48 protein-coding genes and 1 pseudogene (1 of these 49 only partly in view) are annotated in these 57,671 nt (G+C 42.9%); 11 read left to right on the top strand and 38 right to left on the bottom strand.

Annotated elements, in window-relative coordinates; genetic code table 11:
* From R7P69_RS04195 to tagH, 21 genes are all read right to left on the bottom strand, one after another.
* Positions 1 to 330 carry the 5' portion of an exonuclease SbcCD subunit D gene (locus R7P69_RS04195; RefSeq protein WP_215810399.1) on the bottom strand. The gene continues 804 nt to the left of window position 1, outside the view, so only the first 330 of its 1,134 coding nucleotides appear in the window; its start codon is at positions 328 to 330; the stop codon falls past the left edge of the window.
* Positions 331 to 691: 361 nt separating this feature from the next.
* Positions 692 to 1,531, bottom strand: coding sequence for a hypothetical protein (locus R7P69_RS04190; RefSeq protein WP_025767716.1), 840 nt, complete (start codon positions 1,529 to 1,531; stop codon positions 692 to 694).
* On the bottom strand, positions 1,532 to 1,822 hold the full coding sequence (locus R7P69_RS04185) for a PAAR domain-containing protein (RefSeq protein ID WP_005375969.1): 291 nt from the start codon (positions 1,820 to 1,822) through the stop codon (positions 1,532 to 1,534).
* An 11-nt stretch (positions 1,823 to 1,833) separates the two neighbouring features.
* Positions 1,834 to 3,669 (bottom strand): type VI secretion system tip protein TssI/VgrG, encoded by a 1,836-nt coding sequence (gene tssI / locus R7P69_RS04180; protein WP_238952603.1) that lies wholly within the window; start codon positions 3,667 to 3,669, stop codon positions 1,834 to 1,836.
* Positions 3,670 to 3,718: 49 nt separating this feature from the next.
* Positions 3,719 to 4,198 carry an Hcp family type VI secretion system effector gene (locus R7P69_RS04175; protein ID WP_005375967.1) on the bottom strand — a complete coding sequence of 160 codons (480 nt, stop codon included), beginning with the start codon at positions 4,196 to 4,198 and terminating at the stop codon, positions 3,719 to 3,721.
* Positions 4,199 to 4,406: 208 nt separating this feature from the next.
* Positions 4,407 to 6,974, bottom strand: coding sequence for a type VI secretion system ATPase TssH (tssH, locus tag R7P69_RS04170; protein ID WP_238952602.1), 2,568 nt, complete (start codon positions 6,972 to 6,974; stop codon positions 4,407 to 4,409).
* A 10-nt stretch (positions 6,975 to 6,984) separates the two neighbouring features.
* Positions 6,985 to 7,950, bottom strand: coding sequence for a type VI secretion system baseplate subunit TssG (tssG, locus tag R7P69_RS04165; protein ID WP_005375963.1), 966 nt, complete (start codon positions 7,948 to 7,950; stop codon positions 6,985 to 6,987).
* Positions 7,947 to 9,770, bottom strand: a complete 1,824-nt coding sequence (tssF, locus tag R7P69_RS04160) for a type VI secretion system baseplate subunit TssF (RefSeq protein ID WP_238952601.1) — start codon at positions 9,768 to 9,770, stop codon at positions 7,947 to 7,949. The genes tssG and tssF overlap by 4 nt, the downstream gene beginning before the upstream one ends.
* Entirely contained in the window at positions 9,767 to 10,231 is a 465-nt protein-coding gene (gene tssE, locus R7P69_RS04155; RefSeq protein WP_017635621.1) for a type VI secretion system baseplate subunit TssE, read from the bottom strand. Before tssE ends, tssF begins: the two co-directional genes overlap by 4 nt.
* 7 nt (positions 10,232 to 10,238) lie before the next feature.
* Complete coding sequence (locus R7P69_RS04150) at positions 10,239 to 11,033, bottom strand: type VI secretion system accessory protein TagJ (RefSeq protein ID WP_017635622.1); 795 nt, start codon at positions 11,031 to 11,033, stop codon at positions 10,239 to 10,241.
* Between the two features lie 10 nt (positions 11,034 to 11,043).
* Positions 11,044 to 12,555 (bottom strand): type VI secretion system contractile sheath large subunit, encoded by a 1,512-nt coding sequence (gene tssC / locus R7P69_RS04145; protein WP_025767712.1) that lies wholly within the window; start codon positions 12,553 to 12,555, stop codon positions 11,044 to 11,046.
* Between the two features lie 52 nt (positions 12,556 to 12,607).
* Complete coding sequence (gene tssC / locus R7P69_RS04140) at positions 12,608 to 14,101, bottom strand: type VI secretion system contractile sheath large subunit (protein ID WP_005375950.1); 1,494 nt, start codon at positions 14,099 to 14,101, stop codon at positions 12,608 to 12,610.
* The gene (tssB, locus tag R7P69_RS04135; RefSeq protein WP_005375949.1) at positions 14,101 to 14,631 is read right to left on the bottom strand and encodes a type VI secretion system contractile sheath small subunit; all 531 of its coding nucleotides are present in this window, start codon (positions 14,629 to 14,631) and stop codon (positions 14,101 to 14,103) included. The genes tssC (R7P69_RS04140) and tssB overlap by 1 nt, the downstream gene beginning before the upstream one ends.
* Before the next feature lie 15 nt (positions 14,632 to 14,646).
* Positions 14,647 to 15,762: a type VI secretion system protein TssA gene (tssA, locus tag R7P69_RS04130; RefSeq protein ID WP_054574308.1), complete on the bottom strand. Its 1,116-nt coding sequence runs from the start codon at positions 15,760 to 15,762 to the stop codon at positions 14,647 to 14,649.
* A complete protein-coding gene (locus R7P69_RS04125; protein ID WP_054574309.1) occupies positions 15,755 to 16,549 on the bottom strand; it encodes a PP2C family protein-serine/threonine phosphatase in 795 nt (264 codons plus the stop codon). Before R7P69_RS04125 ends, tssA begins: the two co-directional genes overlap by 8 nt.
* A gap of 9 nt (positions 16,550 to 16,558) precedes the next feature.
* Positions 16,559 to 17,254, bottom strand: coding sequence for a type VI secretion system-associated protein TagF (gene tagF / locus R7P69_RS04120; RefSeq protein ID WP_005387528.1), 696 nt, complete (start codon positions 17,252 to 17,254; stop codon positions 16,559 to 16,561).
* A complete protein-coding gene (gene tssM / locus R7P69_RS04115) occupies positions 17,236 to 20,754 on the bottom strand; it encodes a type VI secretion system membrane subunit TssM (protein ID WP_238952600.1) in 3,519 nt (1,172 codons plus the stop codon). The genes tagF and tssM overlap by 19 nt, the downstream gene beginning before the upstream one ends.
* A 16-nt stretch (positions 20,755 to 20,770) precedes the next feature.
* Positions 20,771 to 22,063, bottom strand: coding sequence for a type VI secretion system protein TssL, long form (tssL, locus tag R7P69_RS04110; RefSeq protein ID WP_053307737.1), 1,293 nt, complete (start codon positions 22,061 to 22,063; stop codon positions 20,771 to 20,773).
* Positions 22,064 to 22,074: 11 nt separating this feature from the next.
* Positions 22,075 to 23,400: a type VI secretion system baseplate subunit TssK gene (tssK, locus tag R7P69_RS04105; protein ID WP_080276943.1), complete on the bottom strand. Its 1,326-nt coding sequence runs from the start codon at positions 23,398 to 23,400 to the stop codon at positions 22,075 to 22,077.
* A 21-nt stretch (positions 23,401 to 23,421) separates the two neighbouring features.
* The gene (gene tssJ, locus R7P69_RS04100) at positions 23,422 to 23,877 is read right to left on the bottom strand and encodes a type VI secretion system lipoprotein TssJ (protein WP_017820223.1); all 456 of its coding nucleotides are present in this window, start codon (positions 23,875 to 23,877) and stop codon (positions 23,422 to 23,424) included.
* A gap of 11 nt (positions 23,878 to 23,888) precedes the next feature.
* Positions 23,889 to 25,082, bottom strand: coding sequence for a type VI secretion system-associated FHA domain protein TagH (gene tagH / locus R7P69_RS04095; protein ID WP_234499249.1), 1,194 nt, complete (start codon positions 25,080 to 25,082; stop codon positions 23,889 to 23,891).
* Positions 25,083 to 25,394: 312 nt separating this feature from the next.
* Between tagH and R7P69_RS04090 the strand changes: the two genes are divergently transcribed.
* From R7P69_RS04090 to R7P69_RS04080, 3 genes are all read left to right on the top strand, one after another.
* A complete protein-coding gene (locus tag R7P69_RS04090; protein ID WP_165439090.1) occupies positions 25,395 to 27,545 on the top strand; it encodes a serine/threonine-protein kinase in 2,151 nt (716 codons plus the stop codon).
* Between the two features lie 446 nt (positions 27,546 to 27,991).
* Positions 27,992 to 28,327 carry an Hpt domain-containing protein gene (locus tag R7P69_RS04085; RefSeq protein WP_238952599.1) on the top strand — a complete coding sequence of 112 codons (336 nt, stop codon included), beginning with the start codon at positions 27,992 to 27,994 and terminating at the stop codon, positions 28,325 to 28,327.
* A gap of 34 nt (positions 28,328 to 28,361) precedes the next feature.
* Positions 28,362 to 28,553 carry a hypothetical protein gene (locus tag R7P69_RS04080; protein ID WP_025767706.1) on the top strand — a complete coding sequence of 64 codons (192 nt, stop codon included), beginning with the start codon at positions 28,362 to 28,364 and terminating at the stop codon, positions 28,551 to 28,553.
* A 70-nt stretch (positions 28,554 to 28,623) separates the two neighbouring features.
* Here the strand turns inward: R7P69_RS04080 and R7P69_RS04075 are convergent, their stop codons facing one another.
* From R7P69_RS04075 to R7P69_RS04065, 3 genes are all read right to left on the bottom strand, one after another.
* A complete protein-coding gene (locus tag R7P69_RS04075) occupies positions 28,624 to 30,294 on the bottom strand; it encodes a SpoIIE family protein phosphatase (protein WP_238952598.1) in 1,671 nt (556 codons plus the stop codon).
* A 29-nt stretch (positions 30,295 to 30,323) separates the two neighbouring features.
* Positions 30,324 to 30,584, bottom strand: coding sequence for a hypothetical protein (locus tag R7P69_RS04070; protein ID WP_017820228.1), 261 nt, complete (start codon positions 30,582 to 30,584; stop codon positions 30,324 to 30,326).
* 220 nt (positions 30,585 to 30,804) lie between these two features.
* Positions 30,805 to 31,419: a glutathione S-transferase family protein gene (locus R7P69_RS04065; RefSeq protein WP_005387550.1), complete on the bottom strand. Its 615-nt coding sequence runs from the start codon at positions 31,417 to 31,419 to the stop codon at positions 30,805 to 30,807.
* 284 nt (positions 31,420 to 31,703) lie between these two features.
* On the opposite strand from R7P69_RS04065, the gene R7P69_RS04060 reads away from it, so the two are divergent.
* Entirely contained in the window at positions 31,704 to 32,279 is a 576-nt protein-coding gene (locus R7P69_RS04060) for a TetR/AcrR family transcriptional regulator (protein ID WP_005375904.1), read from the top strand.
* 1 nt (position 32,280) lies between these two features.
* Entirely contained in the window at positions 32,281 to 32,685 is a 405-nt protein-coding gene (locus R7P69_RS04055) for a PPC domain-containing DNA-binding protein (RefSeq protein ID WP_054701378.1), read from the top strand.
* Positions 32,686 to 32,783: 98 nt separating this feature from the next.
* Here R7P69_RS04055 and nirD read toward each other — a convergent pair whose 3' ends face one another.
* The 11 genes and pseudogenes from nirD to R7P69_RS04000 all read right to left on the bottom strand — a co-directional run bounded on the left by nirD (position 32,784) and on the right by R7P69_RS04000 (position 46,235).
* Entirely contained in the window at positions 32,784 to 33,119 is a 336-nt protein-coding gene (nirD, locus tag R7P69_RS04050; RefSeq protein ID WP_171342577.1) for a nitrite reductase small subunit NirD, read from the bottom strand.
* A complete protein-coding gene (gene nirB / locus R7P69_RS04045; RefSeq protein WP_238952597.1) occupies positions 33,120 to 35,639 on the bottom strand; it encodes a nitrite reductase large subunit NirB in 2,520 nt (839 codons plus the stop codon). It lies immediately after the preceding gene.
* 10 nt (positions 35,640 to 35,649) lie between these two features.
* Positions 35,650 to 36,486 carry an ABC transporter ATP-binding protein gene (locus R7P69_RS04040; RefSeq protein ID WP_053053060.1) on the bottom strand — a complete coding sequence of 279 codons (837 nt, stop codon included), beginning with the start codon at positions 36,484 to 36,486 and terminating at the stop codon, positions 35,650 to 35,652.
* Between the two features lie 11 nt (positions 36,487 to 36,497).
* Positions 36,498 to 37,463 carry an ABC transporter permease gene (locus R7P69_RS04035; protein ID WP_053303689.1) on the bottom strand — a complete coding sequence of 322 codons (966 nt, stop codon included), beginning with the start codon at positions 37,461 to 37,463 and terminating at the stop codon, positions 36,498 to 36,500.
* Between the two features lie 72 nt (positions 37,464 to 37,535).
* On the bottom strand, positions 37,536 to 38,900 hold the full coding sequence (locus R7P69_RS04030) for a CmpA/NrtA family ABC transporter substrate-binding protein (RefSeq protein WP_136976415.1): 1,365 nt from the start codon (positions 38,898 to 38,900) through the stop codon (positions 37,536 to 37,538).
* Positions 38,901 to 39,165: 265 nt separating this feature from the next.
* Positions 39,166 to 39,747, bottom strand: a complete 582-nt coding sequence (locus tag R7P69_RS04025) for an ANTAR domain-containing response regulator (protein WP_039985085.1) — start codon at positions 39,745 to 39,747, stop codon at positions 39,166 to 39,168.
* A gap of 73 nt (positions 39,748 to 39,820) precedes the next feature.
* Positions 39,821 to 40,738, bottom strand: a pseudogene (locus R7P69_RS04020) (dienelactone hydrolase family protein).
* A 229-nt stretch (positions 40,739 to 40,967) separates the two neighbouring features.
* Positions 40,968 to 41,921 carry a glycosyl transferase family protein gene (locus R7P69_RS04015; protein ID WP_238952596.1) on the bottom strand — a complete coding sequence of 318 codons (954 nt, stop codon included), beginning with the start codon at positions 41,919 to 41,921 and terminating at the stop codon, positions 40,968 to 40,970.
* On the bottom strand, positions 41,918 to 42,823 hold the full coding sequence (gene cobA / locus R7P69_RS04010; RefSeq protein WP_238952595.1) for a uroporphyrinogen-III C-methyltransferase: 906 nt from the start codon (positions 42,821 to 42,823) through the stop codon (positions 41,918 to 41,920). Before cobA ends, R7P69_RS04015 begins: the two co-directional genes overlap by 4 nt.
* A 20-nt stretch (positions 42,824 to 42,843) precedes the next feature.
* Entirely contained in the window at positions 42,844 to 45,507 is a 2,664-nt protein-coding gene (locus tag R7P69_RS04005) for a nitrate reductase (RefSeq protein WP_238952594.1), read from the bottom strand.
* A gap of 293 nt (positions 45,508 to 45,800) precedes the next feature.
* Positions 45,801 to 46,235 (bottom strand): GNAT family N-acetyltransferase, encoded by a 435-nt coding sequence (locus tag R7P69_RS04000; protein ID WP_238952593.1) that lies wholly within the window; start codon positions 46,233 to 46,235, stop codon positions 45,801 to 45,803.
* 379 nt (positions 46,236 to 46,614) lie between these two features.
* Between R7P69_RS04000 and R7P69_RS03995 the strand changes: the two genes are divergently transcribed.
* From R7P69_RS03995 to R7P69_RS03975, 5 genes are all read left to right on the top strand, one after another.
* Positions 46,615 to 47,871, top strand: coding sequence for an aromatic amino acid transport family protein (locus tag R7P69_RS03995; RefSeq protein ID WP_017820237.1), 1,257 nt, complete (start codon positions 46,615 to 46,617; stop codon positions 47,869 to 47,871).
* Between the two features lie 612 nt (positions 47,872 to 48,483).
* Positions 48,484 to 50,397 (top strand): tetratricopeptide repeat-containing diguanylate cyclase, encoded by a 1,914-nt coding sequence (locus R7P69_RS03990; RefSeq protein WP_238952592.1) that lies wholly within the window; start codon positions 48,484 to 48,486, stop codon positions 50,395 to 50,397.
* Positions 50,398 to 50,407: 10 nt separating this feature from the next.
* Positions 50,408 to 50,749, top strand: a complete 342-nt coding sequence (locus R7P69_RS03985) for a hypothetical protein (protein ID WP_238952591.1) — start codon at positions 50,408 to 50,410, stop codon at positions 50,747 to 50,749.
* 248 nt (positions 50,750 to 50,997) lie between these two features.
* A complete protein-coding gene (locus R7P69_RS03980; RefSeq protein ID WP_238952586.1) occupies positions 50,998 to 52,776 on the top strand; it encodes a S8 family peptidase in 1,779 nt (592 codons plus the stop codon).
* Positions 52,777 to 52,788: 12 nt separating this feature from the next.
* Positions 52,789 to 53,244: a hypothetical protein gene (locus R7P69_RS03975; protein WP_025767689.1), complete on the top strand. Its 456-nt coding sequence runs from the start codon at positions 52,789 to 52,791 to the stop codon at positions 53,242 to 53,244.
* Positions 53,245 to 53,390: 146 nt separating this feature from the next.
* On the opposite strand, the gene R7P69_RS03970 is transcribed toward R7P69_RS03975, so the two are convergent.
* The 3 genes from R7P69_RS03970 to R7P69_RS03960 all read right to left on the bottom strand — a co-directional run bounded on the left by R7P69_RS03970 (position 53,391) and on the right by R7P69_RS03960 (position 56,339).
* A complete protein-coding gene (locus R7P69_RS03970) occupies positions 53,391 to 54,320 on the bottom strand; it encodes an SRPBCC family protein (RefSeq protein WP_238952584.1) in 930 nt (309 codons plus the stop codon).
* Positions 54,321 to 54,457: 137 nt separating this feature from the next.
* The gene (locus R7P69_RS03965; RefSeq protein WP_025767687.1) at positions 54,458 to 55,699 is read right to left on the bottom strand and encodes a sensor histidine kinase; all 1,242 of its coding nucleotides are present in this window, start codon (positions 55,697 to 55,699) and stop codon (positions 54,458 to 54,460) included.
* Positions 55,671 to 56,339 carry a response regulator transcription factor gene (locus R7P69_RS03960; protein WP_017820242.1) on the bottom strand — a complete coding sequence of 223 codons (669 nt, stop codon included), beginning with the start codon at positions 56,337 to 56,339 and terminating at the stop codon, positions 55,671 to 55,673. The genes R7P69_RS03965 and R7P69_RS03960 overlap by 29 nt, the downstream gene beginning before the upstream one ends.
* A gap of 89 nt (positions 56,340 to 56,428) precedes the next feature.
* Between R7P69_RS03960 and R7P69_RS03955 the strand changes: the two genes are divergently transcribed.
* Positions 56,429 to 57,628 (top strand): DUF5666 domain-containing protein, encoded by a 1,200-nt coding sequence (locus tag R7P69_RS03955; RefSeq protein WP_238952583.1) that lies wholly within the window; start codon positions 56,429 to 56,431, stop codon positions 57,626 to 57,628.
* Positions 57,629 to 57,671 lie beyond the last annotated feature (43 nt).

Genomic DNA, 57,671 nt, shown 5'->3' with positions numbered 1-57,671 from the left:
TTCAAAGTTGCTAACAATATGGAGACCTGCATTTTTCATTTGCTCTGAGCCGAAACCTAACCTTTCTGCACCATCATGGTTGCCAGATATCAATATCATTGGTGTTTCTAACTCGGTACAAATGCGTTTCACGACTCGATTTAACAGTTCTATTGCAACCGTTGGTGGCACCGAACGGTCATAAATATCTCCCGCCACTACAACCGCATCGACGGGATTGTGTTCAATATAGTTAATCAGTTGTTCGAGTACTGCTTGTTGATCTTCGAGTAGTGATACGTTGTGGAATTGTCGACCAAGATGCCAATCTGAGGTGTGGATAAACTTCATTCGAATTCACTTTCCGCCAATTCTATGAGTAGGCTTGCTTCTGTCAGAGTCCATGTACCGTTTATAAAAAGGAATGCGTCACGGGTGGGATCTCGAACAAGCCAAAACTCAAGTTATTTTATTTCGGTAAGGATATCTTGAGTCGAACAGCTTTTCATGTGGTTTGTGTTCTATGGCTGGCTATTTAATCAGAAAGCGAGAAGAACACTGTAAAAACGCGGTGAGCAAAGCTATTTTGAAAAGCAAGCTGCGCCTAGTCATTGTCCAAACATCATTAAAGGGCCAGTTTCGAGTCAATCCCCCATAACATTTGCATCACTAAAACCTCAGCTACTACTAGAAGGAAAAGCAATAGCCAGACCTATTCACTGCGCCAATTGTATATTACTCCTACCGCATAGCCATCTGACTCGATGTCCGCTTGCAACACGTGAAAGTCTGGGCAGGGGCTGCTTCTTTGAAGCTCATCAATCACTAACGCTTTTAAAACGCCGCCACATGCACCCAATCCGCCAAGTTTGATATCAACAAATTGATACTGAGTTTGATCGGTCACCCACGGAGACAAGAATTGCATTGAGTTTAACCATTGCGGTTCTTCCTTATTAACGGATAAATACAATTGACTGAGTGGATGTTCACAACTTACTCCTAATTGCTTAAACACCTTGTCCACGGCGATGCGTTGTTGTTTGGCATCTAAATCAATTCGAACAACATCAGGCACAAGACCTGAATGTCGAAAAAAACACTTGGTTAAAATGATAGAGCTTTGAGGTTTGACATGCCCTTCTACATCACTCGTAACCTCTATAGCCAGTATCCAAGTCGCTTGCGTTTCATTAACTTCACGATTTATCCGATTTAGTGCCATCAAAAATGCAGCTTGGCCATAAGGATAAAAGTAAATTTCAGTATTGACAGTTTGGTCAACGAAAATAGAAAGCTCGCTTATCAATGCTTTAAGCAAACTTTTGTCCACCGAAGATGGTAAAAGAACACAGAGATTCCCCTTGATATCAGCTTGCTCAAGACTCTCGCGCTCAGAGCGCACGAGGCTTAATATATGCTCATCTATTGATTGAGCAAAGTCAGGGGGTCGGATTTCCTCGGACAATCTAAAAGAATCATCAGCTATCTCGCGAACGGTGTGTGAACGGCCATTAAAAGATAGAAGATGCGTTTGAAATGCGAGTGGCATCTAGCCTCCGATTAAAACCGTAGGCATACCAGATAGAATTTTGCCACCATGAGACGTTGAATCGCCGACTCTCGCGGCTGGTTTACCGTTGATTGTTACGCTAGAAGAACCTGCTGAGATACTATCCGGAGGACCGATACAAATAAGCTTGTCGCCTTGTCTTGCCGCAGGTATCCCGCCAATCGTTACGTTTGGTGAGCCAACAACGACGGGACCACCGACATGCGGTATCTTTCCTGTTTTTTTAGGGCAAAGATGAAAGCTGCCCAAAATTGCGGCTGGTTTACCCACTTTAAATCACCTTAGTTCAATGAAATTTGCCCAGCTTTAAGAGCAATAGCTGAGCCGTTAATGGATATTTTATTACCTTTGATATTGATTTCTCCAGAGCTAGACATCTGAATAGAAGCACCACCTACTTTGATCTCGACGCTCTTTCCTGCATTAAAAGACAGCACTTCACCCGTTTCATTCGAAAAGTTTTTACCTACTTTCAAGCTCGCGTTCTGACCAACCTCTTGATTAACATCATTGGTCACTTTTTCGGTTTTACTGTTTTCAACGGCGATATCAACACAGTCTTCAACTAGCATTTGGAACAGTTTTTCAGCATGAAGATAAATGTGCTCTTCACCAGGCTTATCATCGAAGCGCAACTCATTAAAATTGGATGTACCTTTTTGTACAGAGCGTGATTTATAACCACTCTGAGAACTTTGCTCTGGTAAAGCGTAAGGAGGGAGTTGACTACCGTTATATAGTGACCCCGTAACGATTGGTTGATCAGGGTCTCCGTTGACAAACTCGACGATGACCTCTTGTCCGACTCTAGGGTGAAACACCGCCCCCCATCCGTTACCTGCGATATTTTGCGCAACACGAATCCAACATGAACTATTTACATCGTATTTACCAACACGGTCCCAGTGAAACTGAACTTTGATACGGCCATGTTTGTCTATGTAAATTTCACCATCTTTGTTCCCCGTAACTATTGCAGTTTGCAAACCTTTCATCTGAGGTTTCGGATAGTTAACTGAAGGACGAAGGATTGTCTTTGAGTCAACACAACTAAACGAGACTTTGACACCTTGCGCACCGGTGCCACCTTGACCAGTCTGGTTATAAACAGCAGCAGACAAAAAAACAGAAGACAGTACATATTCTTTGCCAACTCGAGATTTATCTTCATGTTTTTTAAACTTGAAGCACTTGCCTACGCTGAATGTTCTGCACGTAGCCTCGCCACGACACAAATATGCATTTTGCTGTAGTGCTTCTATTGCATGCGTGTTTCTCAGTGCGTATTGATCATTGCTCTCCATTTCACCCATGTATTCAAAATACTCGCTTTCAGGCACTGTAAAAAAATCACTTTCACCCTTTGCAGTATTTTTAGGATTCGAAGAAGGCTTGAGCATGTTATAGCCTGACTTTTGACTCGCTTTAGTAGTCAGAATTTGCGTTTCATGCCAAGAAGAAATGTGGCTAGATTTCGCCGTACCTGTATCAAAATCGACTAAAAACTCAGTACCCGGCTTATAAAAACTGATGTCATCAAAAATATTGAGCGTATGGGCAGACTTAGTATGTGTAAAACAAAATGATAGCCCCTCTTCCGATAACAGACGTCGAACAAATTCAAGATCTGATTCTTCATATTGTACTTTGTACGTGTATTTAGGATAGGACTTGGTTAGCTCAAAACTAAAGGCAACACTATGCTCCGATAGTACTTCAGAGATAATTTCCTTTATATCTTTATGCTGAAATATTCTGCAATTTTTTCGATATTCAGCGAAACGTAATTTAGGCTCTATTAATAATTCTATGTTTTTATAATTTTCGCCTTTATGTGTATTAGAAACCCTTTTCCCTTCTAATCTTGCAGCAGAAACGTAACCATGCATATAACGAGGATTTGAAGAAACATCCTCATTATTTTCAAGGGTAATGGTAACTTCCTTACCAATAATTTCGTTTAACTCACTTCGTTGATCATTAAAGTAAGCTTTAGCACGCAATGAAAAAAGTTCTGAGATCTCTTCTTTATACTCAAACGAGTTTAGTATGATGGCATCTTTACCGAATGGGGAAGAAATTCGGATGAAATTGTTATCTTGAGTTGCTCTTTTCATTAAATACTTCTTTCAAAAAAATGCGGAGGAATACTCCCCCGCATGAAAATTACATTTGTTGACCTTTAACACCGCTGTAGCCGTATACCAATGGAGCAGAAGTGTTGTTCTTATCGTCAGTAGGAGTCACTGTCATCATCATTTCTGTGTAAGAAATTGTGATAGTTTCAACTGGACGATCGTCTTGGATAGAAACTGAGTAGTTAGAAATCATCGCATCAGTCAGTTCGATCTTCATGATCTCTTCAACCTTCTCACCCTGCTTAGTAATATGGAAAACCGCTGGTTTACCTTTACCAATCGTCGCTTCTTTAAATAAGTCAGGAGAAGAACGGTCTTGAAGTTTAGTGATAGTCAAATCATATAGACGAGTAGCGCTCGCTTCACGGTCCATCGCTGTACCAGTGTATGATGAGATCTCACGACCTACACTCCAATCTACAGATAGTAGTGTAATCAAATCTTTGTATTGCTCGGCTGTTGCCTCACCCTTAATATCTGCGTATTTAAGATACGTATTAGACTGCATGCTAATCTCCTATAGCATTATTAATTGACATATATCGTAGTAATTTAATTATCTGACGTTTGGTGATAATTAGTGATTAATGTATCAAAAACTTCATTTTAAATACGCCCTGTTATATCTTTAAATAAGATTTAATTTAAGCGTTTTTTATAAAAAATAATAGTTAATATGAACCAACTCCCAATTATTATTGAGAGTGTAAAGGATGTTAAACTATTGAGACATCAAGTCCATTAGTTGTACCTTTAACAATAATTTCATCAAACGTCTTATCATTAAGAATTGCATGCAATATTTCATGAGAAATCTTCGGAAGCAATGTATTTTCTATGGTTGTTTGTACCACACGCGCACCACTGCCAAACTCATTGCTATTGTCTACAATATCATTAATTAGTTCCTCATCAAAAAACAGGTCAGCGTTATAGTGCTTACGAATACGAGTCGTAATTTTATCCAACTTTAATTTTGTTATTTCTATCAATACTTTTCTTGATAGAGGCAAATAAGGTAATACGTTCACACGCCCTAAAAATGCAGGTTTAAAGTCGACCAACAAATCATCGCGTAAAGCATCTTTTAGTGCTGACGGCTCAGGAGATAAATCAGGATCAGAATACAAAGACATCGTCGTTTCGGTCCCGGTGTTCGCGGTCATAATAATAATAGTGTTTTTAAAGTCTATATCTCGACCTTCACCGTCTTTAATTGAGCCTTTATCAAACACCTGATAAAAAATATCTTGAACACCAGGGTGCGCTTTTTCCATTTCATCGAGGAGAATTACACTATAAGGTTTACGTCTAACAGCTTCAGTCAGTACACCTCCTTCTCCATAACCGACATAACCAGGAGGAGAACCTAATAGCAATGAGACTTTATGCTCTTCCTTAAATTCCGACATATTGATAGTCGTGACATTTTCTTCACTACCATACACTTTCTCTGCAATCGCCAAAGCCGATTCGGTTTTACCCACTCCGCTTGGTCCGGTCAGGAGAAATACACCATTTGGTCGTGTCTCATCCGTGAGCTGCGCACTCGCGGTTTTTATCACTTCAGACATGAGCTCTAAAGCGTGATCCTGCCCGACAACTCGCTTACACAAACTTTCTTTCAAACCCAATACTGCTTGGATTTCATCATCCTGAAGTTTACCCAGCGGTATACCGGTCCAATCCGAAATAACTTCTGCGATTAGCGCTTCATTTACATGCGAAAAAACTAAGGGCTGTGAGTTAGCGGAGAGGTTATTTTCAAGCTCTTGTAACTTGTCTCTCGCAGTCTCAGAACCCTCCTGGATTATTTGGGTTCTAAGTGACTTAGCTTCACTTACCCATTCTTTTTCTTTTTCCCAAAGTACTTCTAATTCAATAATGTCATTAGATAGCGCATCAATCTCTTTTCGGACACTTTGCAGCTGCACATCAAGAGATGCTCCTAGCCGATTCTCTTGGCTAAGATGCTCATACTCAGCTTGCTTTGCTTTAAGTTTATTTCTTTTCGCATCTAGGCCTCCCGGTGTAGATGACTGACTTAACGCAACTCGAGAGCAGGCCGTATCCAAAACAGAAACCGCTTTATCTGGCAGTTGACGACCATTAATGTATCGAGCTGAGAGTTGGACCGCTGCATTGAGAGCTTGGTTAGTGATATGAACATCGTGGTGTTGTGCCATTACATCAAGTAAGCCTCGTAACATTTCGATCGCGAGTTCAGGGGCAGGCTCATCAACCTTTACGACTTGAAAACGCCTAGTTAAAGCTGCATCTTTTTCAAAATACTTTTTATACTCTGCCCACGTTGTTGCTGCGATCGTTCTGAGTTCACCTCTCGCTAATGCTGGCTTCAGAATATTCGCCGCATCACCTTGGCCCGCTTGCCCACCACCGCCAATTAGGCCATGAGCTTCATCAATGAACAATATAATAGGCTGTGGAGCGTCGTTTACTTCCTTAACAAGGTTCTTAAGCCTGTTTTCAAACTCACCTTTCATGCCTGCGCCGGCTTGCAGTAACGCCAAATCCAGAGACTTAATTGCCACATTTTGCAGAGCGGGAGGTACATCGCCATCAATGATCTTTTGCGCCAAACCTTCAACAACGGCTGTTTTTCCAACACCAGCTTCTCCCGTAAGAATCGGGTTGTTTTGTCGGCGTCTTAATAAAATATCGATCATTAGGCGAATTTCATTATCTCTACCTATCACCGGATCTATTTTACCTTCCCTAGCTTGCTCAGTAAGGTCTGTTGTAAATTGATTCAAGGCGGAATTCGCGTTTGACTGCGCTAAGTCATTCGATCTTGATTGAGGCGCATTACTTTCTTTAAAGTTCAATAAGCGAGATGGTTCTATCTTGTTTAGTTCAGGACTAATCGAACCAGCCATGTTGACTAACGTATCATCAGACAAGTAGGCAAATAAAAGATGGATGCACCCCAACTGTTCTTGATTGAATTCAATGGTTGCAGACAACAAGGCATTTTGCATAACAGTCACCGTATGAGCTGATAGCCCAGGCACCGACTGGCATCCTGTTTTGTATTTTTCTAATGCCTTTTGAATATCGGTTTCAACCTTGATTTTATCGACATCAAATTCGTCAAAAACTTCAGAGTAAATATCGTCAGGATGGCGGATAATCATCATTAACCAGTGAGACATTTCAATACTGTGATGAGTTCGGGAGCTTGCCATCGCAGCTGCCTGTTCAAGTGTTTCCTTAGCCTGAGGAGACAATCTTTCGACCAACGCTGAAAGTGAGAGTGAAGCCATTACATTTCCTTTAAATAGTAATTGTTATAGTTCGATCTTTTGTACGTTCGTGTTTTTTAAGCACAGAACCAATACCTAACTGCCCCTGCTGTTTCGATAAGCAAGCTTGTGGTAGCAAACTATGTTTGGTGGTGAGCTGCCACTTCAGTTGTTTATGTTTTCCAATCAACTCATAAGCAGCGTTCTTAATGATTGCTATATTGGGTTGGTTAGGAAGCAATTTACTAACTAGCTGTTTATCTTTTGGCAGAAATTCTATTGTTGTCCCCGCGTTGATATTCCATGCTTTCGAACCCAAAGAAGCTCCTAAACCAAGTTGAGCAAACTGCCCTTCAGGCATAGTTCGGGATGCAAGGCGTGTTTGCTCTTCTTTCGTAAGGTGTAACCATTGTCCTTGAAATTCATGAACTTTTACTTGGCATCCAGATAAACATTCAAGAATACTTTTTAGTCCACCTTTACTTCTCACTGGTGAAGCAAACACACCACCATAGTGCCGGGACAGTGAACTCCCTTTCCCAGTTAATGCCGATTTACAGCTTTCTAACGGCGAACGCGCGCCCTGCGCATGCGCACGAGACTGAACAGTCAGCTGACTCAGTTGCCAACATCGATAATAAAGAGATAATAAGCGATGATTGAAAATATCGTAGAAGTCCACCATAGCCGTATCGCCTTCTTTTTGGCGATGTAAAGCTAATTCACTATAGTGCTGGGGAAGCACACCTTGCTCACCCGTTAGGCCTATTAAATTGGTCTCAATCTCTAACTTGCTGTCATCTATATTTTTCAGTTCACAAAGCTGAGCATTTTCAAAACCTAATGATGGATTAACCTTTAAGTTTAGCTTTTCATGCTTCGGTAACGCATCTGTTCCTATTTGCGCCTCTGCTTGCAGAACTTCGTGTTCAATAAGATGAATCGCTTCAAACAATGGATGTTGCTTTAATTCTCGATAAAATTGTTCCGCGCTCATAGCAACACCTTATCGCCAGTTAATGCGGGCCATAGGTGGAAAGACTTTCCCGTGGACTTAAGTCTTATTTCTAACTGCGTAAAAATGTTAATTTCAGCATATTGCGAGAAGTAAACAGATAAAACACTACCTAAGAGAAAGATCTGCTCTTTAGGTAAAATTTGATCAGAAACCGTCAAAATAATTTTTATACCGTGCGCAAATCCAACTTTGCCTTTCTGACTAATTCTTCCTGTAGTAGGCTCAAACTCTAACTTAGTTAAAGCATCGATTACCGCTTTCGTTTCTGCTGTCCCAGAAAATGCATAGAGATTAAGGGTCTGCTTCAAAGTTGCTAAACCATCTTCCTCGGTAAAATGGTTTAAAGTTAAAAGCTTAGTTAACTGCCATCGTGTGCTTTCATCCATTTCTGGCCGAATAGTTTCTGATAAAGAAACTAAACAACGAACAGATTCGAAATTGTCATTTACCTCCGGTAAAGATACTTGCGGCAGCCCACCTCCAAATGGAAGTTTCTGCGCTAAGTTGCGGTTACAGCACTCAGCTTCCACGTACATTAACCAGTTTTCCCGGCTATCCGGGCTGAACAATTGATGTGTTTTATCAACAAAAGAAATGTAAGTTTCTCTACCTGGCTCATCATACCCACCAGCCCAGTTCTTATCCTCACGTCTCATCAACCAATAAATCTCACTAGTGTTTGTATAATGCGTGTGCTCACCAGCGTGATAACATGGCAAATTGTGGTACGTTTTGTTCCAGTTTCTCAACGTTACGTCAGAAATTGAGACAACCTCATTACTTTCAGATTCTTGGTATTGCGGAGACAAGTGGTAATCGTATTCAGTTGGTAGAATACGCTTAGGCTCCATAATACTTTTAAATAAGTTGATTACAGGCACACAACCTACCATTAAGCTTTCTTCGTCCACTTGCTTTGGAAGCCAGTCATCGTTGGTATCAAAGTAAAAATACAGTTCGACTTGCTCTCCAAGATCTAGCTCAGATAATCCAAGTTCGGTGATATCAAAGAACATAAACTTCTCAGGAAAGTGCAAATACTCAACAAGTAATCTTGCTCCTGAAAAGCTTCTTTTACTGTATGGCACAACTTTCTCATCTTCTGAAAATCCTACTTCAGAAAGATGTCTTTTGGTTAAAGGACGAACTTCTTTGCCATCCACAACAACAGATAAACCAATTAGGTTTTGAAACAGCATTTGGTAGAGCTTAAAAGTCAATTGAGATTGACCGTTTAAATAGAAGCGCAGCCGTTCTATCCCCATTTCACCAAGAGGAGTCTCTTCATCTTGAGCCGTGAGCTGTACTTTCAAAACTGAATGAGCATTGCTTTCCCATCGTGAGCCAACTGGCTTGAGAGGCGCATTTTTAAAAACGCCAGAGGTCACATCAACAGGATACATTCTGACCGGATAACAAGTTCTAAACTCGCATTCATGATATCCAGTAGCACCGATAACAACTCGCTCGCCTTCTTCTACATCAAAATAAGAGGAAGTGGAGTTAGAACAGCTCATTTTAATGACTGACATTGACGGGATTGGGGCGTGAAAATCCGGATATAACTGTCCCATCAAAGACTCTGTAAACTGAGGGTAACTATTGTCTAAGCTTTGTCTAATCCTTGCTGTTAGAAATGCGCAGCCTTCTAACAATCTTTCTACGTGTGGATCGTCAACCTGTTCCTCACTAATACGAAGTCTCGCGGCAATCTTGGGATACTGCTCACCAAACTCTTGCCCTTTGTGACGCAAATAAGCTAACTCGCGATTATAGTACTTGAGAAACTCTTCACTCATTTTGCTCTACTCAGTTTCATACCTAAATTTACCGGCTCTACTTCAGAATTGAATCGCACTTCATGAATACTGTTATCAATTAAGCAAGTGGCATTTATCTGTAACCTCAATACCCTATCAATAGCGTTTTTCTCGTCCGAAATCTGGACATGAGGGTTCCTTAACCTCGGCTCAAACTCTTTAATTGCATCATGAACGATGTCGCAAAGCTGATTCTGCCCTTCTTGGCTGCTATAGGGCATTGAGGAAAAATCTGGCAGCCCATAGTTCAATATTGAATAACGAACCTCTAGAAGATCATCAGGAATATTTTTCCATCCAATACGACTATTCAGCATCGACTCTAGATCTCTAAGTAAGCTGCTCAACATCTGTTGCTGGCTTGCAGGGAAGTCTTTCTCATCTCGAGTGAGAGGATCACTATCTATCAATTTGTCGAGCAGAGAAACGGTTAACGACATGATATTTCTACGCTATTTGTTTCTGTTCTAATAATGTAGTCAAATCACAGATTGGAAGCGCTGAGTCACCGACTAACCAACATTTTTGACCCAAGCCAACAAAAGATTCTTGCTCACCAATCTGCTTCCAATCCGTTTCTCGACCTAACTTTTGCGCATCGGTCTCTGAGTCAACATATGTCAACGGCATATGGCCTTCGCCTTCACCAAGTCCATCGATATCAAACTCGACAGGTCGCCAAATACTCTCTAACAAAGAAGTAGGTGCTTTAACTTCTAGCGTATGGATGCTCGATATGGGTACAAGAAAATAGTTACCTGCTGTAGAAAACAGTTCAATGTAACCACCTAAACGATCATCAATATCTCTAGCATCTTCGTAGTTTGTGCCGTTTACGTTAAACCCTTTAATAGTGCGATGCTCTTCAATGCGATGCGATAGACGTGACGCTTCTTCGTACTCTTGATTTCCGAGAGCAAGATTAAATCGAACAAGCTCTTTAGTTAATTCCTCATCACCTAATACTTTGGCACTAGCCGCACCATTGATAAAATCCTTTCTAGCTTGAGCTGCTTTCACTAAATGTCGTAGCTGACTTGCACCAGGCAGATACTCAGGAAACAATTTAATCGATTGCATGAGCTGAGCGTCCGCACGCTCGAAGTCCCCATCAATGCAAAGAAGCTCAATGAAGGAACTTCTCAAGCTCGCATCTTTAGGGGTTGCTTTAATTTCATCAATTAATTGCTCTAGAGCGTGTTGCAATAGGCCTTGGGACAAAGCATTTTTCCATTGAGTCATTGTTATTTCCTTACACCATGTGCTCTGGTGATAATTCGGTAATTAATTTAATGCTAGATACCATTTGATCGAGTTGAAAATGCGGTCGCAAATGGATAACTGAGTAATAATGTCCAGGAGTTTCTCTTTTCTCTCGAACTGTAATTTTCGCTTCATTTAGGGGGTATTTAGCTCGAAGCTCATCAGACGCTTCATCTGATGCGGTAGTGTACTGATGTAACCAGCGTTGAAAGTCACGCTCTAGGCTTTCTGCGTCTTGATACCCACCAATTTTGTCACGCCCCATAACCTTGAGATAATGTGCGACTCGCGATACACACAATGTGTATTGCAACATCGATGTCAGTTTTGCATTCGTTGAAATATGCTTTTCTGCGTATTGTTTGGGCTTGTAGAGAGATACATTCGAGGTCATCCCCACCATATCGGTCTCAGGTATTGGAGAAATAGAAATAAAACCGCACTCAGACAATTCTTGTTCTTTTCTCTCAGAGATTTTCAAGTTTAACGGACATCTTTCACGATCATTCTTGCCATTAACACGCATCTTGCTCCTTGTAGGAGCGACGATAATACCCTGACTGTAATCGCCTTGTTTAATCCCTCGCATATGCGTGAACCAACCATGTTCCTGAAATGCTCTAATTGATACGGCAGCAAAACAGTACGCACTACTCCCCCATAGCAAATCTCGGTTGGAGTCGTAGATGTGTTCTTGAAAATTGAATTTATCATTCCGCGAGCCATCACTTTTGTATGGCTGACGGAACAAGACGTTAGGTGCAGTCAAACCAATAAATTTAGCGTCATCGTTATCTCTCAAACTACGCCACTTTGCATAATCTTCCTGTTCAAATTGGGCCGCTATATCTCTTATCGCAGAGAGTTGAGCGAAACTATCAACACCAAACATCTCTGGCGATGCAGACATGATAAATGGGCTGAATGCTGCAGCTGCAGACTGAGAGATCTTACTCAACACAGACAGATCTCTATCAAAATAATTTTTACTAGGATCACAGCGAAGCTGATAATCTCCAACCACCACACCAAAGGGTTCTCCCCCTGCCATCCCATATTCATTTTGATAGAGCAACTTAAATAGTGCTGATTGGTCAAACTCGATGGCTTTTAAAGCATCTTTACTGATTTCATTCCATGTCGCCGTTAAAACCTTAACTTTTACAGAATCCGATGAACGAGAATCAACCTGTTCACATAAATACCTAACTCCAACCCACCCCCTTTCGAGCTGTTGAAACTCAGGATGATGTAATATTTCATTTAGTTGAGATTCTAATAGCTCATCAATGCGGTTAATTGTGTTCATCACACTATGACGAAAGCTGTCCAAATCTCTTGAACGTGTACCTTCTAGCCAAATTCGAGCTGACGATACAAGATCAGAAGATTCATTGAATCGAGTCAACCACGGGCTATCAAGTTCAGCGTAGCCTCCGGTACTGAACTCATGTTTTAGCTTGCTAGGGTCGCGAAAGTTAAGTGACACTGCTAATTCCATCTAGAACATAAAGATTGGTCATGGCTGGCCTTTCGACCAGCCAATTCGTTTCTTATCCACCTGACTGAGGGATCTTGGCCACAAGTCGCAAAGATGTCGTCAGTTCTTCCATTTGCAACCAAGGTTTCAGCCATGCTACGGCATTGTAAGAACCAGGTGCGCCAGGAATTTCCTTAACCTGAACACGAGCGTCTGCTAGAGGGTATTTCGCTCTGATCTCTTGACCACCGCCTTCAGAAGCATTGACGTAACCTAGGATCCAGCGGTTCAGCCAAGACTCAACGTCTTCTGCTTCCATAAAGCTACCAATTTTATCTCGAGCCATTACTTTCAAATAATGCGCAAAACGAGATGTTGCCATCATATAAGGTAGGCGGGCAGAAATGGCCGCATTGGCCGTTGCTTCAGGGGATTCATGGTTCGCTGGTTTTTGACAGGTTTGCGCACCAAAGAACACTGCATAGTTGGTGTTTTTGTAGTGACAAAGCGGTAAGAAACCAAGCTTACCAAGCTCCGCCTCACGTCTGTCGGTAATACCAATCTCTGTTGGGCACTTCATATCAGGGTCGCCATCATCACTCATGAAGAAATGCGTTGGCAAGTTATCCACTCGACCGCCGCCTTCTGCACCACGGATGGCAGTACAAAATCCATATTTTGAAAATGCGTCGGTTAACTTAACACCAAGAACATACGAAGAGTTCATCCAACAGTAGTCGTTATGTTCAGCGTTAACAGCAATACCTGAAACAGGATCTACTTCGAACTCTTCAAACCCAAACTCTTCGACTGGAGCGGTAGCTTGTCCGTATGGCAAACGAGCAAGGACTTTTGGCATCGTCAGACTAACGAAGCGCGAATCGGCACTCTCGCGGAACGAACGCCATTGGGCGTATTCTAGTGATTCAAATACCTTATCTAGGTCGCGTGGTTTTGACAGCTCAGTCCACTCATCAAAGCCGAATAGTGCTGGTGAAGCCGCGGACAAGAATGGAGAGAAGCCAGAAGCCGCTACATTTGACATTAGGCGTAACGACTCAATATCTTCTGGGTGGTTGGTAAACTCATAGTCTCCAATCAATGCACCATACGGTTCACCACCAGCACTACCAAACTCAGACTCGTAAACCTTTTTAAAGATCTGGCTTTGATCAAACTCAACAGCTTTGCTCAAGTCTTTATGTAGCTCTTTCTTGGTCATGCTCATCATGCGAACTTTCAGAGTAGAGCTGGTCTCTGAATTCATCACTAGATAATTTAATCCGCGCCAAGAACCTTCGAGTTTCTGTAATTCTGGGTGATGCATTACTTCAGACAACTGATCAGAAATCTGCCTATCGAGCAAATTAATCGCTTCACGAAAAGTTACTGTTAGGTTTTTGTTCCAAGTAACTGTCCCTTTCATTGCTTCTTCAGCGAGCGTTTTAATCAGCTCCTCAGCACGAGAAGCTTCGGTCTGCTTAGTCGCACCAATAGCTTGATCTAAGAATGAAGTTGTCTGTTCATTAACAGTTGGATCTAACTGTTTTTCAGCTTCAGTCGTCATTATTCCGCTCCTTCAGTACTGTCTGACTTCGCTTTCTTGCCAAGATCTAACTCGCCTGCAAGTCTTGCCAGATTGTCTGTATTGTTCAAAACATCCTCTAGGATATTTTCAAGCTCTTCTGAGCGGTCAACTTTTGTCATCAAATCACGCAGTTTATTACGCGTTTCCATCAATTGGCGTAGTGGATCAACTTGATTTACGATCGCAGCAGGCTCAAAGTCTTGCATTGATTTAAAGTTTAAATCGACCTCAAACTGTGAATCGTCATTCGCAAGCTTATTCGCAACTTTAAACTTCACCGATGGATTCATTTTTTTGAGTACATCGTCAAAGTTATCTCGATCGATCTGAATAAAACGGCGGTCTTTTAATGGCTTCAACGCTTCTGTGTTTTGACCAGCGAAATCACCCATTACACCTACAACAAAAGGCAGTTCTTTCTTAAGAGTCGTACCTTCAGTTTCAACATCATAGGTAATGTGGACACGAGGCTTCCGTACTCGTGATAGTTTCGAGTGGATACTCGTCATACCATTCTCCCTTTATTAATTTTCATTTTGTTCTGCTATGCCAACCAAACGGAAGTAGCTTTTCTTTGCATCCCCGTCGGAGATAAGTTCCGCCAGTAACTCCGGCAGAGGCATCCCACACCAACGAATAATCTGTTCGATGGAGTAAGAAACTGGTGAGTGAGGTTCACTCTCTCGGAAGAAATCAGCTACTTGCTGCAATTGTCTAATTGCCTGCTCTCGTGATTTCATGTTTGTCGCTAATAATGCATCACAACTTTGTGAACTTAACGGTTGTTCAGAAGAAGATTCATCAAGATCCTCTAGCTCTTCAAACACGGCTTGTGGTTGATTGAAACGATCTCCTAGAAGGTGCTTTAATGCCGATTGTATTGATTCAAGTCTTTTTGATATATAAGAGCTAGGAGTCACATCACCGACCGCTTCATCTAATCGCTGACTGAATTCATTAAATGATTCCGTAGCGAACTCCAAATCCGTGATTAATTCTCGATAAAACGTATCAGAAGTCGACTTAACCGTAGTTATAATTTCAGATAGCTCAACAGCCCCAAGCTCGACTCGATTTCGGCGCTTATCTTCGTCTAAGCGCTCAAGCTCTATAGCTTGCTGATATTCCCAATAGGCATAAGCTTGCTCCACGCCTAAGTCAGTCAATGGTATACAAGCAATTGGAAAAATAAGTGTTCCTTCACTATCGATACCATTGAGGCCAATAATCGCCGATATCCTTGTCTCAATACCATCTTCATCAGGCATTGGGTACAGATCATCCCAAAAGTTCTCAATTAAACTGGTTGCGAGTTTGTAGCCAACGCCCATACCACGAAAACCATACAATCGAGTTAGGGCTTCTATAAGCCAGGCAACAAATTCCAAATCTTTAGACTGATTCGTGAGTATTTCTGGGACATCTTCAATAAATACTCGCCATAAATTACTGTGGGTATAGATACTTTCTTCTTCTATAAGAGCATTACGTTCAGCGTTGCGGGCGGCCATACGCTGATCTTTCAACCTATAGTAAGCAGACTGTGGTGATACATCCTCTCTAGGATCAACACCTGTAGGATTTTCTTGAGATATAGGAGCCAACGCTTGTTCATACCAATCAAACATTTCATTACTCATAAGCTCTCCCTCTTAGAAAGACAGGTATTGTCGCGTCTTCTCTAGTTACTGTTTCGCACTCCGTTTGCGCTTGGCGAACTTTGATCAAAGCACAAGTTACGTTATCACTTGCGCCCCGAACCAAAGCCGAATGCATGAGCGCTAATCCAGCTTGGTTGACTGAGTCTGCATACAATGTCCGATGAATTTCATCACTCGTAAGTTCCTTAGAGAGTCCATCACTACAGAGTAAAAACTGATCGCCGTCAGCCAACTGCCCTGAAACTTGATCAATAGTGACACTTTCGTCGACTCCAACAGCTCTGGTAATAACATTTGCAAGAGGGTGAGATTCGGCATCTTCAAATGCCAATAAGCCTTGATCCACTAAGTCCATGACTTGACTATGATCACGTGTTTTTTGGACAAAGTTACCACTTCTAAGCTGGTAAATTCGGCTATCACCCACCCAAAGGCAGTGGTAATACCCATCCTGAATAAACAACAAAACAAGTGTTGTTCCCATTGTTTTACCGTCTAAGTGATTTTGTGCGTATTGGTAAATTTCTAAGTTCGCTTCTTGAACCACTCTTCGGAGATCATCGATATTAGTATTGGAGACATCCTGCATGTGGCGCGCGACTCTATCCACTAGCATCTGGCTTGCTATATCGCCAGCACTGTGTCCACCCATTCCATCGGCAACCACCCAAATATTCTGCTCTGTCATATCCAACAGAGCATCCTCGTTATAAGGGCGTACTTTTCCTGCGTGCGATTTAGCAAAGGTAAAATAGTTCCAATTCATTCTTCTATCCTACCAATTCCACTTTTTCCAGCCGCCATCAAGCATGGCTGAAAACTGACCAATTGAAGGAAATCCACTAGTAATGAACATGCATGGTTCAACCTTCGTTGAACCTTCAGTCCACCAAAAACATGGTTTACTCAATTTTTCTTTAATGAGGTAATTCAAAAGCGTATTTTGATCAGTATTGCCGTGATCATGAAAAACTGTAGATATTTGGCTTTGATAAAGAAACTCTAGAGGCCTCACTTCACTTGTTACATTCGCAACGAGGTCATTTTTTTCTTGAGTACTCTTATGCCAAACATCAAAGACAAAGTCGTCCTCAAGTACTGAAAGAGCAAGAGCGGCACTGTCCTCTGTCCAAGCTCTGTCACCCCAATATTGCGCAGCTTCACCTTTTACGGCACGAGCTATAGTAAAGAAAAAGTATCTACCGCATGCATCAACACTAGGAATCATGCTACCAATGTAGGTTGAGTCTTCTAAATAGCTAATATCCAAAGCAAAGTGCCACACAGGAGCCGTTAAAAAGTGCTCATTCCAGCTTTCACCCAGTTGTTCCCTGCTGACTGCAATAACCGCCTGTTGCCAATCATGCCAACGCTCCGAGAAATCTTGTGATAAACCATCTTTCACAAAGTCCCCTTTTGCAGGCATTTTGCCGATATATCCCCAGCCTGATGTTATAAGGTTCGTGGACATCTGAACCTCTCCATTTCATTTGACCAAAACGGATTAATAGCACTAGAAGGAATAAGCTCTAGTTGCACCTTGTTTCCCTTTAAATCAATCATAACTATATTGTCTTTACGCGATTCTGGCCTTGCTTTAAGTGATTGATCCAAAAGCTTGAATATGCCCCACTCACCTTCATAGGTATGCGCAATTTCGCGTTTAGATTCAGGTGGTGTGAACACAATTCGAGTCTGATCTTGACCGGCAGGCCAACTCAACGATTTAGCTCTTGCTGGTCCATGCTTATAAACCAAATCTTGTCCACCCAACTCTAAGACAAATCGAGTAATGTGCTGGTCTAGATAAACAGGCTTCATCCCAAACTCTACGCGTAATGAATTATCAGATTCAAAGAAAGACTGCCTGATACTTTGCGCTCTTTGAAAGACCATTAGTGTTTCTGGACGAACTCCAATTTCCTTTTCTAATCGCCAACGACTTTTCGAAGTATCCACAAACGGTTCGAGGTATTCTTGGAAGAATGCGTCAAGCGTACCTCCATAACCAAAGAATCGCTTAAAGTCTTTCAATCTAACTTCTCTGCTCGCGTTGGGCTCGAATGGATATCTGCCAGCAATAGTCCGCTGATAAGGGCGGACCACCTGTGTTACCCAAAGTTGATTTAGATGATCCTTCGAACCGCTCTCCGCAAACTTAACCGACTCTTGAGAAAGCTCACCTAGCCATTGATTAAATGGTCTCGGCAAAAGTTCTTTAGCACGAGCGAAGGAAGCTGCGACATCTTGTGTAACGGTTCCATCTAAAATACTTTTGTAGGCAATTTTCTGATTGTTACCAGAGCTTGATAAGTCACTTAAATACGAACGCAAGTTAACCATTGCTTGTTGAATATCATCAAAGTCTTGCTCACCAAGGCGTAAGATCTCTGAAAAATGCGATTCGACTTCTTTACCTGGCAGAGCAACATTGAAGCCGTTTTCTTCAGGTAAATACATGTCTAGTCTATCTGCCGTATTTGAAAACTTAACTTTGGCAACTTTACCAGCAACTTCAGAAGCGGCTTTTTGATTTTCTGACAATGATACTTTTGATAGAGCAACCTCTTTTTGGATTGCTCTCAACAAAGATTCGATTGGTCTTTCAACTCCAGATAAAACCCTCGCTTGCTCTGTCGCAAGTTCTAGGCTCGGAGCCTGCTTCAATTGAATATCTTCGATCAACGTTTTCCATTCATTAACATAATCTTGATAGTATCGAGACTGAACGCCTTGGATGGCACTATCTTGATCAATTTCATGAGCCTTAAGATCGTCACCATAAACCCAGTTCTCTTCCATTAGGCTTTTTACTGTACGGTTGATCTGAATCTGAAAAATGCTATGAAAACCATTGTACGTGTAGAAACCCGAAATGCCTTGTGATAGCGGTTTTCCACTAGCTCGCTCGAACTGCTCAAGCCCTTTAGGTCCCAATACATCAGTCAAGCGAAATGAAGGTACATGACTCTTAGAAAATTGTATTTTCATTCGCTGATAAGCACGTTCAGGTAGAGACATTTGAGTCAACACTTCTCGAGCACTCGTAACGGCAGCAGTGTTGTAAGTAAAGCCTTGTCCATCGTTGCCTAATAAATATTGAGTGTGCTGTAGCAAACGTCTTCTTAAGTCTGCGTTTAGCTCACCCGGATATTGACGTTCGAAATAAAAGTTAAACCAAGCCAACACTTCATCTTGTTGATATTTGTCTGGATTGAATAACATCAAATACGTTTTTAACGTTTCGTACAAATACTCACGATGCTGTTGATTGCTCTCCATTTCTGACACCAAGCTATCAAGAAGCAGAGGGGCGTAATATTGGGTCAAAGCATCAGAATATGCATTGTTTGCCGCCTGAGACACTTTGTCTCCCTGATAGAGACCAAACCTCTTTACAGAGTCGGCATCACCGTAGTCGCTTTGCTTTCCGAGAGGAAGCGTCATCAACTTATCTAATGTTTCTACAGCTGAAACAATATCCGCTTCAAAATCTAAACTTTGAGCGCCAATCAGTGCATCAATATGGCTAGCTTTTTCATTGGTATCGACAATTAACTGTGAGTTCCACTTATAACTCATAAACCAAAGCGCAGAAGCTCCTAGCAGTAGCGTTGTACATCCAATGTAAACACCTCGACGCATCCAACCTGACTGCTTTTGATAGTGACGATTAACTGTTCCTAACAGTTGCTCTTTGAAAATAACCTTGTCAAAAAGATTCTTTACGAAATAACTATGAGAACCAGTCTGACTCTTTGCTAGAGCTAAACGATTTAACCCAAGTCCATTGGTTGATTCATTCATCAGCTTATCGACTGGTAAGCCTTCTTGAACCGAACTCAACATAAACACACCACGAATCAAGGCAGGCTCTTCAAAACTGTTTTGTGCAAAAATTTCAGCTAAAAACTCGTCAAGATTAGCTTGTAGCACTCTTAATTGCTTTGGAAATTCAAAGATAAGCGCGCGTTTATCTAAATCGTCCTCTGTTTCAAGTATTCTAAGCATACGGGCATCAAGGCGCTCCAACATGCCATGAAATTCTTTGTTGAATAGAGAAATAACGCCTCTTTCATCATCCACTTCACGAGGGAACATGAAACCAAATAATTCCTCTCGCTCTTCCTTACTTAAATCGGCAAAGAACTCATTGAAACCGGCAACTAAATCCATTTTGGTGAGCAATACGTAAATCGGAAACTGCATGCCTAACTGGTTTTTCAGTTCTTGAAGTCTCGACTTAATTGCTCGAGCATGAAGACTTCGCTCGGTTCGAGTCTGAGACATCACGCTGGCTAAGCTTATCGTAACAATCGCACCATTAATTGGTCTTTGCGTTCTATACTTTTTCAACAATCCTAAGAAACCATGCCACGCTTTAGAGTCGACCTTTTCTTGACTGTCTTGTGTCGTATACCGGCCAGCCGTATCTATAAGAACTGCTTTATTTGCAAACCACCAATCACAGTGGCGAGTGCCACCTACACCGGCAATAGAGTCAGAGCCAAGGCTGTCTCCTAATGGAAACTCTAACCCCGACTGCTTTAATACGGTTGTTTTCCCCGTTCCAGGAGGGCCAATCAATACATACCACGGTAAGTCATACAAACTTCTCTTGCCTTTGTGTGTTTTCGTCACTACTTTGACAGCTTGCTCAATACGCTCGCGCATTAAGTCAATTTCACTTGCCGCTTCTTTATCTGATTGGCTATCAACCTCAAGCAACGTTTGAATACTTTCGTCTTCTTTCACCTTCTGCTTATGCTGCTTGGTAACGTTAAATATCGCCCAAAGCAACACTAACACAAGAATAGTGACTAGCCGTTGAAAGTCACTCTTTAGGGGCTCATACCCCGCTATCGTAATAAGTGGACCAACAACCCAAATGAAAATAGAACAAGCAGCGACACCGATAAGACCGAGAAACCATCTTTGAGTAAATATTCTGCCAATTTCTTTAATACGCATCTCTATCTACCTATTATTAATTCGCGACAAGAAGGTCGATTTCAATCCGGCGGTTAATAGCTCGGTTTTCATCACTACTGTTTTCAACTAATGGTCTTGCATCCCCCAATCCCTCGGGTATCACTCGCCCTTCTAATGCACTATTCGAGATCAGTTGTTCAGACATAGCAGTGGCTCGAGCTAATGATAGGTGCCAGTTCGAGGGATATTTACTCGTGAAAATAGGCCTATCGTCGGTGTGACCAGTAACAATGATCTTGCCTTGGGTCGACTCCAATGTTCTCGCAAGCTTAGAAATAACGGGTTGGATGTAAGCGACAACATCAGCACTACCTGATTCAAATAGATCTTGAGACTTTAACGAAATTCTTACCCTGTCTTGCAGCGGCTCAACATTGATTAGCCCCTTACCGATCTCAGTTGCTAGATACATTGAAATCTTTTCTGCAATTGGCGCTGATTTTGATTCTGACGTTGCATCTTGGTTAAGTTGTTGCGGTTGAATCAAATTGACTAATTGAGAAAAGGTGCGATTGGATGCCTTATTTAGCTCATAGCTAAAATACATATATATGCAGACCAATAATGCCGCCGTTACAGAACATACAACCCAAAGAGGGGCTCTATCAGAAGCCTTTGAGCCATTCAAAATGTGTTGGTCGATACTATTACTTAGCTCCTGAGGGACTCCTCTCCCATAAGACTTAAGAGTAGCAATAACCTGTCTTCTCAATTTCCGGTGCGATTCCAGTCCATTTTTTTCTAAACGGTATTGACCCAGAAACCCGAGAGATAAGCACACATACATTAGTTCAAGCAAATCTAAGTTCGCATCTGGTTTCGCCATGCACTTATCAAGATGCTTAAAGAACGCTTCCCCACCTTGACTGCTAGCATAGAAGGAGCTGAGTAATGAATCGTGACTCCAGAATGAATGCCCACCCCAATTGGTGTTAAGGACAACTTCATCTAGTGAACAGCATAAACAATAACGAGCTGTATCAATGGTATCCAAATCAACGTCATGCTGACGTAATCGGTTCTCATAATCTCTAAGCTTTTGTGCCAATGTCTCTTTTAGAAACAACGGATCGGAATGAGTCGCTGTCGACCGAATTTGACCGATAATAGATAACAGGCCATTCGCCTCTGCTAGTAGAGAGTTATTCCCATAAGCGACCACTGAATCATTGTTCACCAATTCAGGGCTTTTTGAGATAACTACGGTATTATCCAGTGACTTTTCTGATTGTGGTTTCGATGCGGGTGCTCTTCCACCCGGTGTTGGTTTTACGATCGTTTGTTCCATACTGAGCGCGCCTATTGATTAATACTCCAAAGCTCAAGTTCAGCATTCGGAAAATGCCCTGATAGGTGAAGCGCAATACCGCCACTATCTTTTAGCCTCATCCAAAATGGCCCTTTCTTGACAACTTCGAAATAGACATAGCCCGTTTGGTAAGGAATCTGTCTCGGGACGACACTCAACGGCACTACGTTTATACCGTTGATCTGATTATTAATTAGATCGCGAATCTGTTCTGCGGGGCCAAACTTGAGTTGCGCTGGGACCAGGCGTCTTATTTCATCTGTTGTGGTATCTGCTTTAATTGCTAGCACAAATTGGCATGACTCAAGCAAGCGTTTATCTGGAAGTGGCGTCACTTGAATACCGTACTGGCGAGGCTCCAACGGAAGTTTGGTCGCAGTTTGGTCAAGAACAACACTGAGGTACTGACTGAGTATCTGATTCAACTCGCTATAGACACTTGATACATCTAAGTGATCATACGCAAGCAAACTTGGGACTCTTTTAGTTTTATTAGAAAAAGTGGCTAACTCACCAATGTAACCTTTAAGTGTCGTCGCTAATTCCAGTGGATGTAACCTATCTAACTCACTGAAATGCTTTAACTTAGCCTCATATCGGTTCAGCATTTGGAGCATAATGAAATCAACAGCAGATGCCGATGCAGATTTACCCTTAATCAAGCGCTGCGCAATAACGTCAGCACGCATCTTTGTCATCGCGATAACGTTACGTAGATAGGCTGACATAACTTTGTCGCTAAGGAGATTGATAAGCGGAGGAACGTACTCATCGTCTAGTATAACTTCCCCTTCAGGAGTTACCTCTTTGATCCTTAAGATAGGTAACTCCACATAACCCGCTAATTTGTCATTACTCGCTTTCAACTCTAGGTTAAGGGCTGCAACTTGGATGGTTTCCTCATCTTGTCCTGTAAGGTTATCTATCACGTCGATATCTTGAAGTACATAACGAGAGACGATCGATTCGCTTACATCCGAAACGTTTTTACCTGTAACACTTGAAAGAGGGAGAGTTATTTTTACTAACGTATTTTCAGTGTTTTTATCAATAAGTAGAGGCGAAACTGAATCGTTGGATATTAACGTATTAACCAACGTCATATCTGGCAAAACAGCTTCAAGATGCTCAAGTTCAATAAGACCATCTTTTAGCGCGTGTTTTTTTACTCGACATTTCCAAACTCCCCAATTGTAAGCCCCACCTAACTGATGTAAGCCCTTGAATTCTTGAGAGGTTGCGCGTTCTTGTTGTTGGAAGTGCTGGGGACGTAAAAACATTCCTTCGCACCAAGCCGTCTTGGAGTATTGCGTCATTTATAATTAGCCAACTAAACGTTATTTAACGACCAAAGACAGATCTTCTAACAATACTTGATATGTGTTGTAACCGGTCTTATCCACTTTAATGACTTGTCGCCAATTTGAGTTTTCAATATCTCGAAACGCGACGACAATGCCTAAATATTCTGTCTTTGGAGACATACTTGCTTGATATGTTTCTTTCTGACCTGGAGTTAATGAAACTTCATATTTATTCACTAAATCAGGTCCTAAGACTTTTTCACTTTCTTCATAAATAGAAAAAAAGTCCTGGCTTTCGAAAATGGTATTTGACGTTAATTCAAATACATACACCACTACAGGAGAAGGCCTGCCGTTTGAATCAGGATTAATGTTATGACTTGCTGCTATTTCTAAATCTGAGTATGGATCAACAACTAGGTTCGCTGCTGAGCACCCAAATAAAGCCATTGAAATTAATAACAAAATATATTGGTAAAACTTTTTCATCACCCTAATTCCTAGCCTTTGTTTTTTAATGCTAATTCATAGTGCTTAGCGAAGTCTTCTAAATAGAACGGAGACTCTTTATTGATAATATCATCGGATAACTTTTCATGAATATCCTCAAACCTCTTCCAACTTTGAGCATATTTTCTAGCTGGAATAACCTTATTAATAACCGTGTCTTTCGCTAAAGCATCTGAGTATATAGAAGTAGGTTCAACAAGTGACATAACACTCGAAACCGTACCTTCAACACCTTTCATTAAGGCTTGCTCATGACTTTCGATGTCATTAAATGCTTCTTTAATGGCTGCATTTGGCTTTAAGAAGCTAGCGGTTTGACGGTTATATAAGTTATGAATCGCATCTTCTAAGTTTGCAGAAAACTTTAAAGGGTTATTTTCTGACTTACGAAATGCGGTATGACTAAGTCGATTTGTTTGTTTAAACACTGCTCTGTTATGCAGTGTTTCCATTAAACCAACTAGCATCAAAGAAAATGACTCCCCCAGTTGTTCGAACCATTCCTCTCGGTTATCGCTGGGAATCATCATTGGATCTATACCCACCCCTCTAACAAAAGCCGCAAGTTCACCCCCATTGGTATCAAAGTTGGGAGTCGATAGGTGTTCTGGTTGTCGGTTAACTTTCGGTAAAGTTTCAGATACGGTGCTCTGTTTTTCGGGCTTTGGGATATCAATAAAATCATCGACTAAACCAATATCTAGCTGAAAGTCAGAAGGAACACTTTCGTTTAAGAGTTCACTAGCACTAAGGCCTAGGTCAACAAATTCTGCTTCCGATGGACTTGAGACTACTTCAGGGGGTGCGCTAGAAAGACTTTTACTTGTCTCAAGACTGAATACATCTGTATCTGTTTGAATAGAAACTGAAATTTGATAATCCCCTAAGCTAACCATATCGTCATCGCTTAGTGCTATTTCATTTCCTTGACCCACAGGAGTTACAGCATTATTTACAAAAGTACCATTAGTTGAGAGGTCTTTTATCAAGTATTTGTCACCAAACTTAATCAGTTCTCCGTGGGTTCCGGATACCACTCTTTCAGGATCTGGTAGTGTCCAATCACATTGTTCAGACCTACCAAATGTAACCTTGGCATGTTCATCACTTGATTCAAACACGAACTCACTCTCAATCTCTGGAGTAAATTTGTGAAAACTTGTTATGGTTAAAACCAACTTCATGTAAACCTCGCCAAAGACCTGCTAGATATTATTTTTAATTTTATTATTAACTGCTTTCTTATTAACAGTAAGATTAATAAAAATCTTAATACTGCCATTGAAAATCATGCACGGAATAATGAATCATTTTTTTATCAAAGCAATCACGTATTGTTCAACAATTTTAATTATCCAACCAAGTTCAAATTTTTGACACTTAGACTTTCATCAATAAAAAAACGAATGTTAGTTTGGCCGAGAAATTCTAACATAATGACTTTTCATTGAGCAGAAAGGTATATATTCCCCCATCATTTATACGGAGTTCTTGTGATGGAAGACAGTAATAAAAACAATTCTATAAATAACGAAGAAAGCGGAGATAAAACTAAAATTGTAAAGACTCAAAAACGAGACAATGCAATTAAATCAACCAAACTCACTAATAATGAAACCTCCGTTAAAAATAAAAATGAAACAAATACAAAACTGTCTCAAAAAGAAAACACTCCGTTAGTTAATAAGAAAAAAAACAATAAAGATGACTCATTAAATAATAACAAAGATGTTATTAACGAAAGCTTAATAGGAGCGACCGTTAAAAATCGGTATGAAATTGAGTCGGTTATTGGACATGGTGGGCTTTGCGATGTTTACTTAGCTAAAGATAGGATTCTTGAATCTTCAGGTTCAGAAACACCCTACGTTGCGTTAAAAATATTACAGAAAGAGTTTGCTTCTCAACCAGAGACTGCACGCATGTTAATACGTGAAGCTCAACAAACTCAAAGGTTAAGCCACCCTAATATCATTAGGGTTTTTGATTTTGGTGTTGATGGCGAAATATACTTTTTAGTTATGGAGTATATTAACGGAGAAACATTAGAGAGTTTAATACAGCGTTCTAGGCCCCATGGGCTGAAGTTTAATGCAACTTTATCAATCCTAAATCAGGTACTCGATGCACTCTCATATGCTCACTCTCTTGGTGTAGTGCACGCCGACCTAAAGCCCGCTAATGTGATTTTAACGTCTGAAGGTAACGTTAAGTTGCTTGATTTTGGTGTATCTAAAACTCATCAATTAAAGCAGGATCAATATGCGGCTAAACGTAAATCCGAAAATGTTGAAACGCTTGGTTATACTCCCAACTATGCATCACTCAACCTGTTATCCGGTAAGGAACCGAACTTAAGCGACGATATGTTTGCTCTATTTTGTATTGCTTACGAGCTATTGAGTTGCAAACACCCTTACGCAAGAACTCCAGTTAATGAAGCTCTCAAAAAGAAGATCAAGGTCTCTAAACCAACTAACATGCCTGCATCTAAGTGGCCAATATTTTCAAGCGTATTTTCAACTGGCATCATTCCGAACGAGCTGACCCCTGAGCAGTTGAAACGCAAATTGAATATGCGCTATTGGCCTATCGCTAGCGGCGCGGCAGCGAGTATATTATTAGTTAGCGGCATTGTATTTGGTTATCAGCAGCAACAAGAAACCATCGCCAATTTGGAAACCGTTATTAGCAAGCAAAATGATCAAATTGCCGGACAAGAGTGGCAGCTTGATACGCCAGCAGAAAAAAGTTTGGCACTGATTGATAGTGAAAAAAGCTTACATCCAGTCGTTAAGGCTGGCTTATTACGCTTACACAAGACCTATATTCTCAGCGAGTTTGAATCTGAAATTGATCAGGTTTTGAATTCTGATGCCAACAACTACCCGAATTATGATGAAATTGAGTCCATACTTGATAAAGCAAAAACCTACTACCCTGACTCACATAAAATAGAAGTTCTTGCCTTAGATATTCAGTCAAGCAAGCACTCCACTTTACTTTCGATAGCAAGGCAAATCAACAGTCAACTTGAAAAGTCTCGGTACAGTAAAGAAGACGGCAGTAAATCCATCTATGAGCTCAAGGATGAGTTAAATCAGATTCATCAAGGTTATCCTTTCACGCCAAGTTCGTTATCTAGCGATGTTTTCGGTCAGCACCTCACTGAAGCACTCCAAAAGAAAGACGCAGCTGCACTTGTTGCTCTTATTAAGGTTGGGAACACCTTCTTTTCAAACGTAGAAGAGCATCAAGAGAACTTACAGATAAGTAATGCGATGAAAGATGCAGTGCTGGAAATGAAATTATATGAGACAGCGCTAGATTCCAACAGCCCTCTACCGTTTCCAGAAGATGCCGCTAGAATCCTGTTCCAAAAAGAGTTTGAAAACTTTTATTCTCGCCTAGAAAAGGCAAGGACGACAACTCATCTCGATAACTTGGTGAAGGATGTGGATCTGTTCTCGAAAAACTTTCCTATTGGTTTTCAGGATGTTAACGATTTAAGATTCAAAACTGCTGATAAATACTTACGCTTCTCCGATATATTACTTAATAAGCGAAGGACTTCAAGCGCAAGACGCGCTATGAAGAAAGCCAACGAGCTTATGAAGCAAATAGAACAGGACTCTAAGCAAAGCTAGTAATACAAAAGGGACGCGAGTCCCTTTTTTGCCGCAGATCACTTGCCAATATGCAACTAGATTGCTAATTTATACTTGTACTTAATGAGGAGAGTTAGCCTTGACTGAAGGAATAGTCAAAGTTGGCGAACGTCGGGCGTCCGTATGTAACGATAGCCTTAAACTAGGACTGCAAGACACTTACCGACTCGGCGTTTTACTTGGAAACGTCCCCTTTGCTACTTGTGTTAAAAACACGCGAGTTGAAGTTTTTTCATCCCTACATTTCGACCATTGCCGTTTGGATATAAGTCAAAATATCTTTAACAATGACTTTCTTTTTGTAAGTTTATCTCAAGCGACAAGCAAACTATTTCTGCTCAAATACTGGTTATGCCATTCATACCTTCGGCTAAGCCTTCATTATCCGAAACATTCCTCTACCGCAACGTTTCATAGGGGTATACATGATTAATTTTGATGTTCTCAATACATACATGGATAACGACGTAGATCTGATCGTCACTGTTTTTTCTACATACCTTGAAGATCACACGAATGATATAGAGTGTATAGATGAGCTATATACAAGCAGATGTTGGTCAGAACTCTATCTATTAGCGCATAGTTTAAAGGGCATTCTAGAGAGTTTCGGAGAAGACACCGCGGTCATTGCGTTTCAAAGAATAGAAGAAAAAACCAGAAACGATACAGCGCCAGATAGCTCAGATATAGCTATAGTTACTAAAGAGCTAGCTGCAATTAATCAACAAATCTTCGCTTACTTGAAGAATATGCAATAAAGAAATTCAAGGCTTAACTGGGGGAAATATGGCAATGAATAATAGCAATTTCAGGGAGTTGATTGAGTCTCTCAAAGACCTAACACCAACTCAAAAAAGGTACTTACTTAGCCGTACAAAGATGGCGCTAGATGATGAAAGTAATATGTTAAACATCAGTGATATTCTAACACCAGAAGAGTTGGAGGCGTTACTATCACCGGCACCAACAACGAATACAAAATAACAATGATATACAACGCTACCGTCAGATTAACGCTAGGGACCAAGTGAAGGAAATCGACTTTGCTTGGTTGTTAGTTTCTCTCCCTATTCCTTTTCACTACAACAAACGTATTGTTTTCGAAACCTTTTTCCAATTTAAACAGGTCAGATAATTGAGCGACTAACATCAGTCCGCGACCAGAGGAGGACCAACTATCGTCATCCATTAAGTTAGGTGCCTCAATCTGTTTGTTTTTATGTTGGATGAACGTCTTTTCATTGATCGGCGCTCCGCAATCAGAGACTCTCAGTTCCACGAAACCGGACACTTGGTCATCCCCAACCCTACACTCCACTTCAATTGGCAGGCCTTCTATTTCACTGTAAGAATGAATATAAGCGTTATTCATGAGCTCAACGACACAAAGCTCCAATGATTGAATTGCTTTTAAGGGGATTTGATGACCCATCAAAAACCGAACAACGTCTTTGCTCGCACTTCGTGAGTGAGTAAGGGAGCTCCCGTAAGTTCGTTTAAATTCGCTCTTTGACATTCTTTTCCTTAAATCGAGCCTCTCACCATGCCATTTTACCTGTAAAAGGCTGGCATCATCATCAAACTCATCTTCGTTATGCCAAGATTGTACTTTTTTAAAGACGTCTCCCACTTGGTCTTCAACTGTCAGCGTGCAAACAGCTTTTATACTCGATGCCAATCGTTGTAGTGAAAACATCTCCTCACCCTGCCTCGCTTCAATCAAACCATCCGAATAAAGCCACAATGCATCGCCCTCATCCAGACTAATTTGGTTACCGATATATTCCATCGGCTGCATTGCACCAACGATAAAGTTATCGTCACCTATCTGTTCCATCGTTTTCGTACTCGCTCGCCAAACTAAGATCCTGGGGTGGCCAGCCGTGCAATAGCTAAGTCGCCCTGATTTTGTGTTAAGAATGGCGTAAGCCATAGTAAAGTAAAGTTGACTGTTTCTAGTTTGCTGATAACGCCGATTTAGCCGTTCAATCACAGATGCAGGCTCACTTACGCAATAGCCGTCATCTCTCAACTCCATCGTGATCGAATCAGGCCCCTGACTTTGAGATAGCGTCTGTTGAATAGAAAAAGCCATCAAAGCTGAAGAAATACCATGACCAGAAACATCAAATACATAAAACGCAACATGTTGTTCATCGAGCTCCAAATACCCCAACATATCACCACCAATCTGGGAGCATGGTTTGTAGACGTAACTAAACTGTATATTTTGGATAGTTGATTCAGCAGGGAGTAGTTGCTCCATCAGATGACTAGCAGACTGTAGGTCTTGGTGAATTGTTTGATAGGCCGCATCTAGCTCTTTATTTCTCTCAACGAGTTTGTTGTGCAGTTCTAAAGTACGAAACCCCGCACGGATTCTGGCCTGAAGTTCCTCTACAGACGTCTTCTTATCTACGAAATCATCTGCGCCAGCATCAATGCCTTTCACGATCGAACTTTGGTCATTTCTAGAAGACAGTAGAACAAAGAAAATGTAACGTTCGCTAACTTTAGATTTTAATTGGCGACACAATTCAATACCATTAATTCCAGGCATCATTAAATCACTCAGCACAAACTGAATATCAGGGCGGTGGGTTAGCACCTCAAGCGCCGCTCTTCCGTCTTCAACTGCAACCACTTCATAGCCCTGCTTTTCCAATGCACTGCTGATGTAAAGCAGTACTGTTTTACTATCATCGACCAAAAGAATGGGTTTCATCTTCCTCCTTAATACGGTTGCTTTACTGGCTAACGCAAAACACTAGTCACTGACTGCTCATTTCTAAAACGGCTGTAGTCTTCGGCTAATAATTGGTGTTGATATCGAGTGTAAGACAACGCTTCATTAGAAATTAGTATCTGATGCTCTTTTTCGATTAACTGACTTTGTAGCCTTTCAATCTGTTCATTCTGCTGTGTGTAATTGAGGTACAGTGCGAATAGACCAAAAACCGAAACCATTAACAGGGCGATTAGAATATTATTGATAGTTTTCACTTGAATACTCATGACCTCTCCTTGTCTATTATTAGACTTTCCATGATGAAAGAGAGCGTCTACGGACCAAGAGCCCAAGGCTCTAAAACGCAACGAAGCAAATTGAGGTTGTTTTTCCAATTATAGGCGATAGGAGAAAAAATAAGAAAAATCTGAAAAAATTTGAATATCCTGCTGAGTTAAGAATCGGTAAGGTGGTAGCAGCGAGCTATCATCCACTCGCTGCAATACATTAACTCTGAAATGCAGGTCTAGCTAAAATTTGGTTATACCATCGAGCAATGTTTGGCGACGTCGATAGCACATCAATTTCTAGGCCTTTAATTGCGAAACTGATCAAAATAAAGCCTGTTATATCGACGATAGTAAAATGGTCTACGGCGATAAAATAATTATGTTCAAGCCGCTTGTCTAAGACAGGCAGAAATTCATAGACGCGTTGTTTTGATTCTTCGCCCCATGCTTCAACGCAACGTTCTCTGTCTCCATAAACTCCGGTCATGTTTCGAAACGCCTGAAATGCCGCATTTAGTCCTTGGAACTCCACCACACGATGCCACATTTCCACCTGAGCACGTTCAAGCTGGTTAGCACCAAACAGCGCCAGATCATTTTCAAACGCTTCATCTAGGTAGCGACAAATCGCAACGCTTTCACAGATCGTCGTACCATCATCCAATTCCAGCAGAGGCACTTTGCCGTTCACGCTTTTCGATTTAAACGGTTCAGATAGGTTATCGCCCTCACGAACGTTCAGCGCAATTCGCTCAACCTCGCCACCGATTTCCTTTAGAAAAATGCTAACTCGCTTACAACTTGGAGTCATTGCGGTTTCATAGAGCTTCATTTCACATCCTTTTATCTTTTTCTAACCGATTGGTTAGGATATACTGTAGCCAGTTTATAAACGATCAGTCAAGAACTTCACTATCAAAAATTTTCAAACAGTTGTGGGTCTGTTTGCTGAGCGAGATTTTTGATGCCGTTTGTGAGTTCACATGAATTTGGAGGCTGATACCCAAGAATAGATGGGTATTCATCATATTGGTTCAGTTCGAACGCTAGAGGTTCTCTGTACCATCCCTCCAAAGCAATTTAATTACCCGATAAGCAGACCCAGGCAGGTAATTTATGGCAAGAAAAGCCAACTTCGACCGAGATGAAAAGCTTCTCGTGGCTATGGATGTGTTTTGGCGCAAGGGCTTTGCGAACACGTCGATCTCGGATCTCACCGACGAGTTAAACATCAACCGCTTCAGTCTTTACAACACCTATGGTGACAAGCAACAGCTCTACTACGAAGCGCTCGATACTTACTTAAAAAAGGTCTCGCTACCGTCACTGAATGATTTGGAAAAAGACGATGCGTCTTTACCTGAGTTGGAATCGTTCCTTAAATCTTTTGCTGAGCTGCAACGCAAACGCAACTGTGGGTGTTTTATCCAAAATGCGTTGATTGAGCACGCTGGTGAAGACGATGATGTACTGCGTAAAGGGCATTTTTTGTTTGACCATCTTATCGACATCATTGCGGATGCGCTGACCAATGCACAAAAAGAAACCTTAGTGCCGAAAACGCTGAAACCAGAAGAGCTTGCTCGTTTTGTTCTCAACAACATGCAAGGCATGCGCGTGCTTGGCAAAGCCAAACGTTATGCCGACTTGGATACCGCGCTTTCCTGCTTACTGGTTTTGATTAGGAAATAACATGTCGATTGAAGTGATAGCAGTACGCCTTACCAAAGGCATGGACTTAAAGCTGAGCCTAGCGAAATTGGTCGAGCAGCATGGTATCAAAGCAGGCTCGATTGCTTCATGCGTTGGCTGTATCTCTCACCTCAACCTTCGTTTGGCAGGTGCAGAGAGTACGTTAACCAAACAAGAGCCATTTGAAATCGTCTCTGTGATGGGAACACTAACGCCTGAGCATCAGCACGTTCATATCTCAGTGTCTGATCGTGATGGACTAGTTTGGGGTGGGCATTTGCTGGAAGGCACAGTGATTGATACTACCGCAGAATTGATCATCCATTCTTACTCAGAACTTGAGTTTACCAGAACGATGGACGACTCGACTGGCTATACCGAGCTGAAAGTGAATCCTTCCAAATAGTAAAAAGCTCCAGAGCCATACTGTGCTGTCTCTGGAGCTTTATTCGCTTGTCTCTTACGCTAAGAATTTACTCATATCGAGCAAGCTAATTTCGAGGATCATTCTTCGGCTAAATAACAAACCTGATTATCGTCGATCGTTACTTGCCACGTTTTTAGACAGTGCGCTTCGTCTTCCAAACATTGCCCACTCTTTAAACTGAAGTGCTGTTTATACAGTGGTGATGCAACACACATCTCACCATCAATATCACCGACAATCCCTCGACTCATTACATAAGCCTTACCTATTGGGTCCCAGTCCTGAACAGCGTAAACACCGCTATCTGGAATGTAGAACAACGCCACATGCTCGCCTTCAATCAATACAGTAGCACCGATAAACGGCATTAAGTCATCAAGCTGACACAAATTCACTTTGGTTAACGCTGCCATTTACACCTCCTGTTTCACTGGAATACGCTGACCGCGCACACGTTGGTACGGCAAGACTTTGCTGCCCGACGTGCTGTTCAAGAAAGGACGGAAGCGTTGCAATTTCTGAGGATTATCCAACGTACTCTTCCACTCACATTGATACGTATCTACGACTCGTGCCATTTGTTCATCCAAAGAATCACATAGGTTGAGAGAGTCATCCAAAATCACTTGTTTAAGGTAATCTAGGCCCCCTTCCATGTTCTCCATCCACACCGACGTGCGCTGCAAGCGATCTGCGGTGCTGACGTAGAACATCAATACTCGGTCGATCATGGTGATCAACTCTGATTTGGATAAGTCAGATGCAAACAAATCAGCGTGTCGTGGTCTCATGCCGCCATTACCACAAACGTATAGATTCCAGCCGTTTTCGGTGGCGATCACCCCAATGTCTTTACTTTGCGCTTCTGCACACTCGCGAGTACAGCCCGATACGGCAAACTTAAGCTTATGGGGCGCTCGCAATCCTTTGTAGCGGTTCTCTAACTCAATGGCTAACCCAACCGAATCATCAACACCATAACGACACCAAGTAGAACCGACGCAAGATTTCACGGTGCGCACCGATTTGCCGTAGGCGTGCCCTGTTTCAAAACCAGCATCAATCAAGGTTTGCCAGATTTCAGGAAGCTGTTCTAACTGCGCACCAAATAAATCTACGCGCTGACCGCCAGTGATCTTGGTGTACAGATCGTATTGCTGAGCAACTTCACCTAGCACGATAAGTTTGTCTGGTGTGATTTCGCCGCCCGGAACACGAGGCACAATCGAGTAAGAACCATCTTTTTGCAGGTTTGCCATAAAGGCATCATTAGAATCTTGCAGAGATTGATGCTGTGGCTCCATGATGTGTTCATTCCACAAAGAAGCAAACACAGATGCTGCCGTAGGCTTACAGATATCACACCCATACCCTTTGCCATGCAGTGCAATTAAGGTGTCGAAGTCTTTGATTTGTTCCACCTGGCAAATATGGAACATCTCTTGGCGACTGAGCTCAAAGTGCTCACAAAGGTGGTTGTTGACCTCTACCCCCATGGCTGCCAATTGAGTATCCAATACCGACTTCACCATATTGCTACAGCCACCACAGCCAGTACCGGCTTTGGTGTTGGCTTTAAGATCTGTCAGGTTGGTAGTGCCAGCTTGAATCTCGGCAACTAAGTCGCCTTTTGTGACGTTGTGACAAGAGCAGATGATAGCGCTGTCTGGCATCTCTCCATCAAGCATTCCGGTATCAAATAGCAGGTTCGCCGCGTGGTCTGGCAGGACCGTTTTGTTCAAATAACACTGTAAGAGCGCATCGTAATCGCTGTTGTCACCAACAAGAATTGCACCGAGCAATTGGGTGCCGCTCGCATCAACCACCAGCTTTTTGTAGATGCCTGCGACCGCATCTTGCAAGACCATTTCTTGAGCACCTTCGGTTTGCATTTGTGCATCGCCGATAGACGCCACATCCACCCCAAGTAGCTTGAGCTTGGTGCTCATGTCTGCGCCTTTAAAACCTTCGCTTGGCATACCAGTCAAGACATCGGCAGTGGTTCTCGCCATGGTGTAACCGGGTGCGACTAAACCAAAGATCTTCTGCTCCCAAAGGGCACATTCGCCAATCGCGTATATGTTCTCATCGCTGGTTTGGCATTGGTTGTTAATCACAATGCCGCCTCGCTCGCCTATTTCTAGCTCAGCCAGCCTTGCCAACTCATCTTGAGGACGAATGCCTGCGGAGAAGACAATCACATCCACTTCGAGAGGATCTTTGTCTTTAAACACCATGCGATGCTTAGCCGTTTCACCATCGCAGATTCGCTCCGTCCCCGTTGAGGTGTGAACGGTTAGTCCTAGCGCTTCAATCTTCTCTTTTAACACTAAACCAGCACCATCATCTAACTGTACGGGCATCAGGCGAGGTGCAAACTCAATGACGTGAGTTTCTAGCCCCAATAGTTTGAGTGCGTTTGCCGCTTCTAAACCCAACAAGCCACCACCAATCACTGCGCCTGTTCTTGCACCTTCACATGCCTTTTTGATTTGTGAAAGATCATCAAGCGTGCGGTAGACAAACACGTTGTCGCGGTCTTTACCTTCAATTGGCGGCACAAATGGGTACGAACCAGTAGCGAGCACAAGTTGGTCGTAACCCAGCACATCTTCACCATCAAGCAGAATGCGCTTTTGCTCTCTGTCGATGCCTGTTACTTGGCTGCCAAGTACGAGTTGGATGCCATGCATGTCGTACCATTCTTGGTTACTCAGCATCAAATCATCATGAGACTTACCCGCAAACAAAGAGGACAACTGTACACGGTCATACGCGATAAAGCGCTCTACACCAATCACGGTAATTCGGTGCTCCAAATGCGCGTTTTTCTGCACTAATTGCTCGACGAGGTGTTGCCCGACCATACCGTTGCCTACCACAACGATGTGGCTCAATGCGTTCTTTACTGGAATCGTTAAAGGACTGTTCATCGCTGCCTCCTTATGCCGTTTGCGCTGCGGTTTTGGGTTTGTCTTCTTTCGAAACAGGAATCTCGACTTTGGATTGCTTCTCATAAAGGAACTTCAACACGGCTTGTCGACACTTCTGATACTGCGCATCATCCGCCAGTGCGACACGCTCACGAGGGCGAGGTAGGTTCACTTCTAACACTTCACCAATGGTTGCCGCCGGTCCGTTAGTCATCATCACGATTTTGTCGGATAGCAGCACCGCTTCATCCACGTCGTGGGTAATCATGATGACAGTGTTGTTTAGCTCGGCTTGAATCTTCATCAGTGCATCCTGTAAGTGCGCACGAGTCAACGCATCCAGCGCACCAAATGGCTCATCCATCAGCAAAACCTTTGGTTGAAGTGCCAGTGCTCTCGCAATGCCGACTCGCTGCTTCATACCGCCCGAGATTTCATCCGGCTTTTTGTGCGCAGCATGCTGCATTTGAATCAACTCCAAATAGTGGTTCACTTGTTCCTGAATCCACGCTTTGCCCTTTTTGCCGGCAATTTGTTTTACTGCAAGCTCAACGTTTTGATACACGGTTAACCAAGGCAATAATGAATGGTTTTGGAATACCACTGCGCGGTCGGGTCCCGGCCCTGCCACCTCTCGTCCATCGACTATTACGCCGCCGTCTGTTGGCATGTGTAGCCCTGCGACTAAGTTTAATACCGTTGATTTACCGCAGCCAGAGTGACCAATTAGGGATACAAACTCACCTTTATTGATTTGTAAATCGACGTTCTTAAGCGCGATGAACTCGCCATCTGGCGTTGGGAATCGCATCCCTAAACGCGTTAGATCTAATAATGCTTTTTCCATGATCGTTTCCCTTATCTCAACGCTTGTTGTTTATTCCAAGACAGCCACTTTTGAAGTTGCAGCATGCCTCTATCGAGCATCAAACCGATAAAACCAATGGTGATGACTGCCACCATGATGCGCCCCAATGATGCCGAGCTGCCGTTCTGGAATTCATCCCAAACGAACTTGCCTAACCCCGGGTTCTGAGCGAGCATTTCTGCCGCAATCAACACCATCCAAGCGATACCTAAAGAGAGACGTAAACCTGTGAAGATCATTGGAATGGCAGAAGGTAAAACGATAGTGCGAATGTGCTGCCACCACGAAAGTTGGAGCACTTTGCTCACGTTGATTAAGTCTTTATCAACGCTCGTTACACCCACAGCGGTATTAATCAGCGTCGGCCATAAGCTACATAGCGCTACTGTGATCAGAGAGTTAATGAACGACTTAGCAAACATCGGGTCATCACTCACATAAGTGGCACTTACAACCATGGTAACGATGGGTAGCCAAGCTAAAGGTGATACGGGCTTGAGCAGTTGAATGATTGGGTTGAACGCTTGATACAGCCCTTGATTAAGACCAAGCACGATGCCAAGCGGAATCGCGATAATCGTCGCCAGCAGAAAGCCCGCGGTCACAGTCACTAAGCTAGTCACGATTTGGTCGAAGAACGTCGGTTTACCTGTGTAAGGACGAATCTTCACTTCCGCGTCTGGATTCTTCGCTAACTTCGCAGCATTGCGCTTTTCCTGACGCTCGATAAACGCTTGTTCCTTTTCTCGCTCTTGCCAATGGTCATCGACAAGGTTGCTGAACTGCTGAAAAGTTTGCACAGGTCCCGGTAGCGTACCTAATGAAGTTTGCACTTCTCTCGCCGCTAAGTGCCACATTGCCAAAAAGATCAGCAAGCCAATGACGGGCAAAAGCACCAGCCGACTTCGGTTCACTACCTGCTTAGCAGGAAACAGGGAAATGACATTACTAGACATACTCACTCCTAAGAAATTTACATCCTTGTTGCCACAAGCGAATTCCCTCGCCTGTGGCGTTTATCGTTATGGTTAAACCTTGTCTTTTCCTTTAAGCCCGATAGAGAACTTCTCTAGATATTTATTTGGCTCGCGACCGTCATAAACGATGTTGTCGATAAAGTGTGTTTGTGGCGCACGGAAACCATCTTCAGCACTAAAATCTGGGAAGTCTTTTTTGCTCAACACACCATCTTCAATCAGTGCTTGAGCCGCTTGTTGGTAAATGTCCGGACGGTAAACCTCTTTTGCGACATCCATGTACCAATCATCGGATTTCTCGCTTGAGATTTGCCCCCAGCGACGCATTTGGGTCAGGTACCAAATCGCATCGCTGTAATACGGATAAGTGGCGTTATGACGGAAGAACACGTTGAAGTCTGGCACGTCTCGTTTGTCGCCTTTCTCGTATTCAAATGTGCCGGTCATGGAGTTGGCGATAACTTCAGCATCGGCTCCAACGTATTCGCTTTTTGATAGCATCTTCACTGCGTCTTGGCGGTTGGCATTGTCGTTTTCATCCAACCAATGTGCCGCTCGAATCAAGGCTTTCACTACGCGAATGTGCGTGTTTGGATACTTCTCAGCCCAAGCTTTGGAAACACCAAACACTTTCTCTGGGTTGTTCTTCCAGATCTCGTAATCGGTCACAACTGGCGTACCAATGCCTTTAAACACAGCTTGTTGGTTCCATGGTTCGCCAACGCAGTACCCTTTGATCGTGCCCGCTTCCATTGTTGCTGGCATTTGTGGTGGCGGTGTAACACTCAAAAGAACGTCAGCATCCAACTGACCACTGTTATCGCCTGAGTCTGGCGCGTAAAAACCTGGGTGAATCCCACCTGCCGCTAGCCAGTATCGCAATTCATAGTTGTGCGTCGATACAGGGAACACCATACCCATGTTGAACGGTTTGCCTTTATCCAGATAGCTGTCGACCACAGGCTTCAGTGCATCCGCTTTGATTGGGTGAACAGGTTTGCCATCTGGTTGCTTTGGAATGTACTGCTTCATCTGTTCCCAAGTATCATTGGAAACCGTGATTGCGTTGCCGTTCAAATCCATACTGAACGCGGTAATCACTTCTGCTTTTGTGCCAACACCAATCGTTGCGCCCAATGGCTGACCAGCAAGCATGTGCGCGCCAGCAAGCTCACCGTCGATGACTCGGTCTAATAGCACCTTCCAGTTTGCTTGTGCTTCTAAAGTGACGTACAAGCCTTCGTCTTCAAAAAAGCCTTTCTCATAAGCAACCGCCAGCGGTGCCATATCGGTTAACTTAATAAAACCAAACTTCAGATCTTCAATTTCTGGCTCACCCAACTCTGCCTTTACACTGACCGCGGTGAATACCGATAACGAAATTGCTGACACTTTCAGCATCGAACTCCATTTCATTGGTTTGCTCCCATAAAAAAAGCGCCACTACTCCGAAGAGCAGTAGCGCCGTTGCTAAGTCTACAATTACCGCCGTTGATAATTGAGATAAGCGATTCAACAATAAACCCAATTCTTCTAATCCAATTACTGTGCCAACTTATTTTTCACAGTAAATACAATAGATTAGTATATCTTTCCGTTTGTTATTCCCTGTTATTGCTTGCTGATAGTGCAACACGCACCACGTTAGAAAATGCACTCTAACCCCAAAGTGGTAGAGCAACTAATCAAGCACCTCCAAAGTAGTTATCAAATTCTTGGCAACTTGTGCGAGCGTTTGGCTCGATTGCATGGCTGAATTTCTAAGTGCTTTATAAGCCTGTTCTTCATCAACGCTGTGCATCTTCATCAGCAGACCTTTGGCTTTTTCCACCAGCTTGCGCTCTTCAATCTTATGGGTCAGCGATTCAATTTCCGATTGCATACTTTCGAATTTCGCTCTCACTAATGCCGCATGTTCAATCCAAGGTTGAAGTGCAAATTCACTATCGTGCGGCATGAGCACATAGTCCATTTTTTCTGATAACCGATTGATATCATTGGATGATAATTGCTTTAAGACGATAAGAAGTGGTGCCGATTTTCTGCGGCAGAAATCGACGATTAAACGCAGTTCTGCCGTTGGCTGCTGCCATCCAACCACAACGCTTGCTGACGGTTCTCGTTGCATTAACGTTTCTAGTTGTGCCAATTGGCAACCGATGATGTTGTCGTAATCTTTGCTCAATAAGCCGGACAATCGAGCCTGCTCTTGGAGGCTATCACAGCATACTATGATGGGTGTTTTTGACGTAGATTGAGTCATGCACATTCCTTGTTTATATCTCACTCACTAAGAGAGACATAACAAGGAATGTGCCAACTAAAGTAGACGCGTTTTAACTAGAGGCGAGATGTTCTTTGAAGAAGCCGAGTGTGCGCTCCCAAGCGAGTGCTGCTTCTTCCGGTGCGTAGCGTGCTGTTGAGTCGTTATGGAAGCCGTGGTTGACGTTCTCATACATTAACGCTTGATACTGTGCGTCGGTCGCGATTAACTGCTGCTCATAGGCAGGCCATGTGTCGTTAACACGCTTATCGAGCCCTGCAAAATGAATCATCAACGGTCCTTTGACTTGCTTTTGGATCTCTTGTGCCGCTGGTGTTCCATAAAAAGGCACACCTGCATCGAGCTCTTCAGGCATTACCGCTGCAAGCATATTGACAATGTATCCACCGAAGCAAAATCCAACCGCGCCCAATTTACCGTTGCCACCCTCGTATTGTTTGAGGAAGTTCGCGGCTGCAATAAAGTCTTGTTCGATCTTGGCTCTGTCCATCCCTTTCTGCATGGCGCGCCCCTCATCGTCGTTCCCCGGATAGCCGCCGAGTGGATAAAGTGCGTCTGGTGCGAAAGCAATAAAGCCATCTTTTGCAAGTCGTCTTGCGACATCTTTGATATAAGGGTTCAGACCTCGGTTTTCATGGATCACCAACACAGTCGGCGATTTTAAGGTCTTCTTCTGTGGCATCACCAAATAACCACGCCCTTCTCCATGCCCATTTGGAGATGGAAAGGTTTCGTAAGTTGCTTTAATGTCAGGATCGTTAAATGAAACTTGTTCTGCCAGTGCTTAATTCGGGGTTAACGCATCGACCAGTGCTGTCATGCTAAAGCCAAGCACCGCAAGGCCACCCAGCCTATTTAGAAACTCACGGCGCGAGATTTTTCCGTGGGCGTATTCGTCGTACCAATCGAAGGCTTCTTGCGGGATCGGATGAGAAGCCTTTTCACTAGGAGTGGTATGCTTTAGAACCATTATCCATGTCCTCTGTGTCTTACCATATGGGATTTTCTCATTCTCAAACGCGAAGCTAAAAACGAACGCGATTGAGGCTAAAACTGCGGTTTCACCACTCTGATACGGAGCAAGGTTGTGAAACACATCATTGGCGAGCTAGGATCTTTTACCTTCTTCAAACAATAGATAATGGATTCAGATTCAACAACTTTGCGTCGTTGGTTTTACATTAATTGACAATAGTGTGTCATTGTTGGCCGCAATAGGCTTGCCAGTAAGAGAAAGCTCGTTCGAATGCTTTTTCCCTGTCGTGTATTTGTGCAAACAAAACCACTGTCATGGTAGCGAGAACCGTATTTGCCATTTGGTTCATGTCATCTTCTGACGTCCCAAACGGGCAGTTCACAGGCATTGGCACCTCAGACAGCATTTGCTCCGTCCAGTAGTGCGATGTCACGCCGCTTGTTTGGCTTAGCCATACCGTTTGGCTTACTTTCGGGTTGTATTCTGACTCACCCGATTGTCCTTTGAATGACACAACGGCATGAGCGGTTTGACCAATCTCGTATTCGACTTCAGCATGAAGTTGTTGGAATCCCGGATGGAAGCTACCACGAATACCAACCGTCGCCTGCCCCGGATTCAGTGCTCGAACCACGGTATTAATCGGCGTTCTAAGCCCATAACGATTCTTCCAACCGATCATGGTTTCTGCTTGAGGAGCAAACGCACTGAGCGGCAGATACACAATGTTTTGTGTTTCTAACACACGCTTTGCGTCTTCTGCTGATTCCGCTTGCGTAATAGCAAATTTGTCGAGGTAGTCTTCAGCGTGTAAACGTCCAGATTGACGGTCGTGATAGCCGTGCATCAGCACTTTATGACCATTATCGGAGAGGATCTTCGCTGCCAACAGGTGCCAAGGCTGACCTGCCGCTTCACGTTTGCCCGCATAACATGGCCAATCAATATCTGCACCAATAGCTGGCATACGGGATTGGAATGCTTTCACAAAGCCAGCGATTTCTTGTTGAGTCTCGTTCTGTACGCGGATCAGCATCAACAGCATTGCCATCTGATCATCATCGCACTCACCGTTTAGGTATTCATCCATAACTCGAAACGCTTGGTCAAAGTTCAGTGGTTTTCTACCACGTTCGCCACGACCGACTGTTCTAATACATTCCAAAATGCTGCTCATATTCCCTCGTATTCCGTCACTGACTGTACGGTTTCTATTAGTTGTTCGCGCAGTTTGACAACTTCTCCCATCACAATCAATGCTGGGCTCACGCCTTTAAGTGTAATCGATAAATCATTGAGCTGATTGAGTTGTGTAACGTGCACTTGTTGTTGAGGGCTGCAACCATGAGTGATGATCGCGACTGGGAAATCTGCTCTCAAACCAGAGCCTATTAAACCCGTTTGTATTTGCGATGACTTTTCTAACCCCATATAGAAGACTAACGTTTGTCCGCTTTGCATCAGTTGGCTCCACGCCTCAAATGCGCCTGTTACCACTTGCCCTGTCACAAAGGTAACGCTGCGAGCAACGCCACGATGAGTCAGCGGAATCAAGCTGTTTGCTGAACATCCAATCGCAGCAGTAATACCGGGGATGACTTCGTAAGCGATTGAGTGTTTGACGAGTGCTAACGCCTCTTCGCCTCCACGGCCAAATACAAAAGGATCTCCCCCTTTTAAGCGTACAACTCGCTTCCCTTGCTGAGCGAGCGATACCATCAAATCACAGATTTCTTCCTGACCAATACTGGGTTGTCCGCATCGTTTGCCCACGTAAATCCAATCGGCTTGTGGCGAAGCCAACTCCAAAATATCTTTGTTAACCAAACGGTCGTACAGCAGAACCTCTGCCGACATAATCGCTTTCACAGCCTTCACGGTTAACAAGTCAGGATCGTGCGGCCCTGCTCCAACAATCGAGACAAAACCTTTGTGGTTCGCGTCGAGGTCTACTGAACGGTCTTCTAAAAGTTGGTTCAGTTTGCTTGCTTGGTCATGCTTAGAAAAGCGAGACGAGCTTTCTTGATTCTGACTCGCTTGTCCTTTCTTAAACCAAGACTTTTGATAAGGCGCTTCCATGTGCTTATCCTCTTTATGACTTACTTTATTTGAATAGCCAGACTTTGCTGGTTCGCTTGCTGTTTGCCCTTTTGATGCTGATGGCTGTCGACCATTTGTTTGATTTGAGAGACGCACGAGCCACAGTTAGTGCCGCATTTTAGTTTGTTTTGAAGTTGAGTCAGTGAAGTGCAGTCTTGTTTCTCCATCGCGTCATGTATTTGTTTATCGGTGACGCGGAAACAACTACAAACCAGTTTGGCGCAGCTTTGCGATTGAGTGATGGTAAGCAGTTGCGATAGCTCCATCGGTTTGCCAATCAAGCCGGTAAAGTTCGTGTAGCCGGTTTGAATCGGTTCACTAGACACCACCAAAACAGAGCGAATGATACGAACGTCTCCAACAAGGTCGTAATCCACCGCGAGCCAACCTTGGGCAATATCTATCGTAATTCTGCGGCTCTTTTCCGTTCGACAAAAACTCTGCTTCTTTGGTCGCTTATCGTGTGCAAAGCGCCAGATGCCCAAGTTGCTTTCTGCTTGAAATGCGCTGTAGAGAAATTTACCGGAATCAAACTGTGTACCGATGAACATACCGTAGGTTTTTACCGCCGCATCTTGCACTTCAACATAAGACGACTTAAATGCAGGCTGCCCGGAAATACGGTCTTTTGCGCTGTTTACTATCGCGTTAACACTGCTTTCACCGCCATATCGACCCGCCCAGTGCATTGACATAAATAGCTCTTGAAAACCCAAACCTTCATCAATGGCAACTTTGGCATAAATACTGGTGTTTGAAGCAGGCTGAAACAGCTTGGTGAGTTGTCCTGCTTTTAAGCGATTTTGAGTAGCAGAGAGTGTGTTCATGTACACGGTTGGTTCTAACTCAGAGGCGGCAAGGTGTGCGATATGACCTGTGCGCGTCATGGTATGCCATTGATCGCGTTGCCTGCCCGTATTGAGCCACCAGCCTTTTGTTCTTTCTAAACGCGTTGGAGATTCACTGGTCAAGACAAAACGCGCTTTTCCATCTTGGTGCGAATAGATTCCATCAGCAAAAGGACGCTCTCCTCCCCATTGTGTCGGCACCCACTCTTCGTATTCTTGCTCGGTTAAGTTGGCGTATTGAGAAAGATCTAGCTTCAATGGCGAATCTGCATTCATGCCTGTCATCGCCGCATATTCTCTGAATACCGCCCGCTCAGAAGTAAACGCAAAACCATTTTGTGTCTTTTCCAATGCACACAGAGCTTGCCCGACTTGGCTTATCGCCCACCAATCTGATTTTGCTTCACCCGGAGGCGCTTGAAACTGGCGCTGCCTAGAAAGTCGACGCTCAGAGTTAGTTACCATGCCTTGCTTCTCACCCCAACCAGCGGCGGGCAGCAACAGATCCGCGTAATGCGCTACATCCGAATCCGCTGTGATATCGGAAACAATCACAAACGGACAAATCTCTAGTGCACGTTTTACCAATTGGTTATCTGGTAAAGAGACAACTGGATTGGTTGCCATGACCCAGAGAACTTTAATCTCACCACGTTCTACCGCCTCAAACAGCTCAACGGCTTTTAAACCGGGCTGAGTGGCAATTTCTGGTGAATCCCAAAACGCCTGCACTTGCTTGATAGACTCTGCGTCAAAAGCACGATGAACCGCTAATTGATTTGCCAATCCACCGACTTCTCGCCCACCCATCGCATTCGGCTGACCTGTAATAGAAAACGGCCCGCAACCTGACTTAGCAATTTTACCTGACGCCAAATGTGCATTAATAATGGCATTGCCTTTATCGACACCATTTTCGGCTTGGTTAACCCCTTGGCAAAACAACGTGATTGCAGTTGGGCTTTGTGCAAACCATTGGAAGAATGTCGTGAGTTTTTCTTCTGAAATCCCAATGGAAGACGTTAGATTAGTGACATCGTAACGCAAGTCAGAGACTTCTTCTGCAAGCGCATCAAACCCGTCGGTATAGGAATTTATGTATTCAGAATCAATGCATTGCTGCTCAATAAGAAACTTCAGCAGCCCATTGAAGAGTGACACATCACCATCGTTTTTAATCGGTAGATGCAAATCAGCTTGCTGCGCGGTGACCGTTTTACGCGGGTCAATGACCACCAGCTTGAGGTTAGGATTGTTTTCTCTCGCTTGTTGAATACGTCGGAATAAAACAGGATGCGTCCAAGCGGTATTAGCACCGCAAATTATCAATAGCTCAGTCTTATCAATGTCATCGTAATTGACGGGAACGACATCTTCACCAAATGCTCGTACATGAGCCGCAACCGCCGAAGACATACACAAACGGGAGTTCGTATCGATGTTTGCGCTGCCAACATAGCCTTTCATGAGTTTGTTGGCGACGTAATAGTCTTCCGTCAACAACTGGCCAGAAACATACATCGCGACGGAATCCGGTCCAAACTCCGCTTTCGCTTGATGAATCTTTTCTGCAATTAGATCCGTGGCTTGTTGCCATTGTACTTCTTGCCCTTGAGGTCGCTGCTTGGTGACAAGCTTTGGATACAGCAAACGTGAAGGCATATTCAAGCTCTCTGCCAACGCGACGCCCTTTACGCACAGTGATCCCGCATTTGCAGGATGACACGCATCCCCAACGATTCCTTTCGCATTGACCTCGACACCACATCCAACACCACAATAGGGACAAGTGGTTTTTTTGCATCCTTGCGACATAACACCTCCAGTGCGATTCAGCCCAACTTACTAGCAAAAAAAAAGCCTCTCCCGAATCGAGAGAGGCAGCAATGCCTTTAACGCTGTTAGTACATTTTCAAAAAGTAATACCCTATACCGCTCTCGCCTGCTATTGAGAGCGGTGCATCGAGTTATCGATGAACGTTTATGTAAAGCAAGTGAGGTGCCAAGATTAAAAACCATTACTATACAAAAGGTTAGCTTAAAACCAATTATAGCAACGTAATGCTACGCACTGATTGTGTGCAAATTTCGGTCATTATCGTGCAGTATTACTTTACTAATTCCATGACTAACCTGGATTCTTCGTCACCAAAATAATGCGCTTCTTCTTCTAACGTTTTAAAGCCAAGGGAGAGGTATAAAGACAATGCAGGTTGGTTCTTAGGATCGACAGTCAATTTCACGCTTGAGCCTAACGTCAACGGCTCAATTACGTTTTCTAGGAGGGAACGCGCAATACCTTTACCTCTATGTTGAATATCGACGGCCAATGACATGATCCAATATTGATGTGCATTTGTGCTAGTCGTTAGCAATATATACCCTGCGACCTGCTCTCCCTCTTTTGCTACCAGTAAACTCTCTCCCCAACAATCAAAAGCTTGCCGAAAGAAAAATTGAGGATAGGCGTGTTCTCCAAATAAAGTATTTTCGAGCTTATATATGGCAAATAAGTCCTCTTTTTGCGCAGACAAAATGTCCATTCAATGACTCCTTCTTTAACATGAATGGCAGCAGTATACCTAAATCTCATCTAAATGACGGGACACAAACATCTCAATTAAGTGCTTAAGAAATGTAATATTCTTCCTGAAAATTAGGCCTAACTCACTTAGAACATACATCCGTGATTAAGTTTTAACCGCAAAATCAAAAACCACACAATATTAAAATTTCAACACATACAACCATTAAATACATTAAAATTAAGAACTTTATTCTGGTTTATTGAAAAATTCATAGTTGGATAATTTACAACCACCCCAAATCCACAGCATTATTCACCAAGCTTCGCATGTGATAATAAACACTAAAACCTTTACCATTTTCAGCATTATTATTTTTATAAAAGCGAGTTTTAAAGTGAAAGAATCTCGAAATGCCTTAAATCCTAGTGAAATAAACACAACCACAGCTTGGTCAAAACATGATACACATTGGGTTCTTAGCCTATTTGGAACGGCCGTTGGCGCAGGCATCCTGTTTCTGCCAATTAACCTTGGGATTGGTGGTTTTTGGCCTTTAGTCGCGATGGCAGTACTTGCTTTTCCAATGACCTATCTTGCGCACCGTGGCTTAGCTCGTTTTGTACTATCTTCTAAGATCAAAAACGCAGACTTCACTGATGTAGTGGAAGAGCACTTCGGCGCAAAAGCAGGCCGTTCTATTTCACTGCTGTATTTTCTTTCGATCTTCCCGATCCTGTTGATATATGGGGTTGGAATAACAAACACAGTAGATAGCTTCATGGTAAATCAGGCTGATATGGCTTCTTTACCTAGACCTTTGCTTTCTGGCGTACTAGTGTTTGCACTAATTGCTATTATGATGGCGGGTGAAAAAGTAATGCTACGGGCCTTTGCCATTATGGTGTTCCCACTTGTTGCCATTCTTGCCTTTCTATCATTTTACTTAATACCGAACTGGACCATGCCTGTCATGGATGTGCCAGAAGCGTCAGCTTTTGCTAGCACTATGTGGTTAGCAGTTCCTGTAGTGATTTTTTCGTTTAGTCACGCAGCTGCAATTTCAAGCTTTGCAAATGTACAACGTCGCCATTACGGTAAGCAGGCAGATGCCAAATCCGAAGTTATTCTTCGCCGCACTAGCATCATGCTGATTGCCTTTGTTCTTATTTTTGTATTTTCCTGTGTGCTAACACTGTCACCTGAACAATTGGCTCAAGCAAAAGAACAAAACGTATCCGTATTGTCTTACTTAGCGAACGCAACCGATAATCCATTTATTGCAACACTTGGTCCTTTAGTAGCGTTTGTTGCTATCACTTCATCTTTCCTTGGGCATTTTTTAGGTGCGCGTGAAAGCTTAAATGGTTTAATTAACAAGCATTTTAACCTATCTGAGAAGCGTGTTGATCGTATCAGCGTGGCAGCACTGTTCTTCTCAATCTGGGCGGCGGCGATCATGAACCCAAGTATTCTTGGTATGATGGAAGCATTGTCAGGGCCTGTTATTGCAATGATCTTATTTATTATGCCAATGTTAGCGGTGTATAAAATCGAGGCGATGAAACAATATCGAGGAAATGTCTCTACTTACTTTGTTCTAGCAGCAGGCATTGTGGCGGTAAGTGCATTGATTTTTAGCTTCTTCAGCTAATAACTAAAGACTAGCTTGGATTTTCAGGGGAATACCTTACACAAGGTTAAGGTGATTCCCTGAATTTTCTTACTCTTTAAAAGGTAATCATCGTTACCCTTGACTCTTAAATAAGAGCGAAAACACCCGCAATCATAAGTACTGAAGCGATGCAGGTACGGCCGATAATGCCGAAGTGCGAAGGTTGAATCATTTCATTATGCATAGTTAATCTCCTATTTATTATAAATAGCCATTTTTTATTGGCTTAATAACACTATGTCTAATATCCAGTTTTTTAACAACCCATACAAACATTAAATATTTATGACAGAAACGTAATTTTTTACACTTCACCCTGATTTCGAGCGATGAATCCGCGGCTTAAATCATTAGATTGAGTCCACCGAATATGCTCACTTACCTTCCATCGTTACCCTACCTATGCCATCTTCCAATCATTACATAAGTTTTCAATAGATTTTGTTTTTATAAATCATAATATTATAGAGATCCTTCTCGTCTCTCACTCCCAAAGCACTTTGCCACTGGGAATCCATCCGCACTTAACCAACAAGAAATGGTAGACTTAACTGGTATTCGGTTAAGAGATCACATTTTATTAATACGCTCATGCACTTCTCAATTAAAAAACTGGCTTGCGCACTTTGTACTGCACTTGGACTTTTCTTGCATCCGACCAACGTACTGGCGAGTACCGAAAAGCAAGCTTATCTGGAAGAACACATTTCAGCAGAAAGCAAGCCCATGTTAAAACTCTACTTTCGCTCGATGGGTAAGCCGCGATCAATTCAAAAAGATGAGTTAAATGCGCCACAGAATGCATCAGCGGAGTCTCTTGCTCTGTATTACTTTGCACGAAAGTACCTTAAGCGTTACGAAGGCGTTCCATTACCGAAAGATATGCCCGATTTAATCGAATTCGGTAAAAAGCACCATTTGGAATGGGTCGTCGCTGAAGCACAGCTCAATAAGGCTGTAACAATGATTGAGCAAGACGATAACTGGAACGCAGAATTGTTACTCCATGACGTTGTTTCTACAGCCCGTGATCTTGGTTATCTAGCATTAGAAGGCCGTGCTTACCGCTGGTTAGGCAATCTAGAAGTATCTCGAAATCAACTACGCAGTGGCCTAAAATATTATCGCAATGCCTATGAGTTATTAGAAAAAACAGTATTTGAAATACAAGTCGCGATGACACTGAACAACATTGGGACAGTCTACATCGACGCATCAGATTGGGCTCGGGCCAACAGCTACCTAACGCAAGCTCTCGACACTTACCTAGAGAGCGAATATCAATACGATAATAGCTTTTTTATGGGGGTTATCTACGCAAACCTTAGCATCGTTCACTCGAGCCTCGGAGATAACAAAAAAGCGGAATATTATTTCAATGAAGCCATTCGACTTTCAATGCAAACGGGGTCTGACACAGTCAAGCACCACTCTTTATCCAGCTTTTCACAAATGTTGAGCTCGGTAGGAAAAATTGATGATGCATTAATGGTCGCACAGCGTTGCGTAGACCTGCTCATTCCAAAAAATCTAGAAATGCTAAAAACGTCTTGTTACGAGGCATTTGCAGAGGCTTACCTCGCAAACAAACAATACGATAAAGCTATTACAACAGCACTTAACGTTCTAGAACAAACCAAATCAACCAGTGAATTAGAGCTGCGTCAGCGTATTGATATGCTTTCGGTACTGGTAAACGCTCATCAAATTCTTAATGACTATGAAGCGGCTTTTCATTATTTAACCCAATTAAGAGAGCTAGAGGCTGAGTTTTCTCATCATATTCATGGTGAAGAGATGATTAACATTAAGTTTGACCTCGAAGCTAAGTTAGCCCAGAAAGAACTCAAATTGCTAGAAACAAAAAATGCGCTACAAGCCTCTGAACTGCGTTCACAGCGCTATCGAGAAATGTTCTACTTTATCGCTATTGCGGCAATTGGAGTCGTTGGTTTTCGTTACGTACTGCGCGTTAGACGTATTAATAAAGCACTCACTCAAGAAAATACTACCGATCCATTAACTCAACTGCATAACCGTCGCTATCTTCACATTTGGTTGGACAAAATGGCTCGTAGAAGCCCAGATAGAACATTTGCCTTAGCCGTTTTAGATGTCGATCATTTTAAAACCTTTAATGATCAATATGGACACGATATTGGCGATAAAATGCTGACTCATATTGCCACGCTATTTAATGAATCCACCCGCTCTGGTGACCTACTCATTCGTTGGGGTGGAGAAGAGTTTGTCCTATTATTCGAAGTACAGCGAGTTGAAGATTGCGCTAAGTTTTTGGAGCGATTGAGACATACTGTTGAAAACACGCCATTGGTGGTTGACTCTAAACCATTAAGCGCGACAATTTCCCTTGGAGCAGTGGACAAACTGTCGGCACAAATAATTAAACAAGAATGGGATCAGTGGTTTTTCTTGGCAGACCAAGCTTTGTATGATGCGAAGCAAGCTGGCAGAAACCAGTTCATCATTCACCCTACATCATAAAAAAGCACACATGAAAAAAAATCTAATCATTATTACTTTTGCGCCTCTATTTCTTATGGCGTGCAGTAATCAGCAAGCATCTCAACTGGGAATGCGCAGCAGCAGTGTCAATGTATATGCCCAGCAAATGAGTAACACTCAACTATGTGAAACTCTCTACTACAACCGTGCAACCAACCAAACCAAAGTGGCGATTGGTGCTGAGTTCAATCGACGTGGATTAAACAAAAAGTGGTGTGATAAAGAATTCGATAAGTTGTACATTAAAAAGTGGATTGATAACGTGCTGCCTAAAGAAAAAGCCGAACCTAAGAAACCAATGGCAACTATTCAACCCACTTCAACTAAATAACTCCCCTCTTGAAGCAGACGGTACACTCGTATTTTCTGCTTTTCACTTTTCATGCATGCTCGATGCGACATATAAAAACCTCATGGTTTCAGTAAATTAACAAAGACTTATGTTGTCCATCGAACTTTTAATGTAAACAAGTTGTAAATGGTTTTCGTCCTTATTCTTTGTCGTTAGCTTTGTTTGTTCCTGTTAGCGGAATATGAAACAGGAACTAAAAAATTCCAAACAAAGACATGAGGTCAAAAATGGAAATACGCATTAATCGCCTATTTGCTGCTATGTTGGCAGTAGGCATTGCACCTGCCGTCTCGGCGTTTGATCCACTCTATTCTGAACAATGGCACTTAGACAACACGGGGCAAACTGCGTTTGCGGCTAATCCTGCTGTTGCTGGGAACGACTTAAACACTAAGCTCACTCAAGCAATGGGGATTGCAGGTGTTGGTGTGAAAGTTGCCGTTATTGATTCTGGAGTGCAGATCGATCACCCCGACCTTGCAGGTAATATAGTAACAGGTAGCAGAAACTTCGTCGAAGACTCTTCATTCCCACCAAGTTATCCGGTTGATACTAAGGGTCATGGCACTGCTGTAGCCGGTTTGATTAGCGCCGTCGGCAACAACGGTGAAGGCGGACGCGGTGTCGCTTCTCACTCTTCCCTCATTGGTTTTAACTGGTTAGCCAACCAGACATTAGAAGGTTGGTTAATCTCCCATGGCATGGACCCAGCAACACGTGATGTTCGCGTATTTAACCAAAGTTACGGTTTCAGCCCTATAAACCCGATTACTTTTGATGAAAGCGACCCTCAACTAAAACTTGAAATGGACGTGATGAAAAACGTCAGCGAGAGTAACGCCTGGGGTCGAGGTGCTGTATTTGTAAAGTCAGCAGGTAATGGTTACCGTTATTTCAATGCAGGGCGATTCTTCGTATTGCCAAGTAACTTCTTTGCTGGTGGAGACAATCAAGGCTTACCGATGCACAACTCTGCTCAGTCTTATGATAACGCCAATTACTTCAATTTAGTCACTAGTGCACTACGCGCGGATGGTACGCGAGCGAGTTACTCATCGGTGGGTTCGAACGTGTGGGTTGCAGCACCAGCAGGTGAATATGGGCAAGATTTCCCTGCTATGGTCACCACTGATTTAATAGGTTGTGAAGAAGGGCAAAATACCAGTGAAGGCCTAGGCATTAATGGGTTACACGGCGGAACGGAGCTCGATCCGAACTGTAACTATACCAGTACGATGAACGGAACCTCATCGGCTGCGCCAAACACATCGGGTGCCATCGCGGCAATCATGTCAACCAACCACGCACTTTCTGCTCGTGATGTACGTGCTTTACTAGCGGAGACAGCAAAAGTAACGGATAAAGCGCATCCAGGCGTACAGCTTGAATTTACTAACCATAATGGTGAACAGGTTAGCTACGAGGCCATTGCCCCTTGGCAGAAAAACGCAGCAGGCGTAGATTTCCATACTTTTTATGGCTTCGGCGCTGTAGATTTAGATGAAGCGATGCAACGTGCTCGCATGACGAATCGTGTTTTACCAGCGCAAGTCATTACGCCATGGGTTAATAACGCTACAGAAGTAAGTGTACCCGATGCAAGTCTAGTTGGTGGTTCTTCAAGTATCGCCATTGCCGATGAGCTGACAGTAGAATCCGTTCAGGTGACATTGACATTGGACCACGCTCGTCTGCCCGACTTAGCTATCGAGCTCATTTCGCCATCAGGGACTCGTTCCGTTTTGCAAACACCGCGCAATGGTCTTGTTGGTCAATCTCTTGATCCAACGATTACAGGCTACAAAGATCAATTAATGTTGTCTAACCAATTTTATGGCGAAGATGCAAAAGGCGAATGGACGTTGCGAGCAATAGATACGAACGGCGATGAAGCCTATTCTTACATTGCATATTTCAACTCTTCCACCATCTATGACGTTCCGATGGCAAACAACGCTCAACCCGGTGTTATTAAGAACTGGTCGATGCGCATATTTGGACACTAAGGAGTCAATAACATGAAATACAAATCATTTTCTATGCTGGCTCTCGTTATCATGACGTCGAGTGTATACGCTGAGCAACAGCTCTCTCAACAACCTGCACCAGAACTGTTTGTGCCATCAGAAGCGGTTGAGATTAATGGCCAAGATTATCGAAAAGTGCAAACTGGCACTGTTAGAACCCTATCTGAAGACGTAAAACTTCAAGCGGGTGATGAGGTGTTTAAGAATGCGTTTAGTAACGTATCCAAAGCCACAGGACTGGTTTATATCACCGTAAACAATCCTAACGAAGCGAAAGCAGTCGCCAAAGAGTTAAAATTAGAAGTTATCTTCGCAGAGGGGGAATCAGCGGTGTTAAAAGCATCTCAAGATCAAGATCTGCTAAGTATTAGCGACTACTTAAATGCAGACAGCCGGGTAAAAGCGTCTAAAATTGAACTAAACAGCGGTAAATACCGTGCACAATAATTCTCTAACAAGAGAAGTTGGCCTGTAAAACCATGCCTCAGCGATTGCTGAGGCATTTTTATGGGTAGGAACAGATACGCTATTATTCTTTAGTAACATTTCGCATAACTAGTATGATACCTAAACACCCTACTCGCCTGCGCCTGTCATTTCTTAAACAAAATAATTTCCGTTCTTAGCTCTTCTTCCGTGGTTTCCTTCGGACTATTCAGATAGCGTTCGATTCCTAAAGGACTGGTTTTGACTTTGATACCACTCTGACGAACCAAGTTCATCGCTAAAGCCCATGCATTTCCCAAAAACTGATATTCACCTCGGTGTTCAACGACAAATGTTTCACTCTCAGGAATGGTACCAGTAACCGCCCCTTGAGGCGCTGGTACTGAGTTATGAAGAGGAAAGCAAGTGATAAACTCGAATGTACCTTTCTGCATATCCATCGACTGGTAATAACAAAACAATTCACCATTCACGGATAGGGTTTCGTCACTAATTAACTGTTCTAGTTGCTGAACATGCTTCTCAATTACCGAACCTAATTCCTGCAAGCTAGCCACACCCTTGATCCCAATATAATGAATTTGAGGCAACGTTCGGTTCCCAATTTCGACTAAGTCTGAATGCACTCTTCCGGTTTCAAGCTTACTTTTAAGCATGCGTAACCCACGTTGATAATCCATCTCTATCATCGACTTAAACATACTTTTCAGAAAGAACAGATACCAAGGGACGCGAGATTGCATTTGCCATTCGACTAAACAGCCATTTTGTGACGGCGTCACGATTAGAGTCACCTTTCCATGGCTCTTGATTGGACGAAAGAAATGCAGCTCCATATCTAATCGATGCTCTTGAGTACTTTCCAGTACAATCGCGCCAGTCCCAATACGCTGACCATTCCATTGATAACCAGCTCCAACGTGGCCCTGATTATCACTGAATGTCAGCTCGCAGCTTGGTTCAAGAATGATCCATGGTGACCAGCTGGGCCAGTTATTGAAGTTCTTGAGATAGCCAATAATTTCACTTTGATTCTTATTAATTTCAATACTTCGGCTGACCAGATAAGAGAGCATAACGGTTCCTCGAGTTTCCGCTTCACTAACTTCAGTCTAATTCAAATTCCAGTTTTTTCTTGTTTGACTGCGAGTTAGATGCGTACGACAAGAAAAAGCCAGAGCGTTAATTCTCACTTGAATCAATACGCACAAAGCTAAGAGCAGAACTCCACTTTTGCACTAAATCGAACACCATCATCGTCCAGTACTAACGCCCACCCCATCCGTTCACATATTCGTTGTACGATAACAAGCCCACAACCATAACCAGCGTTGTACGTCTCGTTGCCATCGTGACGGTTTAGGATCTTAAGCGCATGACCTTTCAACTCAATTTCAATATCTCCCACACTATAGCTAAAGGCGTTTTTAATCAGATTGTTGATAACAATGGTCACAAAACTCTCTGGTGCCTTCACTACACCACTATGTTGTTCGTGCAAAGCGTAATTCGAATCTTGCTTGGCAAATAAAGGAGCTAGCTCTTCCAACTGTTTTTGTAAACAAGTGAGAAGCTGATGCTCTCCGTAATGCTGAGGCTCTATTTTCTCTTTACCAAGTAAGAGAAACGCTTCTGTCAGTACACGCATCTCGTCACAAGCTGACTGCATCCTCGTGATGGCTTTTTGCGCAACTCGAGGTTGATCAGGAATACGCGTCAGAATGTCTGTTGAGCCTTTAATCACCATGATTGGCGTTCTCAACTCATGCGATGCAAAACGGCTAAATTCTTGTTCTCGTTTGAAATAGCCCGCGATATCGTTCTTATTATCCAGCAAAGTTTGCTCTATCTGGCGTGTTTCGCTGAACTTAGTTTCAACTTGGAAAGCGGGTTGATCCGGTGACATTTGGCTAATTTTGTCTTCAATTTGCGCTAGTGGTCGAGACAATATTCGCACCATGTAAATGCCATACCCGACCATAACAAATGAAAATAAGCCACCGAGCAGTAGCGTAAACTGATGCAGCGAGCTTTCGTATTCGTCCAAGTAATCATCTGAGTCATCTTGAAATACAATGTACATAAGCCCCTTCCCTGAGGGATGGTTCAATACAACAAAGTGTTTGTCTTCTTCACCAAGCAGGTATTCGTAAAAACCAGGTGAAGTAAAAGAGAGCAACCAATCCGGTGTCGGAGCTTCACTCCAATATGAGTTGAACTCCAATACGTTTGGCAATGGCGCATCCCAGCCCTGTTTCTCGAAATTCTCACTATAAAGCGCAGCTTCAGTATCGAGCCAGTGATGTAAACTCAGCACTTCCAGTTTGTTTTCTGCCACATAAATCAGCGACCAAAAAAGAGTAAACATCACAAACGTCATGACCCCAAAACCCCAACGGATCTTGCGATAAATGCTTGGATATTCGTTATGCTTTAAGTCGGTAACCTTGTCCATGAATAGTCTCTAATCGTGATTCTTCAAAACCTTTGTCTAGCGCGGTTCTTAAACCGTAAATATGGCTACGAAGTGCATCACTTCCGGGTGGTTCGTCTCCCCACACACTATCGATCACTTCTGTGCGCGAGACCGCTGCTGGAGCACGTTGGAGGAGCAATTTTAAAATTTTAGTTTGAATTCGACTCAGCTTAATTTCTTTGTCTTTTCTCGTTACTTTTCCTGTCCGCGCATCTAAACAAATATCTGCAAATTTGAGCGTTCCGATATCTTGTCTTGGACCACGATTAGCCAAAGCATGAACACGCAAACTGAGCTCTTCCATCGCAAATGGCTTCATTAAATAATCATCTCCCCCCGCTTTAAAAGCCGCGATTTTGTCCTCTAGCGTATCTTTTGCCGTTAGGAAGAGAATTGGCGTTCCACATAACTTATCTTGTCGAAGCTTCTGTACCGTACTGATGCCATCGAGCTTCGGCATCATGATATCCATGATGATTACATCGTAATGATTTTCCTCGATTAACTTAATCGCAGCCTCTCCATGAAACGCACAATCGATAATCATGCCTTCTAGCTCAAGATAGTCTGCAATCGTCTCCGAGACGTTATGGTTGTCATCTACAATTAAAATTTTCATAAAATCACATTTCTTCACGATCTCTTCACGATATGCCCAATAAGATACAGGCAATTTCCTAAACTCGCTCGTAAATTGAGGTTAATACAATGAAAAAACTCGCTCTTATTTCTGTAGTAGGTTTGGCATTGTCTGGTTGTGGTGGTTCAGGTGGTGGCAGCAATAGCGATAGCACATCAACTCAACCAGCAGTGAAACCAAGTGTAGCGATTGGCTCTGTTGAAGCGGTCAACGCTGAAGAAAGCACGTTAACCGTCAATGGACATACGTATCGTGTGTCTGAGGTGGTTTATGACGACACACAAGTGCAACTGGCCGATGTAAAACCAAAAATGGTGGTTCGCGTGGGGTCAGATATTCGGCAAGCTTCGAATAATGGCGTCCGAGTCACACTTGAACCAACCATTACAGGACGTGTCACAGCGATTGATCATGTGAAGAAAACATTTACGGTAAACGGCGTAGATCTGCAGTTTGACGGTTTAAGTGATGATATAGAGGTCAACGACTGGGTGATGGTGTCATCCTTGCCGACTGCGGATGCGGGTTATCGAGTGTTGTCTGTGGTCGAACTCGACGTAGATAACGATTACCCAGTACTTGATAACGACTGCGAACTGGAAGGCCGTATTACCAGTATCGATGAAAATGCTGGCACGTTTGAGCTTGGTACAAATATAACCGTATCTTACGACAACATTAGCCAACTTAGCATCGGCCAATGGGTGGAAGTAGAAGGTGAAATGCAAAACGGTATCTTCATGGCACATGAGGTAGAAGTTGAAGGCTACGACGTCATAAGCAATGACAGCGATGTGGAAGGCATCGTCACTTGGGTTGCAAATGACTACAGTGAGTTCTCACTAAACTACCGAGGTGCATTCTTCATCGATAACGCAACACGATTTGAGGATGGTAGCAAAGCTAATCTAGAACAAGGTCAAGAAGTAGAAGTGACCTCTGTGATGAAAAATGGCAAACGCACAGCTACCGTCATCGAATTTGAGCGGTCGGAGTTTGACAATGACAACCAATGGCGGGGTAAAGAGTTTGAATGTGAAGGCTATGTATCAAACTACGATGCTGATTCAAGAGTGTTTGAAATTGAGCATTGTGAGAATGATGCTGATCAAGTACTAAGTAACACCACCGTTGTGATTGATGCACAAACACGCTTCCAAGGCATTGAAGAACTTAACCTAAATGGTGCTCGTGTCGAAGTCGAAGGTGTGATCATTAACGACCAAAATATTGCCCGTGAAGTGGAGTTAGACGTTTACGACAACTAATCCCTTCTACGCTTAAGAAAAAGTGTCACTTCGGTGGCACTTT

Source organism: Vibrio sp. 661, assembly GCF_033339315.1.
GTDB classification, from domain to species: domain Bacteria; phylum Pseudomonadota; class Gammaproteobacteria; order Enterobacterales; family Vibrionaceae; genus Vibrio; species Vibrio alginolyticus.
Note: the sequence above shows the minus strand (reverse complement) of the source record. Positions and strands in the feature narration are given on the sequence as shown.

Bases quoted from the DNA above. Each gene is read 5' to 3' on its own strand.
- R7P69_RS03960 (WP_017820242.1), bottom strand. From the start codon at position 56,339: ATGAAAATTTTAATTGTAGATGACAACCATAACGTCTCGGAGACGATT.
- R7P69_RS04070 (WP_017820228.1), bottom strand. From the start codon at position 30,584: ATGAGTATTCAAGTGAAAACTATCAATAATATTCTAATCGCCCTGTTA.
- R7P69_RS03985 (WP_238952591.1), top strand. From the start codon at position 50,408: ATGAAAAAAAATCTAATCATTATTACTTTTGCGCCTCTATTTCTTATG.
- tssC (WP_025767712.1), bottom strand. From the start codon at position 12,555: ATGGAATTAGCAGTGTCACTTAACTTTCGCGACCCTAGCAAGCTAAAA.
- tssK (WP_080276943.1), bottom strand. From the start codon at position 23,400: ATGACGCAATACTCCAAGACGGCTTGGTGCGAAGGAATGTTTTTACGT.
- tssM (WP_238952600.1), bottom strand. From the start codon at position 20,754: ATGCGTATTAAAGAAATTGGCAGAATATTTACTCAAAGATGGTTTCTC.
- R7P69_RS04005 (WP_238952594.1), bottom strand. From the start codon at position 45,507: ATGTCGCAAGGATGCAAAAAAACCACTTGTCCCTATTGTGGTGTTGGA.
- R7P69_RS04065 (WP_005387550.1), bottom strand. From the start codon at position 31,419: ATGAAGCTCTATGAAACCGCAATGACTCCAAGTTGTAAGCGAGTTAGC.
- R7P69_RS04080 (WP_025767706.1), top strand. From the start codon at position 28,362: ATGAATAATAGCAATTTCAGGGAGTTGATTGAGTCTCTCAAAGACCTA.
- R7P69_RS03980 (WP_238952586.1), top strand. From the start codon at position 50,998: ATGGAAATACGCATTAATCGCCTATTTGCTGCTATGTTGGCAGTAGGC.
- R7P69_RS03990 (WP_238952592.1), top strand. From the start codon at position 48,484: ATGCACTTCTCAATTAAAAAACTGGCTTGCGCACTTTGTACTGCACTT.
- R7P69_RS03975 (WP_025767689.1), top strand. From the start codon at position 52,789: ATGAAATACAAATCATTTTCTATGCTGGCTCTCGTTATCATGACGTCG.
- tssF (WP_238952601.1), bottom strand. From the start codon at position 9,770: ATGAGTGAAGAGTTTCTCAAGTACTATAATCGCGAGTTAGCTTATTTG.
- tagF (WP_005387528.1), bottom strand. From the start codon at position 17,254: ATGTCCACGAACCTTATAACATCAGGCTGGGGATATATCGGCAAAATG.
- R7P69_RS03970 (WP_238952584.1), bottom strand. From the start codon at position 54,320: ATGCTCTCTTATCTGGTCAGCCGAAGTATTGAAATTAATAAGAATCAA.
- R7P69_RS04035 (WP_053303689.1), bottom strand. From the start codon at position 37,463: ATGTCTAGTAATGTCATTTCCCTGTTTCCTGCTAAGCAGGTAGTGAAC.
- tssL (WP_053307737.1), bottom strand. From the start codon at position 22,063: ATGGAACAAACGATCGTAAAACCAACACCGGGTGGAAGAGCACCCGCA.
- R7P69_RS04085 (WP_238952599.1), top strand. From the start codon at position 27,992: ATGATTAATTTTGATGTTCTCAATACATACATGGATAACGACGTAGAT.
- tagH (WP_234499249.1), bottom strand. From the start codon at position 25,082: ATGAAGTTGGTTTTAACCATAACAAGTTTTCACAAATTTACTCCAGAG.
- tssB (WP_005375949.1), bottom strand. From the start codon at position 14,631: ATGACGAGTATCCACTCGAAACTATCACGAGTACGGAAGCCTCGTGTC.
- nirD (WP_171342577.1), bottom strand. From the start codon at position 33,119: ATGGCAGCGTTAACCAAAGTGAATTTGTGTCAGCTTGATGACTTAATG.
- tssC (WP_005375950.1), bottom strand. From the start codon at position 14,101: ATGACGACTGAAGCTGAAAAACAGTTAGATCCAACTGTTAATGAACAG.
- R7P69_RS04060 (WP_005375904.1), top strand. From the start codon at position 31,704: ATGGCAAGAAAAGCCAACTTCGACCGAGATGAAAAGCTTCTCGTGGCT.
- tssH (WP_238952602.1), bottom strand. From the start codon at position 6,974: ATGGCTTCACTCTCACTTTCAGCGTTGGTCGAAAGATTGTCTCCTCAG.
- R7P69_RS03965 (WP_025767687.1), bottom strand. From the start codon at position 55,699: ATGGACAAGGTTACCGACTTAAAGCATAACGAATATCCAAGCATTTAT.
- R7P69_RS04030 (WP_136976415.1), bottom strand. From the start codon at position 38,900: ATGAAATGGAGTTCGATGCTGAAAGTGTCAGCAATTTCGTTATCGGTA.
- tssE (WP_017635621.1), bottom strand. From the start codon at position 10,231: ATGTCGTTAACCGTTTCTCTGCTCGACAAATTGATAGATAGTGATCCT.
- tssJ (WP_017820223.1), bottom strand. From the start codon at position 23,877: ATGAAAAAGTTTTACCAATATATTTTGTTATTAATTTCAATGGCTTTA.
- R7P69_RS04055 (WP_054701378.1), top strand. From the start codon at position 32,281: ATGTCGATTGAAGTGATAGCAGTACGCCTTACCAAAGGCATGGACTTA.
- tssA (WP_054574308.1), bottom strand. From the start codon at position 15,762: ATGAGTAATGAAATGTTTGATTGGTATGAACAAGCGTTGGCTCCTATA.
- R7P69_RS04175 (WP_005375967.1), bottom strand. From the start codon at position 4,198: ATGCAGTCTAATACGTATCTTAAATACGCAGATATTAAGGGTGAGGCA.
- cobA (WP_238952595.1), bottom strand. From the start codon at position 42,823: ATGGAAGCGCCTTATCAAAAGTCTTGGTTTAAGAAAGGACAAGCGAGT.
- R7P69_RS04125 (WP_054574309.1), bottom strand. From the start codon at position 16,549: ATGAATTGGAACTATTTTACCTTTGCTAAATCGCACGCAGGAAAAGTA.
- tssI (WP_238952603.1), bottom strand. From the start codon at position 3,669: ATGAAAAGAGCAACTCAAGATAACAATTTCATCCGAATTTCTTCCCCA.
- R7P69_RS04190 (WP_025767716.1), bottom strand. From the start codon at position 1,531: ATGCCACTCGCATTTCAAACGCATCTTCTATCTTTTAATGGCCGTTCA.
- R7P69_RS04025 (WP_039985085.1), bottom strand. From the start codon at position 39,747: ATGACTCAATCTACGTCAAAAACACCCATCATAGTATGCTGTGATAGC.
- R7P69_RS04015 (WP_238952596.1), bottom strand. From the start codon at position 41,921: ATGAGCAGCATTTTGGAATGTATTAGAACAGTCGGTCGTGGCGAACGT.
- R7P69_RS04040 (WP_053053060.1), bottom strand. From the start codon at position 36,486: ATGGAAAAAGCATTATTAGATCTAACGCGTTTAGGGATGCGATTCCCA.
- R7P69_RS04090 (WP_165439090.1), top strand. From the start codon at position 25,395: ATGGAAGACAGTAATAAAAACAATTCTATAAATAACGAAGAAAGCGGA.
- R7P69_RS04150 (WP_017635622.1), bottom strand. From the start codon at position 11,033: ATGACTCAATGGAAAAATGCTTTGTCCCAAGGCCTATTGCAACACGCT.
- R7P69_RS03955 (WP_238952583.1), top strand. From the start codon at position 56,429: ATGAAAAAACTCGCTCTTATTTCTGTAGTAGGTTTGGCATTGTCTGGT.
- tssG (WP_005375963.1), bottom strand. From the start codon at position 7,950: ATGAGCGCGGAACAATTTTATCGAGAATTAAAGCAACATCCATTGTTT.
- R7P69_RS04000 (WP_238952593.1), bottom strand. From the start codon at position 46,235: ATGGACATTTTGTCTGCGCAAAAAGAGGACTTATTTGCCATATATAAG.
- R7P69_RS04075 (WP_238952598.1), bottom strand. From the start codon at position 30,294: ATGAAACCCATTCTTTTGGTCGATGATAGTAAAACAGTACTGCTTTAC.
- nirB (WP_238952597.1), bottom strand. From the start codon at position 35,639: ATGAACAGTCCTTTAACGATTCCAGTAAAGAACGCATTGAGCCACATC.